Source organism: Halosolutus halophilus (assembly GCF_022869805.1).
GTDB lineage: Archaea > Halobacteriota > Halobacteria > Halobacteriales > Natrialbaceae > Halosolutus > Halosolutus halophilus.
In genome coordinates this window covers 3,732,784-3,787,213 of the sequence record NZ_CP094974.1, presented here as the reverse complement: position 1 = coordinate 3,787,213, position 54,430 = coordinate 3,732,784, and the positions used below count along the sequence as shown (strand labels likewise).

At 64.1% G+C, this 54,430-nt stretch carries 58 protein-coding genes and 2 pseudogenes (2 of these 60 running past the window's edge); 32 read left to right on the top strand and 28 right to left on the bottom strand.

Annotated features, from left to right (window positions below; translation table 11 throughout):
- Window positions 1–461, bottom strand: the 5' portion of a protein-coding gene (locus tag MUG98_RS18635) for an electron transfer flavoprotein subunit beta/FixA family protein (RefSeq protein WP_265108921.1). It extends 331 nt beyond the left edge of the window; 461 of the gene's 792 nt are visible here — the first part of the coding sequence; its start codon is at window positions 459–461; its stop codon lies off the left edge, out of view.
- 202 nt (window positions 462–663) lie between these two features.
- Between MUG98_RS18635 and MUG98_RS18630 the strand changes: the two genes are divergently transcribed.
- The 3 genes from MUG98_RS18630 to MUG98_RS18620 all read left to right on the top strand — a co-directional run bounded on the left by MUG98_RS18630 (window position 664) and on the right by MUG98_RS18620 (window position 2,947).
- Window positions 664–1,152 (top strand): TRAM domain-containing protein, encoded by a 489-nt coding sequence (locus MUG98_RS18630; protein ID WP_265108920.1) that lies wholly within the window; start codon window positions 664–666, stop codon window positions 1,150–1,152.
- Window positions 1,153–1,277: 125 nt separating this feature from the next.
- Complete coding sequence (locus MUG98_RS18625) at window positions 1,278–2,270, top strand: MBL fold metallo-hydrolase (RefSeq protein WP_265108919.1); 993 nt, start codon at window positions 1,278–1,280, stop codon at window positions 2,268–2,270.
- 179 nt (window positions 2,271–2,449) lie between these two features.
- A complete protein-coding gene (locus tag MUG98_RS18620) occupies window positions 2,450–2,947 on the top strand; it encodes a Tfx family DNA-binding protein (RefSeq protein WP_265108918.1) in 498 nt (165 codons plus the stop codon).
- A gap of 75 nt (window positions 2,948–3,022) precedes the next feature.
- Here the strand turns inward: MUG98_RS18620 and MUG98_RS18615 are convergent, their stop codons facing one another.
- On the bottom strand, window positions 3,023–3,394 hold the full coding sequence (locus MUG98_RS18615) for a hypothetical protein (protein ID WP_265108917.1): 372 nt from the start codon (window positions 3,392–3,394) through the stop codon (window positions 3,023–3,025).
- A gap of 275 nt (window positions 3,395–3,669) precedes the next feature.
- Between MUG98_RS18615 and MUG98_RS18610 the strand changes: the two genes are divergently transcribed.
- The gene (locus MUG98_RS18610) at window positions 3,670–4,455 is read left to right on the top strand and encodes an SDR family oxidoreductase (protein WP_265108916.1); all 786 of its coding nucleotides are present in this window, start codon (window positions 3,670–3,672) and stop codon (window positions 4,453–4,455) included.
- Window positions 4,456–4,473: 18 nt separating this feature from the next.
- Here the strand turns inward: MUG98_RS18610 and ubaA are convergent, their stop codons facing one another.
- A complete protein-coding gene (gene ubaA / locus MUG98_RS18605; protein ID WP_265108915.1) occupies window positions 4,474–5,307 on the bottom strand; it encodes an SAMP-activating enzyme E1 in 834 nt (277 codons plus the stop codon).
- A gap of 177 nt (window positions 5,308–5,484) precedes the next feature.
- Between ubaA and MUG98_RS18600 the strand changes: the two genes are divergently transcribed.
- From MUG98_RS18600 to MUG98_RS18585, 4 genes are all read left to right on the top strand, one after another.
- Entirely contained in the window at window positions 5,485–5,670 is a 186-nt protein-coding gene (locus tag MUG98_RS18600) for an HVO_0416 family zinc finger protein (protein ID WP_265108914.1), read from the top strand.
- A 190-nt stretch (window positions 5,671–5,860) separates the two neighbouring features.
- Window positions 5,861–6,019, top strand: a complete 159-nt coding sequence (locus tag MUG98_RS18595; RefSeq protein ID WP_265108913.1) for a DUF7563 family protein — start codon at window positions 5,861–5,863, stop codon at window positions 6,017–6,019.
- Between the two features lie 89 nt (window positions 6,020–6,108).
- On the top strand, window positions 6,109–7,977 hold the full coding sequence (locus MUG98_RS18590) for a UvrD-helicase domain-containing protein (RefSeq protein ID WP_265108912.1): 1,869 nt from the start codon (window positions 6,109–6,111) through the stop codon (window positions 7,975–7,977).
- A complete protein-coding gene (locus tag MUG98_RS18585; protein ID WP_265108911.1) occupies window positions 7,974–9,053 on the top strand; it encodes a M24 family metallopeptidase in 1,080 nt (359 codons plus the stop codon). The genes MUG98_RS18590 and MUG98_RS18585 overlap by 4 nt, the downstream gene beginning before the upstream one ends.
- Before the next feature lie 13 nt (window positions 9,054–9,066).
- On the opposite strand, the gene MUG98_RS18580 is transcribed toward MUG98_RS18585, so the two are convergent.
- Complete coding sequence (locus tag MUG98_RS18580) at window positions 9,067–9,408, bottom strand: (2Fe-2S)-binding protein (RefSeq protein ID WP_265108910.1); 342 nt, start codon at window positions 9,406–9,408, stop codon at window positions 9,067–9,069.
- A gap of 162 nt (window positions 9,409–9,570) precedes the next feature.
- Between MUG98_RS18580 and MUG98_RS18575 the strand changes: the two genes are divergently transcribed.
- Together MUG98_RS18575 and MUG98_RS18570 are read left to right on the top strand one after the other, a co-directional pair.
- Complete coding sequence (locus MUG98_RS18575) at window positions 9,571–9,990, top strand: ester cyclase (RefSeq protein ID WP_265108909.1); 420 nt, start codon at window positions 9,571–9,573, stop codon at window positions 9,988–9,990.
- A 326-nt stretch (window positions 9,991–10,316) separates the two neighbouring features.
- Window positions 10,317–11,162 (top strand): helix-turn-helix transcriptional regulator, encoded by an 846-nt coding sequence (locus MUG98_RS18570; protein WP_265108908.1) that lies wholly within the window; start codon window positions 10,317–10,319, stop codon window positions 11,160–11,162.
- A gap of 118 nt (window positions 11,163–11,280) precedes the next feature.
- On the opposite strand, the gene MUG98_RS18565 is transcribed toward MUG98_RS18570, so the two are convergent.
- Complete coding sequence (locus MUG98_RS18565) at window positions 11,281–11,532, bottom strand: DUF7533 family protein (RefSeq protein ID WP_265108907.1); 252 nt, start codon at window positions 11,530–11,532, stop codon at window positions 11,281–11,283.
- A gap of 146 nt (window positions 11,533–11,678) precedes the next feature.
- Here MUG98_RS18565 and MUG98_RS18560 point away from each other — a divergent pair, with 146 nt between their 5' ends.
- Window positions 11,679–12,332, top strand: coding sequence for a riboflavin synthase (locus MUG98_RS18560; RefSeq protein ID WP_265108906.1), 654 nt, complete (start codon window positions 11,679–11,681; stop codon window positions 12,330–12,332).
- A 3-nt stretch (window positions 12,333–12,335) separates the two neighbouring features.
- On the opposite strand, the gene MUG98_RS18555 is transcribed toward MUG98_RS18560, so the two are convergent.
- Together MUG98_RS18555 and MUG98_RS18550 are read right to left on the bottom strand one after the other, a co-directional pair.
- Window positions 12,336–12,686, bottom strand: coding sequence for a hypothetical protein (locus tag MUG98_RS18555; RefSeq protein WP_265108905.1), 351 nt, complete (start codon window positions 12,684–12,686; stop codon window positions 12,336–12,338).
- A 64-nt stretch (window positions 12,687–12,750) separates the two neighbouring features.
- The gene (locus MUG98_RS18550) at window positions 12,751–13,758 is read right to left on the bottom strand and encodes a PrsW family intramembrane metalloprotease (RefSeq protein WP_265108904.1); all 1,008 of its coding nucleotides are present in this window, start codon (window positions 13,756–13,758) and stop codon (window positions 12,751–12,753) included.
- 195 nt (window positions 13,759–13,953) lie between these two features.
- Between MUG98_RS18550 and MUG98_RS18545 the strand changes: the two genes are divergently transcribed.
- The 5 genes from MUG98_RS18545 (at window position 13,954) to MUG98_RS18525 (ending at window position 16,684) form a co-directional block, all read left to right on the top strand.
- Complete coding sequence (locus MUG98_RS18545; RefSeq protein ID WP_265108903.1) at window positions 13,954–14,106, top strand: hypothetical protein; 153 nt, start codon at window positions 13,954–13,956, stop codon at window positions 14,104–14,106.
- 115 nt (window positions 14,107–14,221) lie between these two features.
- Window positions 14,222–14,599: a DUF7532 family protein gene (locus MUG98_RS18540; RefSeq protein WP_265108902.1), complete on the top strand. Its 378-nt coding sequence runs from the start codon at window positions 14,222–14,224 to the stop codon at window positions 14,597–14,599.
- Window positions 14,600–14,642: 43 nt separating this feature from the next.
- Entirely contained in the window at window positions 14,643–16,082 is a 1,440-nt protein-coding gene (locus MUG98_RS18535; RefSeq protein WP_265108901.1) for a ribonuclease FAU-1 family protein, read from the top strand.
- Window positions 16,083–16,133: 51 nt separating this feature from the next.
- Window positions 16,134–16,304 carry a dihydrofolate reductase family protein gene (locus MUG98_RS18530; RefSeq protein ID WP_265108900.1) on the top strand — a complete coding sequence of 57 codons (171 nt, stop codon included), beginning with the start codon at window positions 16,134–16,136 and terminating at the stop codon, window positions 16,302–16,304.
- 71 nt (window positions 16,305–16,375) lie between these two features.
- The gene (locus MUG98_RS18525; protein ID WP_265108899.1) at window positions 16,376–16,684 is read left to right on the top strand and encodes a dihydrofolate reductase family protein; all 309 of its coding nucleotides are present in this window, start codon (window positions 16,376–16,378) and stop codon (window positions 16,682–16,684) included.
- Between the two features lie 10 nt (window positions 16,685–16,694).
- On the opposite strand, the gene MUG98_RS18520 is transcribed toward MUG98_RS18525, so the two are convergent.
- A complete protein-coding gene (locus MUG98_RS18520) occupies window positions 16,695–17,153 on the bottom strand; it encodes an NUDIX hydrolase (RefSeq protein ID WP_265108898.1) in 459 nt (152 codons plus the stop codon).
- A gap of 228 nt (window positions 17,154–17,381) precedes the next feature.
- On the opposite strand from MUG98_RS18520, the gene MUG98_RS18515 reads away from it, so the two are divergent.
- Window positions 17,382–18,188: an SDR family oxidoreductase gene (locus tag MUG98_RS18515; protein WP_265108897.1), complete on the top strand. Its 807-nt coding sequence runs from the start codon at window positions 17,382–17,384 to the stop codon at window positions 18,186–18,188.
- 218 nt (window positions 18,189–18,406) lie between these two features.
- A complete protein-coding gene (locus tag MUG98_RS18510) occupies window positions 18,407–18,583 on the top strand; it encodes a hypothetical protein (RefSeq protein ID WP_265108896.1) in 177 nt (58 codons plus the stop codon).
- Window positions 18,584–18,800: 217 nt separating this feature from the next.
- On the opposite strand, the gene MUG98_RS18505 is transcribed toward MUG98_RS18510, so the two are convergent.
- On the bottom strand, window positions 18,801–19,442 hold the full coding sequence (locus tag MUG98_RS18505) for a hypothetical protein (protein WP_265108895.1): 642 nt from the start codon (window positions 19,440–19,442) through the stop codon (window positions 18,801–18,803).
- 294 nt (window positions 19,443–19,736) lie between these two features.
- The gene (locus MUG98_RS18500) at window positions 19,737–20,792 is read right to left on the bottom strand and encodes an aldo/keto reductase (RefSeq protein ID WP_265108894.1); all 1,056 of its coding nucleotides are present in this window, start codon (window positions 20,790–20,792) and stop codon (window positions 19,737–19,739) included.
- Window positions 20,793–21,333: 541 nt separating this feature from the next.
- On the opposite strand from MUG98_RS18500, the gene MUG98_RS18495 reads away from it, so the two are divergent.
- The 3 genes from MUG98_RS18495 to MUG98_RS18485 all read left to right on the top strand — a co-directional run bounded on the left by MUG98_RS18495 (window position 21,334) and on the right by MUG98_RS18485 (window position 23,191).
- The gene (locus MUG98_RS18495; RefSeq protein WP_265108893.1) at window positions 21,334–22,233 is read left to right on the top strand and encodes an acyltransferase; all 900 of its coding nucleotides are present in this window, start codon (window positions 21,334–21,336) and stop codon (window positions 22,231–22,233) included.
- A 139-nt stretch (window positions 22,234–22,372) separates the two neighbouring features.
- Window positions 22,373–22,696, top strand: coding sequence for a DUF7577 domain-containing protein (locus tag MUG98_RS18490; RefSeq protein ID WP_265108892.1), 324 nt, complete (start codon window positions 22,373–22,375; stop codon window positions 22,694–22,696).
- 165 nt (window positions 22,697–22,861) lie between these two features.
- Window positions 22,862–23,191, top strand: a complete 330-nt coding sequence (locus MUG98_RS18485) for a HalOD1 output domain-containing protein (RefSeq protein ID WP_265108891.1) — start codon at window positions 22,862–22,864, stop codon at window positions 23,189–23,191.
- Window positions 23,192–23,240: 49 nt separating this feature from the next.
- Here MUG98_RS18485 and MUG98_RS18480 read toward each other — a convergent pair whose 3' ends face one another.
- Window positions 23,241–23,990, bottom strand: coding sequence for a TraB/GumN family protein (locus MUG98_RS18480; RefSeq protein WP_265108890.1), 750 nt, complete (start codon window positions 23,988–23,990; stop codon window positions 23,241–23,243).
- 298 nt (window positions 23,991–24,288) lie between these two features.
- On the opposite strand from MUG98_RS18480, the gene MUG98_RS18475 reads away from it, so the two are divergent.
- Window positions 24,289–24,534 carry a PRC-barrel domain containing protein gene (locus MUG98_RS18475; protein ID WP_265108889.1) on the top strand — a complete coding sequence of 82 codons (246 nt, stop codon included), beginning with the start codon at window positions 24,289–24,291 and terminating at the stop codon, window positions 24,532–24,534.
- Between the two features lie 101 nt (window positions 24,535–24,635).
- Here the strand turns inward: MUG98_RS18475 and MUG98_RS18470 are convergent, their stop codons facing one another.
- From MUG98_RS18470 to prf1, 3 genes are all read right to left on the bottom strand, one after another.
- Window positions 24,636–25,421 (bottom strand): helix-turn-helix transcriptional regulator, encoded by a 786-nt coding sequence (locus MUG98_RS18470; protein WP_265108888.1) that lies wholly within the window; start codon window positions 25,419–25,421, stop codon window positions 24,636–24,638.
- A 245-nt stretch (window positions 25,422–25,666) separates the two neighbouring features.
- Window positions 25,667–28,084 (bottom strand): MSCRAMM family adhesin SdrC, encoded by a 2,418-nt coding sequence (locus MUG98_RS18465; protein ID WP_265108887.1) that lies wholly within the window; start codon window positions 28,082–28,084, stop codon window positions 25,667–25,669.
- A gap of 193 nt (window positions 28,085–28,277) precedes the next feature.
- Entirely contained in the window at window positions 28,278–29,537 is a 1,260-nt protein-coding gene (gene prf1, locus MUG98_RS18460) for a peptide chain release factor aRF-1 (RefSeq protein WP_265108886.1), read from the bottom strand.
- Window positions 29,538–29,708: 171 nt separating this feature from the next.
- Here prf1 and minD point away from each other — a divergent pair, with 171 nt between their 5' ends.
- Window positions 29,709–30,614 (top strand): cell division ATPase MinD, encoded by a 906-nt coding sequence (minD, locus tag MUG98_RS18455; protein ID WP_265108885.1) that lies wholly within the window; start codon window positions 29,709–29,711, stop codon window positions 30,612–30,614.
- Window positions 30,615–30,952: 338 nt separating this feature from the next.
- Window positions 30,953–31,510: a DUF8159 domain-containing protein gene (locus MUG98_RS18450; protein ID WP_265108884.1), complete on the top strand. Its 558-nt coding sequence runs from the start codon at window positions 30,953–30,955 to the stop codon at window positions 31,508–31,510.
- Window positions 31,511–31,628: 118 nt separating this feature from the next.
- On the opposite strand, the gene argS is transcribed toward MUG98_RS18450, so the two are convergent.
- The 5 genes from argS to MUG98_RS18425 form a co-directional block, all read right to left on the bottom strand.
- Window positions 31,629–33,416 (bottom strand): arginine--tRNA ligase, encoded by a 1,788-nt coding sequence (argS, locus tag MUG98_RS18445; RefSeq protein WP_265108883.1) that lies wholly within the window; start codon window positions 33,414–33,416, stop codon window positions 31,629–31,631.
- Window positions 33,417–33,499: 83 nt separating this feature from the next.
- A complete protein-coding gene (gene udk, locus MUG98_RS18440; RefSeq protein WP_265108882.1) occupies window positions 33,500–34,174 on the bottom strand; it encodes a uridine kinase in 675 nt (224 codons plus the stop codon).
- Window positions 34,175–34,235: 61 nt separating this feature from the next.
- The gene (locus MUG98_RS18435) at window positions 34,236–34,781 is read right to left on the bottom strand and encodes an NUDIX domain-containing protein (protein WP_265108881.1); all 546 of its coding nucleotides are present in this window, start codon (window positions 34,779–34,781) and stop codon (window positions 34,236–34,238) included.
- 26 nt (window positions 34,782–34,807) lie between these two features.
- Complete coding sequence (locus tag MUG98_RS18430) at window positions 34,808–35,989, bottom strand: pyridoxal-phosphate dependent enzyme (RefSeq protein WP_265108880.1); 1,182 nt, start codon at window positions 35,987–35,989, stop codon at window positions 34,808–34,810.
- Between the two features lies 1 nt (window position 35,990).
- The gene (locus MUG98_RS18425) at window positions 35,991–36,950 is read right to left on the bottom strand and encodes a succinylglutamate desuccinylase/aspartoacylase family protein (RefSeq protein ID WP_265108879.1); all 960 of its coding nucleotides are present in this window, start codon (window positions 36,948–36,950) and stop codon (window positions 35,991–35,993) included.
- Window positions 36,951–37,081: 131 nt separating this feature from the next.
- Between MUG98_RS18425 and MUG98_RS18420 the strand changes: the two genes are divergently transcribed.
- Both MUG98_RS18420 and MUG98_RS18415 read left to right on the top strand, forming a co-directional pair.
- On the top strand, window positions 37,082–38,458 hold the full coding sequence (locus MUG98_RS18420) for an MFS transporter (RefSeq protein WP_265108878.1): 1,377 nt from the start codon (window positions 37,082–37,084) through the stop codon (window positions 38,456–38,458).
- A gap of 226 nt (window positions 38,459–38,684) precedes the next feature.
- Complete coding sequence (locus tag MUG98_RS18415) at window positions 38,685–39,062, top strand: DUF7344 domain-containing protein (protein WP_265108877.1); 378 nt, start codon at window positions 38,685–38,687, stop codon at window positions 39,060–39,062.
- A 1-nt stretch (window position 39,063) separates the two neighbouring features.
- Here MUG98_RS18415 and MUG98_RS18410 read toward each other — a convergent pair whose 3' ends face one another.
- A complete protein-coding gene (locus MUG98_RS18410) occupies window positions 39,064–40,575 on the bottom strand; it encodes a stage II sporulation protein M (protein WP_265108876.1) in 1,512 nt (503 codons plus the stop codon).
- Window positions 40,576–41,190: 615 nt separating this feature from the next.
- Between MUG98_RS18410 and MUG98_RS18405 the strand changes: the two genes are divergently transcribed.
- A complete protein-coding gene (locus MUG98_RS18405; RefSeq protein WP_265108875.1) occupies window positions 41,191–42,333 on the top strand; it encodes an MBL fold metallo-hydrolase in 1,143 nt (380 codons plus the stop codon).
- A 122-nt stretch (window positions 42,334–42,455) separates the two neighbouring features.
- A complete protein-coding gene (locus MUG98_RS25585) occupies window positions 42,456–42,629 on the top strand; it encodes a hypothetical protein (protein WP_425601057.1) in 174 nt (57 codons plus the stop codon).
- 1,544 nt (window positions 42,630–44,173) lie between these two features.
- Here MUG98_RS25585 and MUG98_RS18400 read toward each other — a convergent pair.
- Both MUG98_RS18400 and MUG98_RS18395 read right to left on the bottom strand, forming a co-directional pair.
- A complete protein-coding gene (locus MUG98_RS18400; protein ID WP_265108874.1) occupies window positions 44,174–44,566 on the bottom strand; it encodes a hypothetical protein in 393 nt (130 codons plus the stop codon).
- Between the two features lie 538 nt (window positions 44,567–45,104).
- Window positions 45,105–45,629 carry a hypothetical protein gene (locus MUG98_RS18395; RefSeq protein ID WP_265108873.1) on the bottom strand — a complete coding sequence of 175 codons (525 nt, stop codon included), beginning with the start codon at window positions 45,627–45,629 and terminating at the stop codon, window positions 45,105–45,107.
- A 270-nt stretch (window positions 45,630–45,899) separates the two neighbouring features.
- On the opposite strand from MUG98_RS18395, the pseudogene MUG98_RS25580 reads away from it, so the two are divergent.
- Window positions 45,900–46,025 (top strand): annotated as a pseudogene (locus MUG98_RS25580) (IS5/IS1182 family transposase); the annotation flags it as partial.
- A gap of 291 nt (window positions 46,026–46,316) precedes the next feature.
- On the top strand, window positions 46,317–47,630 hold the full coding sequence (locus tag MUG98_RS18390) for a PQQ-binding-like beta-propeller repeat protein (RefSeq protein WP_265108872.1): 1,314 nt from the start codon (window positions 46,317–46,319) through the stop codon (window positions 47,628–47,630).
- A 109-nt stretch (window positions 47,631–47,739) separates the two neighbouring features.
- On the opposite strand, the gene MUG98_RS18385 is transcribed toward MUG98_RS18390, so the two are convergent.
- Entirely contained in the window at window positions 47,740–47,973 is a 234-nt protein-coding gene (locus tag MUG98_RS18385) for a DUF6199 family natural product biosynthesis protein (RefSeq protein WP_265108871.1), read from the bottom strand.
- Window positions 47,974–48,353: 380 nt separating this feature from the next.
- On the opposite strand from MUG98_RS18385, the gene MUG98_RS25670 reads away from it, so the two are divergent.
- Complete coding sequence (locus MUG98_RS25670; protein WP_486606245.1) at window positions 48,354–48,860, top strand: DUF8147 domain-containing protein; 507 nt, start codon at window positions 48,354–48,356, stop codon at window positions 48,858–48,860.
- 41 nt (window positions 48,861–48,901) lie between these two features.
- Here the strand turns inward: MUG98_RS25670 and MUG98_RS18380 are convergent.
- A pseudogene (locus MUG98_RS18380) lies at window positions 48,902–49,521 on the bottom strand (IS6 family transposase).
- A gap of 404 nt (window positions 49,522–49,925) precedes the next feature.
- Between MUG98_RS18380 and MUG98_RS18375 the strand changes: the two are divergent.
- Window positions 49,926–50,885 carry a nucleotidyltransferase family protein gene (locus tag MUG98_RS18375; protein ID WP_265108870.1) on the top strand — a complete coding sequence of 320 codons (960 nt, stop codon included), beginning with the start codon at window positions 49,926–49,928 and terminating at the stop codon, window positions 50,883–50,885.
- Window positions 50,886–50,978: 93 nt separating this feature from the next.
- Here the strand turns inward: MUG98_RS18375 and MUG98_RS18370 are convergent, their stop codons facing one another.
- The 4 genes from MUG98_RS18370 to MUG98_RS18350 form a co-directional block, all read right to left on the bottom strand.
- Entirely contained in the window at window positions 50,979–51,218 is a 240-nt protein-coding gene (locus MUG98_RS18370; RefSeq protein WP_486606244.1) for a hypothetical protein, read from the bottom strand.
- A 27-nt stretch (window positions 51,219–51,245) separates the two neighbouring features.
- Window positions 51,246–52,781 (bottom strand): glycerol kinase GlpK, encoded by a 1,536-nt coding sequence (glpK, locus tag MUG98_RS18365; RefSeq protein ID WP_265108868.1) that lies wholly within the window; start codon window positions 52,779–52,781, stop codon window positions 51,246–51,248.
- A gap of 204 nt (window positions 52,782–52,985) precedes the next feature.
- Window positions 52,986–53,837: an FAD-dependent oxidoreductase gene (locus tag MUG98_RS25575; protein WP_425601100.1), complete on the bottom strand. Its 852-nt coding sequence runs from the start codon at window positions 53,835–53,837 to the stop codon at window positions 52,986–52,988.
- Between the two features lie 518 nt (window positions 53,838–54,355).
- Window positions 54,356–54,430 carry the end of an eIF2B alpha/beta/delta subunit family protein gene (locus MUG98_RS18350; RefSeq protein WP_265108867.1) on the bottom strand. 777 nt of this gene lie beyond the right edge of the window, so only the last 75 of its 852 coding nucleotides appear in the window; the start codon falls outside the window, past its right edge — the gene reads right to left on this strand; its stop codon occupies window positions 54,356–54,358.

Sequence of the window (54,430 nt, the reverse complement as noted above, 5' to 3'; positions counted from 1 at the left end):
TCGAAGTCGTGTTCGAGGTGGTTGACGACGGCACCCCACTCGAAGTCGAGGTCTTCGGCCAGCGAGACGCCGGTCGCGGCGAAGCTGTCGTCGCCGGCCTGGACGCCCGTCAGCACGAGGTCGGGATCCTCTTCTTCGACGACGGCCTGCAGGATCTCCGTCTTCGCGCCGACGTCGAGCAGGTCGACGTCCTCGAGGGCGTCGTCCCAGACGCGAACGGCGCGATCGGCACCCTTCGCGAGCGCCTGGCGAATGGTCTGTTCGCAGTCTTCGGGACCGATCGTCACCGTGACGACTTCGTCGGCGATGCCGTCTTCCTGGAGCTGGACGGCCTCTTCGATGGCGTAGTCGTCCCACTCGTTGAGGTCGGCACCGAGGTACTCGTCGGCGATGGTGGTTCCCTCGATCTCGAACTCGTCTTCGACGGTCGCAACCTCTTTGACCGTAACGAGGATTTTCATCATCTATCACTCTGTCTTCCCTCCCGTAAACGTTTTCGAAACGCCCCGTTCCGTACTCAGCGTTCACTTGACACCCGTCCCCGTCGTCGGTCGAGTTGGGACGCCGGCTGTTCCGGCGTCGTCGTTCACAACAGTCACTGAGGATCCTGCCTGCCGTTCTCAAGACGGAAACGGTTTAACGACGCCACCGGTAGTACGGAACATGGCAGACTGTCCACTCGCCGATGACTGTCCGAGCTTTTCCGAACGGATCTCCGGAATGGGGTGTCAACATTACGGCGACCGGGGTGGCAAGGAGTGGTGTAATCACTACAGCCAGCCGATCGAGGATCTGAAGACCCAGCCGGTCAAACCGGGCGAAGAGGTCGTTGTCGACGTCGTCGACATGCACGAGAGCGGTGCCGGCGTCGGGCGAACCGAGGATGGGTTCATCGTGATGGTCGACGGCGTCCTCCCGGAAGCGCGTGCTCGCGTCGAGATCACCCGGGTCCACAGCAACCATGCACGCGCAGAGGAACTCGAACTCCTGCCGATGGACGACGAGGAGTCGGACGACACGGACGAACTCGCGGACGACGAAGACGACGCCGACGGCGCCGACGAGTCGGACGCGGAGGCCGACGAGGACGAGTCCGACCCGGCCACCCGTCGCGAACGACTCGGCAGTCGCGAGAACTTCTGGGGATCCTGAATCGCTTCCCCAGGTGGACAGTCACCGGGCAGCGTCGCGCAACGCCGTTTTTACTATCGGGCGGACGTACGAGTCGCCGGCGGGCACTCGCAAGGATTTTCTCGCTTCCCGCGTCACGGGAAGCCATGGATCGGATTCCGCTGTCGAACTCCGCGTTCGAGGGCGACAACAACGCGTACCTCTTTGCGGACGGCGAGGAGACGGTACTGATAGACACCGGCGACTGGATGGCGGCGACCCGGGACCAGCTCGAGGCCGCCTTCGCGGAGCGCGGACTCGAATTCGCCGACGTCGATCGGATCTTCCTGACCCACTGGCACCACGATCACGTCGGTCTGGCGGGCGAGATTCAGGCCGAGAGCGGTGCCGACGTCTACGTCCACGAGAACGACGCGGCCCTCGTCGAGGGCGACGAGGACGCCTGGGACGTGATGTTCGAACGACAGGAGCGGTACTTCGAGCAGTGGGGGATGCCCGAGGCGGGACGGGAAGTCCTCCGGAACCTCATGGTCAGTGCGGACGTCTCCGCCGAGAATCCGACCGTGACGCCGATCGAGAGCGGCGACGCCTTCTCGTTCGACGGGCGCGAACTCCGCGTCGTCCACACGTCGGGCCACGCGGCGGGCCTGTGCGTCTTCGAGACTGAACTCGACGGCCGGCGCGAGGCGTTCACGGGCGACGCCCTGCTCCCCGTCTACACGCCGAACGTCGGCGGCGCGGACGTCCGCGTCGACAATCCGCTCGCGAAGTACCTCCGCGCGCTGCAGGGGATCGTCGACGCCGACTACGATCGCGCCTGGCCCGGCCACCGCGACCCGATCGACGAGCCGGCCGATCGAGCCGCCTACATCATCGACCACCACGAGGAGCGGTCCTACCGGGTGCTCGACGCGCTCGATCGGCTGGGCCCGTGTGACACCTGGACCGTCAGCGCCGACCTGTTCGGCGACCTGGAGGACATTCACATCCTCCACGGCCCCGGCGAGTCCTACGCCCACCTCGAGCACCTCGAACGGGCCGGAACGGTCGTTCGCGAGGGCGACGAGTACCGATTCGCCGAGGGCGTCGCGGAGGAACTCTCGGCGATCGACGACGAACGCTGGGAATTGACGTACTGACGCGGTTTTTCCTCTGGGTTCCGGTCCGATCGGCGTCCTCTGCAAACGGACGCTGGCGCGATCGAGTCGAGCCGCTCCCAGACCGCGTCGCTGTGCGCGAACCGACTACCCGTGACCCGGATCGAGTTCGATTTCGGGGCCGGGGGACCGTGGAAACTTTGGTCACGCCGTCGTCTAGCGTGACGTATGAGCGTGCGAGTTCCCCGGAGGCGATCGCCGTGATCGACGACGTCGAGGAGTTGCTCGACGACATCGGGTTCGACCCCGAAACGAGCGTGTTGACCCACCGTCAGGCCCAGGTGCTTGCCCTCCGCGAGCGGGACGTCTCGCAGGCTGACATCGCCGACGAACTCGGCACCTCGCGAGCGAACGTCTCCTCGATCGAGGCCAGCGCCCGCGAGAACCTGTCCAAGGCCAGGGAGACTGTCGCCTTCGCGGAGGCGCTTCGCGCGCCGGTTCGCGTTCGCGTTTCCGCGGACACCGACCTCTACGACGTCCCGCAGATGGTCTACGACGCCTGCGACGAGGCCGGCGTCAAGGTCGACCACACCGCCCCGGACCTGATGAAAGTCGTCAGCGACGCCGCCGGCAACGCGGTCACCGGCCGAAAGATCGCGTCGCCGCTGATCGTCGGCGTGACGTCGGAGGGGATGGTCCGCGTTCGTCACCAGGACTGATCGACGGACGATCTACTTCGAGCGGCTGGGGTCGGACTGACCGTAATTCACGTCGGGTACCGGGCGCGAGGTGCGTCAACTCGGGCGCGTCCCGCACTCACGGTCGGGATCGTCGGGCGGAATGTGCTGTTCTAAGACCCTGTACTGTTGGTCCCCGTCCACGTCGTAATGTTCGATTTCGAATACTTCCGGGATGCCGTTCGCGAATTCGACGACGAGGCGATACAAGTAAAGGCTAGAACCGGTCATCACTAGCTCGTTTTCGAGCGAGAGGTCCTCAAGCGAGAGCTGATGGAGCGAGTTGCCGTTCACGAGACAGCCGAGAATTACGACTCGATCCTCGTCGGGGTAGAAATCGACGACGGCGTAATCCCGCTCGTCCTTTGGGAACGAGTTTTTCTTTTGAAGTTCAAAGCTCTTTTGTACTATATTAGTAGATTCAGCCATTTAAATAATTAATCGGTTTAGTTCCATTTCGAATAATTGTGATATATGAGGGCCTACCTTGGAATACAACGTCATAGTCTTCCATGATTTTCCACGCGGGATATCCTCGACCTGCTATGGCGTTTGGCTTTCCCTGGCAGTTTCTCATAAAGTATCATAAAAGTATCTTTTCAGTTCAAACCCATCCCACGGACTGAATATTGCCCAATCTGTTCCAAACTATCACGATACAAGATCCCCCGAGAGATTTGTATCCCGCCTTCCTGGAATTCAGTATGGACCTCGAACTCGACGGAAACGCGGCACTGGTGACGGCGTCTTCGAGCGGCCTCGGCTTTGCGTCCGCCCGGGCGATCGCCGAAGAGGGTGCGAACGTGACGATCTGCGGTCGCGACGCCGATCGACTCGACGCGGCGCGCGACGAACTCGAGGAAACGGCGGAAGGTGACGTACTCGCCGTCCAGGCCGACCTCACCGACCCCGACGACGTCTCCCACCTCGTGAGCGAGACGGTCGACGCCTTCGGCGGGCTCGATCACCTCGTAACGTCCTCGGGCGGGCCGCCGAGCACGACCTTCCTCGAGACCGACGAACAGGACTGGTACCAGGCCTACGATCTGCTGGTGATGAGCGTCGTCTGGACGATCGAGGAGGCCCACCCGCACCTGCTCGACTCGGCGGACGGGACGATCACCTGTATCACCTCGCGGACGGTGCGGGAGGTCGCGGACGGACTGCTCCTCTCGAACTCGGTGCGCCGGGGCGTGATCGGTCTCGTGAAGACAATTTCACGGGAGTTCGCGCCGGAGATCCGGGCTAACGCGGTGCTGCCGGGGACGATCGAGACGTCGCGAATCGAGGAACTGGTCGAGGCCCGCGTCGACCGCGGCACCTACGACGACTACGAGGCGGGACTGGCCGACATGGCGGGCGAGATCCCGATGGATCGCATCGGGGATCCCCGGGAACTCGGCGAGGTCGTCGCCTTCCTCTCGAGTCCGCGTGCCAGTTTCGTCAACGGGTCCGAAGTGCCGATCGACGGCGGACTTCTGCGGAGCTAACGGTCCCGTCGTCTCGGGTCAGTCGGCCGAAATCTCGCAGGTCCCCTCGTACGACACGTCCTCGACGGACGTGATCTCGGGATCGTCGCCACAGACCGGACAGGCCGGATTCGACCGCACCGGGACCGTCTCGAAGGTCATGGCCATCGCATCGTACATCAGGAGTCGGCCCTCGAGGAGGTCGCCTTTCCCGAGCAGGTACTTCACCACCTCGGTGGCCTGGATGCAGCCCACAGTTCCGGGGAGGACGCCGAGCACGCCCGTCGTGGCACAGTCGGGGACGGTCCCCGGTTCGGGCGCTTCGGGGAAGATGCACCGGTAACACGGCGGAGACGACTCGCCGCGATCGTTCGTGAACGTCGTGATCTGTCCCTCGAAGCGGTAAATCGCACCGTGGGAGAGCGGCGTCTCGGTGAGGACGCAGTGATCGTTGAGCAGGTACCGGGTGGCGAAGTTGTCGCTGGCGTCGAGCACGACGTCGTACTCCTCGACCAGATCGCCGACGTTCTCGGCGGTGAGACGGATCTCGTGGGTCTCGACGTCGACGTCCGGGTTGAGCGCCGCCACGTAGTCGGCTGCGCTCTCTACCTTCGGTCGGTCCACGTCCGCGTCGCCGTGGACGACCTGTCGCTGGAGGTTCGATCGCTCGACGACGTCGTCGTCGACGATTCCCAGACGGCCGACGCCGGCCGCCGCGAGGTACTGGATCGCCGGGGATCCCAGTCCTCCCGCGCCGACGACGAGGACGCTCCCCTCGAGCAGTCGTTGCTGGCCGTCGGGGCCGATCTCGTCCATGATCACGTGTCTCGAGTACCGATCGAGCTGGGTCGCGTCGAGGCGCAGGTCGCTCATACGCTGTCGTTGGGCCGAGTCGGGCAAAAACCCGCGGGTCACTCCCCGGCGGATAGATACTCGTTGACCGAACGTTTCCGCCGACCGACTGATCGGGATCGTGACCTGTCCGGAACCATTAGGCAGGATGCTCACCCTTCCAAACGATTTAATAGTATGGTGTGCATTGACACACCTATGGCAACCTCACCCAGCGATGCCGGTGACGATGTCCTCGATCAATTCCTCTCGGATCGCGGCCACACGGTAGACCAAGTCGGGTGGGAGCAAGAGTATAACAAGAAACAGTGTCCCGAGTGTGGCGGACTCCACGATACGTCCGCGACCGTCTGTACCGTCTGCGGGTGGGAACCGACCCGATAAGCCCGGGTCGCGATCGACTCCGTTTTTCGTCCGGACCGGAAGCGTTCACTGCCGGTTCCGATCCGGAACCGGGTTCGACCCGGACTTGTGTCCAGTTCGTTCGGGTGGCCGGTCCCTACCGGCTATTTTCAGCCTTCCGCAGACGACACAATTATAATGTGTTTGTTCCCTAGAGGTTACGTACAGGACAATGCCGGAATGCCAGAACTGTGGTGCGTTCGTGACCGAGGCCTACGCCCGCGTCTTCACGCCGCGCGGCGTCGACGACCCTCGCGTCTGTCCGGACTGTCAGGACAAGATCCGTGACGGTGCCGACGTCCGAACCGCCCGGTCTCCCCGCAACCCCTGACGTACCGCCTGCAGTCGAACAACACGCGTCGCGTTTCTCTCGTCGAAAATCCACGTGACTTATGGGTGTTGCGACCCTGAACAGGCATAATGGCTACCACGGAGACGAAGGTGACCCGGCTGTTCGGTGGTCCGGGCAGCGGGAAGACGACGGCCCTGCTCGACCACGTCGAAGAGATCCTCGAGGAGGACGGCGTTACATTCCGGGACATCCTCGTCGTCTCGTACACGCGAGCGGCTGCACAGGAGGTTCGCGAACGACTGGCCGATCGACTCGACGAGAGCCCGCGTGCACTGCAGGGAAACGTCTGTACGATGCACGCGAAGGCCTACGAACTCCTCGATCTCTCTCGTAGCGACGTGATCGGCGAATCCGACAAGGAGGAGTTCTGCGAGGACTACGGTCTCGAGTTCGAAGACGAGTACAGCGGTGCCGGCCGTCGCACCGCCCGCTCGACCACGATCGGAAACAAGATCATCGCCACCAGCCAGTGGCTCCAGCGGACCAGCCGCGACGTCTCGGACTGGTACGACGTCCCCTTCCAGTGGGACGAGGAGGAAGTTCGTCTCCCGCCCGAGATCGATTCCCACGCCCAGGAGGGCAACAAGTACACGCCGACCTGGCCCAGCGACGACGATCGGATCGACGTTCCCGAAGCGATCCGCGGCTGGCGCGCCTACAAGGGCGAACAGGGGAAGATCGGCTTCGCGGACATGCTCGAGCGCGTGAAACAGCGATCGCTGCTCCCGAGCGTCGATTACCTCGTGATCGACGAATTCCAGGACATCACGACGCTGCAGTACGACGTCTACGAGGAGTGGAAACCCCACATGGAGCAGGTCCTGATCGCCGGCGACGACGACCAGGTCGTCTACTCCTGGCAGGGTGCCGATCCCGCCCTGCTGCTCGACGAGGAGGTCGACGAAGACGTCATTCTCCCGAACTCCTACCGGCTCCCCTCGAACGTGCTCAATGCGGTCAACAAGGAGATCCGTCACATCGATCACCGTCAGGACAAGGACCTCAAGCCGCGCAAGGAAGGCGGGGCCGTCGAGGCCCGCGCGAACGCGTCGATGCTCGACGTCGTCCGAAACGTCCGGCGCACCCTCGTGGAAGGTGACGGAACGATCATGGTGCTGTTCCGGGCGCGCTACCAGATGTTCCAGTTCATCGACGAGTTCATCACCGAGGGGGTACCGTTCACCTCGCTGACCGACCAGCGAATGTGGACCGATCGGCTCACCCAGTACGTCCGGGCCGTCGAAGCGATCGACGAGGGCGAGGACGTCACCGGCCTGCAGGCCCGCCGTCTCGCGGACATGCTCCAGGAGTCGGCGTTCGGAACGAACGAACGCGACGACTTCTTCGATACGATCGACGAACTCCAGGAGGAAGCCGGCGTCGAGGACCTGGAGGAACTTGCGGTCCCCGCGGACGTCGTCCAGGACCACGCTCCGTTCATGCCCGGTCCCGCCTCCGCGGCCGACATGGTCCGCAAGGTCACCAACTTCCAGAAGAAGAGCATCCGCTCGTACTTCGCCATCGGCGAGTACCAGAACATGGAGACCGATCGGGTCCGGGTCGGCACCATCCACTCCGCGAAGGGTCGCGAGGCCGACCACGTCTTCGTCGGCACCGACCTCACCGAGAAGGTCGTCGAGCAGATGGTCGCGACCGTCGACGATCCCGAGGCCATCCCCGGCTGCGAGGAGTTCACCAAGACCACCTCGCCCGTCCCGGTTCTCACGGACAACGAACGGCGCGTCTTCTACGTCGGCATGTCCCGGGCTCGCGAACGGCTCGTCCTCCTTGAGAACCTCGTCGACGGAGCGCCGACGCTCCCGATCGACGTCCTGCTCAAGAATCGCCTGACCGACACGACCCTCGAGGAACTGATCGAGGAGGCCCAGCAACCGGCCGACGCCGAAGCCGACGAGGTCGAAGCCGAAGCGCCGTGACCGACGGCGACGACACCGCACTCGAGGCGGCGCTGGCGACGGCCCTCGACTCCCGCGAGGCGGTCGCGTTCGTCCACGCCGGTCCGGACCGCGATCCGGCGATTCGGTACTGCCGCTCGTCCTCGTCTCCGTCCGCCGTCGATCGGCGCGGCGCTCCTATTCGCGCCCTCGCGTTCGACGGCACGCGCTGGCTCTCGGTCTCGAGCGCGGACTCGGCGGGTCACCCCGCCGCTGACCTCGCATCCGGGCTGACCGATCGGGTCGGCACGGGGACCGTCCTCACCCCTGCCCGCATCCCGCACGACGCGGCGCTCTACCTCGAACAGGCGGGATTCTCGCTCGCGTCGACCGACGTCGTCGAACGAACGCGAGCGACGAAGACCGACGCCGAGCGCGACCACGTCGATACCGCACAGGCGGCCGCCGCCGCCGGCGTCCGTCGCGCCGCTTCGGTACTCGCGGACGCGACGATCGAGGACGGACGACTCGTGGCAAGCGGTGACGCGGTGACGCCCGATCGGTTGCGACGCGCGGTCGACGAGGCGATCATCGCGGCGGGTGGCTTTCCCGCCCGAACCACGACGATCACGGCCACCGACGGCGACGCGGCGCTCCGATCGGGAGCGCCGATCGTCGTCGCCACCGCGCCGCGCGGGCCGACGGGCTATCACGGCGGCCTCGTTCGCACGCTCGTCGTCGATAGCGAGGGCGGGACGGAGCGGCGGGCACACGTCGCCGTGACGCAGGCGTTCCGGTCCGTCCAGGCGATGCTCACGGCCGATACCGAGTCCGTGACTGCGGTCGAAGCGGACCTCGAGGCCGAAGTGCGAGGGTTTGGCTTCGGCGAGCACCCGATCGAGACGCGAGTCGCTGGAGTCGGCCTCGAACCCGCCGAACGCCCCCGTGACGGGGCCGACGAGGTCGAACCGGACACGGTGGTTCGTGTCGAGGCCGCCGTCGAGTTCGAACCCGATCGGCGGATTCGACTCGCCGACGTGCTCGCCGTTCGCGAGCACGAGGTCGAGTGGCTCGCCCCACCGTCGCGATCGATCGAGCCGAGCGCTCTACTCGAGTAGCGGCGGCGGATCGTCAGTCGGGAGATAGCTGCCGCGGAAGGACCTGACCCCAGACGTGCTTGTCCAGGAGCCCGACCGTCATCGGTTCCTCGACCTCGATACAGCAGGAGAGTCGCGGGTAGCCGAACCGGACGGCCGCGGCGTCGTGCCAGTGGGTCGGCTCCGGCGCGGGATCGACCTCGACGGTACAGGTCGAACACAGCCCCCGGCCGCCGCAGTTGGCGTACTGCGACAGCGTTCCGTAGACCTGAAATCCGCGGTCGAGCAGCGCGTCCCGGAGGTTCGTGCCCCGTTCGACCTCGATGGTCGTTTCCTCGTCGCCGTCGATGATCCGAACCGGGATTCGTTCCGCCATAGCGTTCGCTACGGTCCCACGCCACGTGATTCTACTGCCAGATCGGTCTCGACCGGACCGTAGCTGCCTGATACGTCCTGTCACCGTTTACACCGCGAGCGGATTCTCACGGCGTAACGGTATGGTATCACAGCACGTGGTGTGGAACGGGGTGAGCCACTGATGGCGAAAGCCACATCCGACGCCGAAGCGATCGTCAGAGAGTACGAGCGCATCTGGAACGAACGGGCATTCTCGGACCTGTCGGACGTCGTCGCGGAGTCGTTCACGTTTACGTCTCCGACCGCGGACACGATCCGGGGCCGTGAGAACGTCGAATCGTACGCCAGGGAGGTCGTCGACGGCTTTTCGGACTTCGAGATCACGCTCCACGAACTGCTCGCCGACGAGTCGCTGGTCATGACCGAGAGCACGCTCTCGGGGACCCACGACGGGGAGTTCGAGGGAGTTCTCCCGACTCACGAATCGTTCGAAATCCGGTCCATGGCGACGTTCGTCGTCGAGGACGGCACACTGCAGGAGGAACGCACCTACTTCGACCACCACGACTTTCTCGACCAGCTCGGGCTCTTGGATGAGTAACTGCCCCGCTCGATAGCGGGGCCGCTCCGTTGGGCGGCTACCGAAATCGGATCGACGGAGAACGTCGGGAGGCGGACCGTCAGGTCGCGGGCTCGATGTGCTGGTTCGTTCGGAACAGGTTCTCCGAGTCCCGTTCGTTCGCGTTCGAGTTCGCGGAGTCGCTCGTACCGATCGCCTTGCCGTCCGTCCGGAACTCGACTCGGCTGCGGGCAGTTTCGTCGTTTCGGGAGCGAGCGATATTCCATTATCCCGTGAGGGGATTCCCCCGGTGTACCGGGTTCCGGAATACGTGCACTTTGATAACTATTGCCATGGCCGGTCTAGATATGCTCGACGAGTCCAGAGCAATACCGGAAGACGCACTGGCGGACATCGCGTACCTCGCGCGATCGAGCAACCGGGTCGAGATACTCGCCACGCTCGCGACGGAACCGCACGCGTCCCGCGACGTTGCGGCGGCGACCGCGGCGTCACGATCGACGCTCGAGCGGATCCTCACCGAACTGGAAGAGCGCGGCTGGGCCGAGCGGACCACCGACGGAACGTACGTCGCGACGCCCGCCGGGGAGTTCGCCATCAGCAAGTTCGTGCCGCTCGTCGGAGCGATGCAGGCGATCAGGAGCCTCGGCGACGCGGTCGGCTGGCTCCCGGCGGACGAGTTGTCGATCGGTCTGCACCACTTCAGGGATGCGACGGTTAGTCGCCCGGAATCGAACAGTCCGCTGGCGCCCGACACGCAACTCGTCGGCATGATTCGCGAGGCCGACAGCTTTCACTGTCTCGTGCGTATCGCACCCTCGGTAGCGTTCGAGAACGCCGTGCGGGACGCCGTCGTCGAGGGCAACCTGACCACGGAACACGTTCTCACCGACGGGGAACACGCCTCTCTCAGCGAACGGCGGGACCGGTTAGAGCACTGGCGGGAATATCTCGAGGCTGGGGCCAACGTGTACCGCTACGACGACCGTATTCCGTGTAATCTATTCGTCCTGGACGACGCGGTCTTCCTCGCGAACCGTCAGCCCGAGACCTGTGCGTTCATCGTGACCGAGAACGAGAGGGTTCGATCGTGGGCACGTCACGTAATCGAAACGTATCGACGGGAGGCCGACCGCCTCGACGCGACGGCGTTCTCGGAGGAATCGTCGACGCTCGCGAACTCGAACCGGTGAATCGGACGGGATCTCGTCGGTGCCGTCGTCGATACCGGTTCGACTCTATCGAATCCAATACCATAATCGCTCCCGCGTCGATTTCCCTCGATCCCGGACGATCGGTATCTGGAGCCCCTCACTCGTCCGTCTCGGAGTCGGACTCCGGCTCTTTCGCCACCGCTCCGGCGACTCGTTTGGCGACGAGACCTGGAACGTCGCTCGGCGTCGTGAGCAGTTGCTCGACGAGAACGAGCAGGATTGCGAGACCGATCAGCGCGCCGCCGACGAGCCGTTCCCCGTCGGCCAGCAACGACAGTCCTGCCAGCGCCGGCGGAATCGCCAGCACGAGAACGCCCGCGAGTTTGATCGTGTCGATGATGCCTGCCATTGGAGCACGATACGGCGAGTCCAGTCAAAAACGCGGCGACTGGTGACGGTCGATCGGACCGGCCGCCACCACGTCACGCTACGTCACGGAATCGTTACGCGTACCGCCTTCGGAACGTCTTTATTCGTCGGCTGTCACCTGCGAGTATGTTCACGGGAATCGTCGAGGAGACCGGCGAGGTCGTCGCACGCGATCGAACCGAGGACGGTCTTCGCCTCCGAATCGGGGCCAACGAGGTCGCCACGGGACTCGAGCACGGCCAGAGCATCAGCGTCAGCGGCGTCTGTCTCACCGTCGAGCGGTACGCGGACGACGAGTGGTTCGAGGTCTTTCTCGCGAGCGAGACGGTCGATCGGACGTATCTCGGCGACCTCGACGAGGGCGACGCGGTGAATCTGGAGCGGGCTATGCCCGCGGAGGGTCGGTTCGACGGGCACGTCGTGCAGGGCCACGTCGACGCTGTTGCGACGCTTTCGAACATCGAGTCCGTCGAGGAGGACTGGTTCTTCGAGTTCGAACTTCCCCCGGGGTACGATCGGTACGTCGTCGAGAAGGGGTCGATCACGCTCGACGGGATCAGTCTCACCGTCGCCGACCTCGACGAGGGTGCCGCGTCTTCGACGCGACGAACGGAAGGCGGTGAAGCCGCCGCGACCCGTTCGGTCACCGTGGCGATCATCCCGACGACGTACGACCTGACGACGCTCTCGGAGAAGGACGTCGGCGCCCCCGTCCACCTCGAGGTCGACGTGCTCGCGAAGTACGTCGAGCGCCTGCTCGAGGCGCGGTTCGACGCGTGACGGTCAGACGCCCGGAATCCCGAACGCACCGACTCCGAGCCGCAGTACCGAGTTGAGGACGAACAGGATCACGAACGCGGAGAGCCAGGCGACGAACCCGATGGCCGCGGCGTTCACCCATCCGCCCGGGTATCGCCAGTTGATGACCCAGATCCAGGCCGCCAGCGCGAGGATCGGCCCGACGAGCGGGATCCAGGACGTCAGCGCCCACGCGATCGCACCGACGAGAGCCGTTATGATCGCGTGCGAATAATCTTCGACGCCGGCGACGACGCTCGCGCTGATGTATATCGCTGTGCCACCGACGAGTAACGCGACGAGAAACGCGACGAGCGAACCGATAACTGGAACCATTGGCCTGAGTTTCCCGTCCAGTGAAAAGTATCCGGCGATCGGGTCACGCTCGATCCGGTACTCGTTAGCGCTGTGACGGCTCGAACTCGGTGAGTTCCGACTTCGGCGGGTCGCCGGTGTCGTCCCTGACCTCGCGGTACCGACGACGGTAGCGGGCGATCTTCCGGTAGAGGTAGTAGCCGATCGCGAGGTCGTAGACGATCACGTAGCCGACGAACGCGAGACCGTAGCTGATCGGGTAGACGCTGGCGATCACTTCGGGCACGATGCCGACGGTGACGTTGTAGGTGGCGTGGACGAACGCGGCGATGAGAAGCCCCTTGACGATGAGGGGGCCGGCGTACCGGGGATTGAACTTCGCCAGTCCGAGGTAGTAGCCCGCGATCGCGGAGTAGATCACGTGCCCGGGACCGACGAGCGCCCGGACGGTCGTGATCCCGGTCGCGGCGGTGACCGTCCCGACCTGTGCGGCCTCGATCGTGCCCGCGATGTAGATCGCGTTCTCGATCGCGGCGAAGCCGAGGCCGGCGACCGCACCGTAGACTGCACCGTCGACGACCGCCCTGAAGGAGTTGCTCCGGTAGGCGAACACGCGGACGGCGAGCAGTTTCACCCCCTCCTCGACGGGACCGACGACCAGGTAGAAAAAGAGGATCGTGCCGACCAGCGGGACGGCCCTGAGTTGCGGTCCCAGCACCGAGTTCACCACGGCGGCGAACGTCGCGAAGAGCACGGCCAGCACGAACGTCGCGACCAGCAAGCCGAGCGGTTCGCTGGTCGTGATGTCGGTGTACCAGATGAAGCCGGCGAGTAGTGCCGCGGGAACGATCGAGAGAACGAAGAAGGCACCGAGCCACGGATCTTCGTCGATGAGGACCGCCGGCTGGGCGAGGAGTGCGAGCGTGATCACGATCGCCGCGGACAGGACGATCGCCCGCAAGCCGTAGCTGATCGCGCTGTAGATCGTGTATGCGAGTAAATCGGAGATCGATCGCGGCTCCCACGTCGAGACGTCGTAGAGATCGATCGAGTCGTCGCTGGCTCGTTCGACCGGGTCGCGCCTGCGCTGCATATCTGCTCCTATGGGTGCCTGTCCGGTAAGCGTTCGGCGTGATCGACCCCGATCCGGCCCGGAGCGATCGATCCCGGACTGCGTTCGAGGCGATCGATCACGGCCAGTACCCGCAACGATCCTAGTATGATATTGACTCTCGTGATCCGTATAAGGGCGATACTTATGCGACTCCGGTCGGGATGACCGACACTCATGTACAGTGGTAGCCGTGGCATCCTCTACACCGCACCGCCAGGACCGGCCGACGAGAGCGAGACCGAGACCGACGTCGAGGCGTCTGCGGACGCCGAGGACGGCGCCGCGACCGCGGCCGAGGTGGCCGGGGGCCTGGCCGCCGACGACTGATCGACGGCCGACGGGATCGGTTTCGCGGCCGTCGGATCCGACGCGAACCGGATGGCGGCGATCGAATCGAATCGGACTCGGAATCCACAAAGGCCTCCCGCGCGAACCCGCCGGTATGCACTTCGATCAGCGCACACAACGGGCGCTCCGGGACGTCGGACTGGACGCCGACGATCTCCGCACCGCCTCCGAGGCGATCGTCGAGGCCGTCGCCGACGACGCGGCGGCGCTCGAGGCGTTTTTCGACGAGACGGAGACGGTCTACTCGGATATGGACATGGCCCACTCGCGGGCCGAGTTTCCCGAACACACCGTCGAGTACCTGGATCTCACCACGCACGCCGACGAGATGCGCGGCTGGCTCCGGTTCGACACGTGGGGCGTCTACGTCGAGGACGGTCGCCTCCTGGAAGACGGCTCCGTCGAACTGACGCTCGGCCCCACTATCCACGATCGGGTCCGGTTCGCGGCCGATCGGGAGACGCTCCGGTGATCGCCGTGTCAGGTGTCCGTCGGTCACCAGCGGAGGGACGGCCATGATCACCGTTCGCGTCCGCGGCATCTACACCACGGCGGTGACGCAACTGCTGGACGAGAACGGGTTCGAAATCGTCCAGGCCTCCGACCCGATCGAGGAGCGATTCACGGACTCGTTCGCGACGATTCCGGCCGCCGTCTCGATCGAAACGACTCGCGACAGGCAGGGCGTCGCGGTTTCGGGGGATCCCGACGCCGTCACGGCGGTCGTCGACGAACTCGACTCGATCGCGATCGATACGTTCCACTGGGACGCCGAGGTCCCCCGCAGCGCGGTCTTCGACGGGGACGTGATCGAGGCGAGCGGTGGCGGCGGCGCCGTCGTCGACCTCGGTGACGGCCGCCGCGGCTACCTCGACTACGACGACGTCGACGGCTACGTCGATACCGGGAACCGCTACCGCGTGCAGGTCCACGAGCCAGCGCCGCCCTGGGACGACGATCGGCCGCGGGTCGTCCCCTCGGTTGCGGTAGCGGGCGGCCTCTGTACCCTCTCGCGCGATCGGCACGGCGTCTCGGCGGCGCTCCGCGGCGAGCGGGCGGACGAACTCGTTGGGATGACCGACCTCCTCTCGACCGACGTGCCGGAGGGGTGGGGACTCCGCTGGCAGCCCGATGCGGCCGACGCGGATCTCGAGGCGATGGGCACCGCCCTCGATCGGGCCGTCGACCGCGTCGAAACGCTCGAGACCGCGCTCGCTGACGCACCGGACGACCCCGGCGAACCGGGTCGACTGGCTGCACCAGAGCGTACGGCGTGGCTCTGGTTCGGCCGCGAGTCACGGTTCGCGCTCGACGACGCGCGACGGGCAGTGACGGCGACGATGGCGGGCCACCACCGGACGAAGGCGGCCGACCGGGCCGCCAGCGCGGCGGTGGACTTCGCGGAGGCCGTCTGTGGCTCCGCGGGATCGGGCAACGACGACGGTGACGACGGGTTTCCCTTCGAGGCCGTCACCTACCAGTTCGGCCCGACGACGGGCGATCGGATCGAAATCGGGCACGGTAAACCGGATGGCAGACTGGTCTCGCTCGGTCGCGGCGAGGTGACGAACTGGGAGGCCGACGGCTCGGTGACCGTCGAGCGATCGATGCGCGGCGGCGGGACCTACGACGCGCTCGGCGTGCCGAAGGAGAGCGGCGACGTCGCCGTGACGAAGTTCCGCGAGGGCCGGTGGTGGTATCCGACGACGTACCGGGACGCCGAGGGTACCGCAAAGGGCACCTACGTCAACGTCTGTACGCCGGTCGAACTGTTCCCCGACTGTGCCCGGTACGTCGACCTCTACGTCGACGTGATCCGAAAGCCGGACGGGACGGTCGCCATCGTCGACGAGGACGAACTCGAGGCGGCGGTCGCCGACGGACTGGTAGCCGAGGCGCTAGCCGAGAAAGCCACGTCCGTTGCCACGGCCGTCGAGCGGGCGCTATCGAAGTAGCGAGCGGACGAGTACGATCGAGCTATCGTTCTCAAGCGCCGTATCGGCGGCATGGACCGGGGATCGATCGCGCTGTACATGGCGACCAGCGTGGACGGGTTTATCGCAACGGTGGACGGCGGTGTCTCGTGGCTCGATACGTTCGAATCGAGCGATCGCGTCACCGAGCGATACGACGCCTTCTTCGCCGACGTCGACTGCTGGTGCGTCGACTGCTGGTGATTGGATCGCATACGCACGAACAGGTGCTGTCGTTCGACGAGTGGCCGTACGGACGGAAACCGACGTCCGTGATGACGAACAGGGAACTGCCGATCGCGACCGAGCGCGTCGAGTTGGTCGCTGCCGAGGTGGACGAACTGGCACGCGATCTCACGGAACGATACGATCACGTCTGGGTCGTCGGCGGGGCACGGCTCGCGCGGGTGTTCCTCCGATCGGACTCGATCGACGAACTCCGGTTGTCGGTCGTCCCGCCGTTGCTCGGCGACGGACGCTCCCCCTTCGGCGAGTCCGGACCCGATCGCGAGCTAGCTCTGATCGAGTCGGTAACCCACGAGAACGCCGTCGTCGAACTTCGGTACGCCGTCGGTGCGACCTGATCTCGGTCGATCAGTCCGAGGCCGATGTGACGGATTCGGTCCGGGTGCCGTCCGGAAGGAGATGGACGTAGTCGTCCAGATCGAGTGCGAACTCCCGGGCGGTCGTGGGCTCGACCCAGTAGAGGTCGAACTCGGACCCGTGCTCCGCGCCGCCGTCGGCGACGGTGTGGGTCCACCGATCGCGAGGTTCGTGAACCGTCGCGTGGAATAAGTGGCGGACGTACCGCCGGGGTGGCGATCGGCGGCGGGTCCAGACGTCCGTCGAGAGGCGACGCGTCGCGCTCAGCGTCCCGAGTCCGCTTTCCTCGATCACTTCCCTGAACAGGGCCTCCCGCGGCGACTCGCCCGATTCGAGCGTCCCTTTCGGGATCTGTAACCCGTCGTGGTCCGGACCCTCGAACACCAGCAACTCACCCGGAGCGCGGGTGATGTACGCGCAGGCTTTCTCGACGTACGTTACGTCAGTCATGCTGGCTGGTGCCACACCGCGATTGGCTAAAAGCGTATCTGGGGGAGGCCTATAGGAACCTAAAGGAACGACTGGGGCCGGATCACCGAGCAGCGACGGCCGTTCCGGTCGTGAAGCTGTCAGTCCGCGGCGACGGCTGGTTCGTACTCGATACCCGATCCGCCGTCCGGATCCTCGACGGGCGAATTCGGCACCAGCATTTCAGTGATGTGGCACCAATACCCGATCATGACGAACGAACCGACTCTGACGCTCCTCACCGGTGCGACCGGAACGCTCGGCCGAACACTGCGTCCTCGGCTGCAGGATGCAGGCCACGACGTTCGAGCGGCGAGCCGATCGCCGCCGGCCGAAGGCGGCGCACCGAATCCCGAGTGGATCGAACTCGATCTCGTCGACGGAACCGGGCTCCGATCGGCCGTCGAGGACGCGGACGTCGTCGTCCACGCGGCCACCGCACCGCGGGGCGACAGCGAGGCGGTCGACGTCCGCGGGACCGAACGGTTGCTCGAGGCGGCCGCCGCCGCGGGCGTCGACAACTTCCTGTACGTCTCGATCGTCGGCGTCGACGAGATTCCGTACTCCTACTACGAGCACAAACTCGCCGCCGAACGGGCCGTCGAGGGCAGTGCGGTCCCGTCGACGATCGTCCGTGCGACGCAGTTCCACCCCTTCGTCCACGACTTGCTCGACGCGGTTTCGCGTCTGCCGGTGTGGCCGCTCCCCACCGAATTTCGGCTTCAGCCGATCGACGTCCGCGAGGCTGCAGACGCGATCGTCGACCACGCGACGGCCGACCCCTCGGGTCGCGTCCCGCCCGTCGGCGGCCCCGAGGTGCGAACCGTCGGCGAACTCGCCCGAACGTACCGCGACGCGGAGGGGCTCCGTCGGCCGATCGTCCGGTTCCCGATCCCCGGGTCGGTCGCCGGCGGGTTCCGATCGGGCGCGGCACTGTGTCCGGAGCGAACCGTCGGGACGGTGACGTGGGAGGAGTGGGTGACGGCCGGCGAGGCCGAGTCGGTGCGTTCCCGGTGACGCTGATCGGATGCCGCGGCTGGCCGTTCCCAACGCCCACCGCCGGTTTCGGGAGGTTCGCGACGACGATCGCGACGTGGGTCAGGACGAGGTCCACGTGGACCAGCAGTGCGGCCAGTTCGTAGGAGCCCCGTGCTGCGTCGAACTCACCGGTGCGGTCGAGCAGGACTGCCAGCCCGCGAAATCCGAGAACCGCGATCGACAACGGCGGTCGCCCGATGCCGTTCATCTCGATCCGGTTCGTCCTCGTCCTCGTCCTCGCGGTTCCGGTCCTGCTCCTGGTGCTGTACCTGGCGATTCCGGTTCTCACCGAGACCATCGTCGCACTTCTCACGCAACTCAGCCAGGTGACGGGACTGGTCGCGACCGTGCACGCGTTCCGGATGCCGCGGTGATCGGCACCATACCGGACTTGACCCGAGGTCGATCGGTTCCGTGCCGTCGCTGTGACCCGCTGTGTCAGGAATCGCGTCGTCATCTCGGAGTACCATCGACGGTGGTCGGCGACCTATCGAATCCCGTTCGGTGGGCGGTGAAATCGGCGTCCGTCTCCCTCGTGGACGGTCGGGTTGCAGTTTCGAACGCGATCGAGGACCTGGTATCGAGGGACGTTCAGTCGTGGTTCTCGTCCTTCTCCCTCTTCTCGTCGTCCTCGTACTTTTCCTTCTTCTTCTTTTTCCCGTCGTCTTCATCATCGCCGTCTCCGTCGCCGTCGTCGCCGTTCCCGCCGTCTCCGTTGCCGCCGTCGCCGTTCCCGCCGTCTCCGTTGCCGCCGTCGCCATTTCCGCCGTCTCCGTCGCCACCGTCGCCGTCGTCCCCGGAAACACCGCAGAAGTGAACGTTGGAAATGCCCGGCTGTGGGCCGTCACCGCCAGTATCGAACGTGAACGTCCCTTCGACTTGCCCCTCTTCGAAAACTTCGTCTTCGCCGGGATCGAACGCTTCCTCTCCGCCTCCGAATACGCGGATCTGATAGACGACACAGTCGCCCGTCGCTACCCATTCGAATTCGACTATCTCGTCACAGTCGTCGTCGGCTTCACCTTCTTTCGTGGTGTAATCTACGATCTCTATGCAGCCGATCGAATTCTCCTCTTCGTCTTCTGTGAAACAGTCGTCACCGCCCCCGGTTTCGAACTTCGCGAGTAAACTGTATCCGTCCGGACACGAGTATTGTCCCTCCCCCTGTCCGCCTTCTTGAGCCGCTCCGAGACACCCGCTCAGTGCACCGACGGTTGCGCCACTGGCAAGCATAATCGTTCGACGTGTATGGGATTCCACCATACGAATCCCAACATCTACGCTGTATATTGTTATCAGTAACCTGTATACTATCGTTCTAGAGATCGTCAGCGTATGCTTCGGGTTCTGTCTCGTATGATCCAGTTGCTCTCGGAACGCAGTGTCTAGTTACGCAATCGGATCGGTTTCCAGCACCGATCCGAAACGGCGCCTCCACCTCGGCGGCGCGTCCGCCTCTAGTTGGAGAGGTACCTCGGTACGGGCTGGTGTCCGAAAAGCGAACCGGGGCCTCGGTGCCGTAATACCTCAGTCGGCCGTGAGCTTGTCCAGCCCGGCCGACTGGATGTCCTCGCCGTCGACCGACGATCGCAGGGCGTCCATGCCGTCGTCCCGATCGATCCCGAAGTCGTTCTCGTAGAGGTCGTCGACGCGGGCCAGTTCTCCGTCGGAGAGTTTGGGAACGTCGCTCGCGGCCGCCCACTCGTCGACGTCGGCTTTCGTGCGGAACGTCGGCGTCACGGACGCGACGGGGTCGTGCGAGAGGAGCCACGCGATCGACGCCTGGCCCATCGTCCGTTCGCCGTCCCGTTCCAGGAATCGCAACTTCTCGAGTTTCTCCCAACCCGTCTCGTACCACTCGTCGGGCCGGAAGCCGCGGTGATCGCCCTCGCCGAGTTCCGTCTCGGGAGTGACCTGCTCGTTGAGGATCCCCGAGGAGTGCGGGACGCGGGGGATGAGACTCGTCGAGGAGCCGGTTTCCGCGATCGTCTCGAGGAAGTGGTTGCCGACCTCCTGTTCGAGCATATTCCACACTAACTGGACGGAGTCGAACTCCTCCTCGATCGCGAGGTCGCCCTCGGCGAGCCAGCCGATCGAGGGGCCGAGCGCGAGTCCCGTCGCCTCGATCACGCCCTCCTCTTCGAGTTCGTCGAGGAGTTCGAGCACGTCCGGGGTGATCTCGTCGACGTCGGCGTTGTGCAACTGGAGGACGTCGATCGAGTCCATCCCGAGCCGATCGAGGCTCTTCTCGACGGCCTCGCGCAGGTACTCGGGGTCCATCTCCTTGGGGAGTTCGCCGTGGCCGGCCTGTGGATTGTTGTAGAAGTCGTAACCGACCTTGGTCGCGACCGTGACCTCGTCGCGGACCTCGGAAAGCGCCTGGCCGATCAACTCCTCGCTCCGGCCGTGGCCGTAGACGTCGCCCGTGTCGAAGTACGTGATCTCCTGGTCGACCGCGTACTGGACCATCTCGGTGGCGTCGTCCTCGGACCGATCGCCCCACCAGTCGGTGCCGACGACCCACGCGCCGAAGCCGACTTCGCTGACCTCGACGCCGGAGTTGCCGAGTTCCTGGTACTGCATACACGGCCCTTTGGAGCGAGGGGACTTATGGCGTGCGGAACGTCGCCGCGGACCGGCGGACGTTCGACGGAGACGCCACTGTTATTCCGATCTGTCTGCGATCTTTCGCACAACGAATTCGATAAAATCCAACGTATTGAGCACCGACAAGGTGGCGTGGAATAACGAGTGGGTCCTTCATATCGGCAGTCCAATTTTTGCGGCCCTGGGTGTGCTCATAGTTTGGACGTGGGGCCTTCCGTTCGTTGCTTCTGTCTGGGTCGAAGCGGTAGTGCTTGGGCTCTGTTCGGGGGCAGCAGTTATACTAGGAATGACAATACTGGTCGTCATCGATTAAAATATCGCACACGATTCGCTTCCGGACGTACGTAGTTGTCCCAGTTTTTACCGAGACGGTGCCCTACGGATCGCCGTTCGAGGAGAAGCGGACCCCGGGGCGATCGGATCACAGGTCCGGTAACACTCGTGCCACCTGATACGGGATCGGCAAACTGGTCGCACAACCGAACCCCTATGAGTGCCGCGAGCAATACCACGGCATATGACAAAGCGGTACGTCTCGCTCCCCGACGAGGCGGAGGCGGGCATGCGCGAGTTCATCGACGAGGTCGACGAGCGACTGTCGAGCGACGAGGATACCTGCGCAGTCGTCAAGCACGTGTTGATCGACCTCTCGGGCGATCGCGAGGCCTACGAGCGCTGGCAGGCGGGCAAGGACGTCTCGCCGGCGGAACGCGTCCGACTGCAGAGCTACGACCCGTGTAACACCACCCTCGAGAGCGAGTACTACGCCGAGAAGGACGAAGAGCGGTTCCGCCAATCGAAACACCTCCAGTGGCTCTGGCGGCAGTTCGACAGTCTGCCGATCGCGGACAACGTCGAGTTCGCGCTGCGATTCCGGCGGATGCTCGCGGACCACCTGTTCGAAGAGTGCGGGGAGAACTGCCGTTTCTTCAAGAATATCTCGTTCACCTACGGCCACAACATCACGATCGGCGACAACACGGTCGTCCACGACGACGTCCACCTCGACGACCGCGGGAGGCTGACGATCGGTGATCGGGTGTCGATCTCCGACGGCGTCCACGTCTACAGTCACGATCACGACGTCGTCGACCAGACCGAGGTGCGCAACTACCACACGATCGTCGAGGACGACGTGCGCCTCACGTACGACTCGATGGTCCGGGCGGGGAACAGGGTCGGCGAGAACGCCATCGTCGGCGCGCGCGGCGTCGTCCAGCACGACATCCCCGCACACCACATCGCGGTCGGAATGCCCGCCAAGAGCGTCAAGATCAAGCCCGGCTGGGAGTCGGTCGCGACCCCGATCGAGGAGGGCGGGGTCAACCGCCAGGAGCAACGCCACCTCGAGTACGACCTGCCGGACGATTTCGAGGCGTTCGACGAGTTCGGCCGCGACCTGGAGCCTCCGCGGTAACGGCCACCTCTCCTGGACCGTACGGGTTCCAAACGAGCGTCGCCGACCGTCAGGAACGACTGTTATTCGCTCTCGATCGACTGTCACCGGTCGATGAGGCGGGGAATATCCAAGTGCATTGAGAACGTATATCATGCTGATGGAGCTCTGGGGCTGGCTCGTCGGATACGTCGTGCTGTTCGCCCTGCTTCACCTGTTACTGTACTACGTGTACGCCCGCCGCGAGGACGGTGAGAACGCCGGAACGCCGTCGTTCGCCGACCCCAACCGCGCGAGTTCGCGCTCCTCGCCCGGGGCCGATCGGTATCCTCGTGCGCCGGACGACACCAGCGATCCGGACGACGTGGCCGGGACCCTCGAGTTCGAAGGCGAGACGATTCGGTGTCCACATTGCGGCGCACGGAACGCGGCCGACCAGACCTTCACCTACTGCTGGAACTGCGTTTCGACGCTTCGCCAGTGATCGATCCGCGCCTCCGACCGGTTCACCCGGACTGCTTCGAGACCGATGGGAGCGGTGACTCTCAAGACCTTCTGGGAACCGGGCATATCGTCGCCGTTCTAGCAAGTAATCGACGATTATGTTTTTACCCCTCGAGGAACGACTGGCTGGCGAAGACGACCACGCATGTCCGGATACACGCCCCCCGCACCACAGTCTCGCTCTCCATCGGTGTATCGCGCCGTCCACGACCCCGAGGGAACTGCCACCCTCAGCACGACCGTGATTCACGCACTGGCCGACTGCACGGGCGTCGACGTCACCGACTGCCGGTTCTCGCTGTACGACGCCGTCGATCCCGACGCGCTCGACGCGCTCTTTCGACCGCGCCACGACGGTAGGCCGCGGACCGGCGGCAGACTCTCGTTTGTCGTCGACGACCACTACGTGACGGTCACGAGCGACGGAGAAATCCTGATCGAACCGCCCGAATCGGACCGCTACGCGCCTCGCTGATTCCGATCCGCTCTCGTCGATTCCGATCGATTCTCGCCAATCTCGCCGATTACGATTCCGCGTCACCGAGGGCCACTTCGATCGTCTCGAGGTGGTCGACGCCGACGACCGCGACGATCTCGCCGATCGACCGGACGTCCTCGAGTCGATCGACCATACAGCGTTCGCGCGTCTCGTCCCGGTAGGCGAGCGCGCTGCCGTCGGTGTCGACGCTCCCGAGCAGTGCCTGAACGCCGGCGACGTGGGATCGCTCGTGGGCCGCCTGCTCCGCCGGCGGATCGGTGTGGGTACACTCGTACTCGATCGGGTCATCGCAGGCGACGGTCATCGAGGTCGCGTGGGTCAACGTCGCCGCGATCCGGCAGGTCAGTGCCGATCGGGTCGCCCCGCCGACGTTCGAGATGACCCGTCGCGCCGTCGACGCCGGGACGCGATCGGCGACGAGTCGCGTGACGAGGCGGCGCAGAAACGACCAGTTGGGCGCGTCGATGCCGACGACCTCGGCGTCGGCCGCACGGATCGCGGCGCTCATCTCGCCGCCGAAGCGGGGTGGGTCGCCGTCACCGTCCCCGTCGCGGGCGTAGGCGCGGTACAGCGGGAGCGCCGCGGGCGGTAACTCGAGCGCGAGGACGTCCGGGTCGACCGCATCGAGGACGTGTTCGACCCGGGCGACGCTCGCGGGGTGGTCGTGGACGACGCCGACGAGGTGGAAGTCGGTCGATCCGGGGATCCGCCGATAGAACCGCGGGGTAACCCGTGGATCGTCGATCGAAGCGGGGATGGACTGGAGCCCGTCCATTGATCGAATAGTAATACGCGACTAGCGTCATAACCCTTCCGTTGTGCTGGCACAGGATTGCGTTGATACCGTGGCGTCGCGACTGCGGAATCGCTAATCGCGCGTTATTGACCGAGACGGTGGAAACGATACCCTGTCCGACGGAAACGATTTCGTCCGTTTATTTGCTCGACATCCCTGTTCCCGTCAGACCGGTCACGGCGCTCGATCGGCCGATCGCCGATCGGTGCCACCCCGACTCGGGGCCGGATCGCCGGCCGCGGGGCTCCCGTCGATCGACCGGACGACCGGGAACAGCATGACACGAGAGCGCCTCACGAAAGCGGACGAAGGGAAGCGCGTCCTGAACATCGACGGTACCGAGGTCGGTCGAATCGTGGCGGTCGAGGAGGGGCGTGGCTACGTCGATCCCGACCCGTCGATCACGGCCACTATCAAGGCCAAACTCGGCTGGGGTGACGCCGGTGACGACGCGCATCCGCTCGACGAAGGGAGCATCCAGGAGATCACCGACGACGAGATCTATCTCCGGGGAACGCTCTGAGCGGTCCGCAGGCCGACCCGGGGAACGGGACCGCGACGGCGTGGTCAGCGTCCGCGTTGCGATCGCTTCACGACCCGTCACAGTCCCACCGATCCGATCGCTCACCTCGGCGGCGACAATCTCGTCCCCCTCGCGCGGAACCGCCGATAGACCTCGTTGCCCCACTCGATCGCTTCCCGGGTGTCGTTCTCGATGATCGCCTTGATATCCGACTCCTGGAGCACGAACAGGAAGACCCGTGACTCGGTCGGGAGTTCGACGATCGTGAGTTCGTAGGGAAGCGAGTCGACGACGTGGAAATCGACGCCCCCGTCGACGATCACGTCGTGGAGTTGCTCGGGATACTCCGTCCGGACGAACTCCGCGAGGTCGTCGGTCACGAGCAACTCCGCGTCGAGGGTGCCGTCGATCGTTCGCTCGTGCAGTCGCTTTCGAAGCTGCGGGAGGCGTTCCGCGGTCGTACTGGCACGCACTCGATCGGCCCGATCGAGGTAGCAGGCGAGTTGCTGGAGCGGTTCGTTCGGTGCGTGTGGCGGCGGCTCCGACACGTCGGCACCGTCGAGTAGCGACGTCGACATCGGTGCGTCCCGTGGAATCTCCCGCAGCAAGGGACCGACCTCGCCGATCGATTGGAAGACGCTGACGCTGCGGCGATGCTCCGAGAGTGCCAGTCGACCCGCTGCCGTCAGCCGGTACCTACCGTCGTTCCGCTCGATGAACTCCAGCCACTCGAGTTCGCGGACTGCCCGATCGATCGTCGACCGCGAACACTCGAGGCGATCGACGAGGTCCCGCTTGTCACGCGCCCCGTTCGCGAGCGTCGAGAGGAGGTCCTGCCGGCGCGTGACGGTTTCGAGGACGTCCAGACTGGGGCTCGGGGAACGCATCGAAACTACTTCAGTACACTATACCCGATCGAATAAAAGTTCAGCGGCCAGGCACGCGCTCGTGACGGCCAGTGGCCGATCGGCGGATAATATCACCGCGGCTTCCCGCCTGTAGATCCGGGGCACGAGAGCGAATTCTCACCGGTTCCGGTATCGCTTTCGCGTTCCCCTCGCGTGTCTCCGTTTGCCCGTTCGGCACCCGCGGATTCGGCACTCTATTCATCGCCCGTCGATTCGGCGCCCTGTTATCCGCCCGTGGATTCGTTTTCGGATCCACCTCCTTCGTCTGCGTTCCTCTCGGGGTCGCCGTCCCCGTTATTTCCGTCCGAATCGGCCGTTCCGGTATCTCCGCCCGAATCATCCGTTTCCGTATCCCCGTCCGAATCATCCGTTTCCGCATCTCCGTCCGAATCACCAGTTCCGGTATCCCCGCCCGAATCGCCCGCCGCCTCGTCGTCGCCGTCTTCACCCGGTTCCGCCGACGGGCCGTCGGCGTCGGTGTCCTCGTCCGGACCGTCGGGGTCTTCGACGGGTTCGTCGTCCGATTCTCCGTCAGCGTCGGCCGCCTGATCCGCCTCGGTGGTCGATTCGTCGTCCGTGTCCGTCTCCGCCGTCCCGATCACGGTCACGGTCCGGACGGCCGAATCGTCGTCGCTCTCGACCCGCGCCGGGAACTCCTGGGTCCGCTCGACGAGCGCCGTTTCGAACTGGAGCGTGATCGTCCCGGTTTCGCCGGGGCCGAGCGAGACGGATTCGGAATCGACCACCGTGGGATCGTGGCCGACGATCAGTCGGACGGTCCGGGTAACTGCAGCGGTGCCGACGTTCTCGAGTTCGGCCGTCACGTCGAGGACCTCTCCCGACTCGACGGGGTCGTTCGTGCCGACGATCGAGACGGCGAGCCGTCCCCCGTCGACGAGGTCGTTCAGGCAGGACTCCGCCTGTGGATTCGGATGGGTGATCGTCGCGGTCGGGTACCCCTCCGGATCCGTGATTCCGGTGATGACCGGCCCGAGATCGCCGTAATCCGGCACCACGACGGTCGCCCGGCCGCCGCCCCCGGAGACGCCTGGGTCGTCGCCGACCTCGAAAACGATCGTCCCCGTAAACGGCGCGTCGACGTGTCTCCCGGCCTCGATCCAGTCCTCCATGATCGTGTTGCCGTACAGCGGCTCTCCGTCGCCCGCGAGATTGTAGAAGCCGGTGCTCGCAGCGACGGACTCGCCGTCCTCGAGCCGTCCCACCCGCACCACCGCCCGCGTACACGAGGGAAACGTGACCGAGAACTCGTCCTGGTCGTCCCCGGTGCCGTAGACGAGGACCGATCGGACGGCCTCGTCGGCGTCGCTCCGGACCCGGACCGGGAACTCCTGGTCGTTCTCGACGAGCGCCGTCTCGAACTCCAGGGTCACCGTCTCGGTCTCACCGGGACCGAGCGAGACGGATTCGGAATCCACCGTCGTCGGATCGTGGCCGACCACGAGCCGGACCTCCCCCGTCGCTGCGCCGTCGACGGCCTCGAGTTCGGCCGTCACGTCGAGGACCTCGCCCGCGTCGACCGGATCGTTCGTCTCCAGGATCCGGACCGCGAGGGTACCATCGGGGCCGTCGTCCGTACCGAAGACGCGGACCGTTCGGACCGCCTCGTCGACGTCGCTCCGCACCCGGACCGGGAACTCCTGCGTGTTCCTGACGAGCGCCGTCTCGAACTGGAGCGTGATCGTCTCAGCCTCGCCGGGATCGAGCTGGACGGTCTCGGAGTCGACCGTCGTGGGATCGTGTCCGACGACGAAATCGATCCTCTCCGTTACCGTCCCGGTACCGACGTTCTCGAGTTCGGCCGTCACGTCGAGAACCTCGCCCGCGCCGACCGGATGGTTCGTCCCGCGGATCCGGACCGCGACGTCGCCGCCGTCCGGACCGTCCTCGGTGCCGTAGACGAGGACCGATCGCTCGGACTCGTCGGCGTCGGTGACGGCTCTGACGGGGAACTGCTGATTGTTCCGTACCAGCGCCGTCTCGAAGCCCAGCGTGACGGATTCGGTCTCGCCGGACTCGAGGGTGACGCCGCGGGAGTCGACCTCCGTGGGATCGTGTCCGACGACGAACCGAACCTCGCCCGCCGCCGGCCCGTCGACGGGAGCGAGTTCGACGAGTACCTCGAGGTACTCGCCCGCATCGACGGGATGGTCCGTCTCGAGGATTCGGACCGCGATGTCGCCCGTCGGCCCGCCCTCGGTCCCGTAGACGAGGACCGATCGCTCCGCCGTGTCCGTCTCGCCCTCGACCCTGACGGGGAACTGCTGGTTGTTCCGCACCAGCGCCGTCTCGAAGCCCAGCGTGATCGTCTCGCTCTCGCCGGAATCGAGCTGGACGGTCCCGGAATCGACCGTCGTGGGATCGTGGCCCACGACGAACCGGATCGTTTCGGTCACCGGCTCCGAACCGGCGTTCTCGAATCGAGCATCCACGCGGAGAAACTCGCCCGCCTCGACAGGATCGTTCGCCGTGCGGATCGCGATCGCGATTCCGCCGTCCTGTCCCCGGGCAGCACCCCGGCTACTGGCGGCCGTCGCACCACCTCCGATACCGGCTGCCGTCGCGGCACTCCCACCTGCGACCCCCTTCAGAACGTGTCGCCTGGTTGTCCCATCGCGGGGCATAGTCGCCGGAGAGTCGCGAGTCACGACTCGAAAATCCCGTGGACTGTTCCGCGTCGAAACAGGCGATTCTCGGTCTTCCACGTCGTCGTACCGGACGTAAGCCGACCGTTACGGCGGACCGATCGCGGTGGCGCGGCTCACGTCGGTACGACTTCAGAACGCCCTGGACGGCGTCCAACCGCTCCAAGGGTCTCTAGACGCCGGTACTGTACCGCAGAATGCCCGCGAACCCGCCGAAGGCGTTGTAGAGCTGTTCACCCTTTTCGAAATCGGTCGAGATGAACTTGGTCTCGGTGCCGCGCTGTTCGGCGATCTCGATGAGGTGGTCGATCGCGTCCTCGCGGTCTTCCTCGGTCGCCTCGACCTCGGTCCCGCACTCGGTACACGTGTGTGTCGGCGTCGACTTCCGGCGGTCGATCACTTCCCGCTCGGTGGCACCGCACTCGGGGCAGTCGTACGTAACGACGTCCTTCCGGAGGTCCTCGCTGATCAGCAGGCGGTCGACCGCGCCCATCATGAGGTTCTTCCGGGTCTGCTCGAACCCGTAGGTCGCGAGGTCGCCGGCGTTGAGTTCCTCGAAGAACTCCTCCATCTGCTGTTTGTCCTTTACCACCTCGGCGTCGGCCAGCGCGTCTTCGGCGTTGTCGACGAGGTCTTTCAGGCCGGACTCGTCGGTGTAGGCGACGTCGAACTTCCCGAGGACGTTGTCCTGGATCTCGTGGTGGAGGTAGTCGCCGTCGAGGAACTCGTCTTTGGTCGGCGAGGGACCGCCGACGAGGATGCCGTCGAGTTCGTGGCGTTTCGGGACGAAGAGGTCGTTGGCCATTCCCGCGACCTCCTGGTAGAAGTTGTCGATCGCCTCGAGTCGCAGGCGGGCGAATCGCTGGGCGGACTGGCCACCTTTGCGCTGCTTGCCGGGGACGAGCGAGGAGGCGGACTTGACGGGTTCGATGCGTTTGCCCTTCAGCCAGCCGACGTTGGCTTCGCGCCGATCGAGGACGATCAGGCCGTACAGCCCCTTGTCGGCGAGCATCTCCTCTAGCGGCTCTGTCAGGAAGTCCGAGTCGCAGTGATAGCGGAAGGACTCGACGGGCTGGGGCGGGCTCTCGAGGACCTTGGTGATCATCTCGGTGCGGCCACCGCCGGAGTCGACGGCGCCCGAGAACAGCACCATACCGTTCTCCGGCGGGTAGGTGTCGTAGTACCGGAGCCGGTCCTTGATACTCGTCAGTGCGTCCTGGACGTTCGTCCGGGTCTGCTTGGACTTGATGTTGGCCGCCTCGCTGTGTTCCTGGGTAACGTGCTGGACGACGTCACTCACCTGTCGATCGTCGGGAACGTAGATCGATACGAGTTGCGTGCCAGAGCCTTCGTAGTCCTTGAGATCCTCGATGACCTTCCGGAACTCGTATTTCTTCCGGTCGGATTGCTCCTGCTCGCCCTCCTGGCTCATTGGCCGTACAAAACAGTGCTGCGTGTAAGTATCCTTTGACACACCGTGTTCCCTGTCACCGTGAGCCGACCGATCGACGTGACAACCGCGGGATGCGATCGCTGTCGCCGCAACCGGGGCGTGGTCACGATTTAAGGTGCTGCCGTGCGACTATCCGGACAGTACTCGAGTATGTCTCAGGAGACGGTATATGCTATCGCGAGCGGGAAAGGCGGCGTCGGCAAGACGACGACGACGGTAAACCTCGGGACGGCGCTCGCACAGGCGGGCGAGCGCGTCGCGGTCGTCGACGCCGACCTGGGTATGGCGAACCTCGCCGGATTCGTCAGCCTGACCCCCGACGCGACGACGCTGCACGACGTGCTGGCTGGCGACGCATCGATCGACGACGCGACCTATCGGCTGGCGAAGAACATCGTCGCGGTTCCCAGTGGAACCGACCTCGACGACTACGCCGAAACCTCCCCCGAAGGGCTACGCGACGTCGTTTCGGAGCTTCGATCGTCCTTCGACTACGTCTTTCTCGACGTCGGTGCCGGCGTCAGCCACGAGACCGTCCTCCCGCTCGGGCTGGCCGACGCCGTCTTGCTCGTCTCGACGCCGGAACCTGCGGCCGTCCACGACTCGAAGAAGACGGTCGAACTGACCGACCGGACCGGTGGCGAGGTCGCCGGCCTCGTAATCACGCGGACCCGACCGAGCAGCGACATCTCCTACGAGGAAATCGCCACCCGGCTCGACCTCCCCTTGCTGGGGACGATTCCGGAGGACCGGATGGCCCGCGAGAGCGTCTACGCCGGGACTCCGCTGGTCGTCTACGAACCCGACGGACCTGCCGCCGTGGCCTACCGCCGACTCGCGAGCGACCTCGCCGGTATCGACGTCCCCGATCGACCGCCGAACGGTCGCGAGACGGCCAGCGACGGCGGCATTCGGTCCGCCGACCGCTCACGGGGAAAGGCGGGCGCGGCGGCCGCGTCGTTGACAGACCGCGTCCCAGGCGAGGGGTCCGACGGCCGCGAGGCAGCACAGGAGGACGTCTCGAGTGCGATCACGGAAGCCGAAACCGACCCCTGACCCTACGCCGTCGTCCACGTTCGCGTTCGACGGTGGACCGCCACTGCGGTCACAGGGGTTCATCGCTTCCTACCCCAGTGGTAGGTCGCATCTGGAACCGTCGAGTTACCGCGTCCGACGGGGACGTCGGTCGAACGCGGTGACTACCATCCGGGAGAGATACTCACCGTCGCCTGACTGCCGTGAACACTGGCTCGATCGCGATATCTGCTTTTTCTGGGCGTAACGGGTCTGAGAAGCCAATTTCGCATTTCGAAAGAGTACCTCGATCGTGAGCGTCCCGATCGAGAACGGGTACGAACTGATTACTAATCACGGAGTCGACCATTGCCTCGCGCATGGAGCGACGAAGACTCCTCATCGGCAGTGGTGCCGCCCTCACAACCGCGCTGGCCGGCTGCTTCGGGTCCGAAACCGACGACGATCCCGGCGATACCGAGGACGGACTCGAGGACAGCGATAGCACGAACGACGGGTCCAGTGACGACGGCGACAGCGACGGAGACAATGGCGACGGCGACGGTGACGGTGACGACGGGAAGTACGACGACGTTCCCGGCTTCGATTCCAAAGACCTCTCGATAAGTAGCGACAAGGTGAGCATCGATCGCGTCAAACGCGACGGCGAGACGGTCTACGTCGACGCCACGACGAAGACGACCGACAAAGAGGTGCTGTACGAGGAACTCCAGTCGCTCGCCGACGACGTCGAGAAACCGACGCACGATCTCGATCGGTTCAAACGGAAGATCGAGACCGTCGAGTGGACGGTCGCCGACGAGAACGGCAAAACCGTGGCGTCGTTCTACATCAGCGTGTCGTGGATCCGCAAGTTCGTCGACGGCGACCTGACCGAGGACGAGTTCGTCGATCTCGTGCTCGATACGGCCCAGTAGCGTCGCCATCGCGTCTCGGCGGTGAACCGACCACCCGACGCGGTTTTTGCGGGTGACTGACCCACGAGAGGGATTCGTGGTCTCGTAGACCGATGGTGATATCGATCGGACCGACGGCCTACATCGATCGCGGTGCGTCGACGCCGAGGATCGACAGTGCGTTCGCGACGGTGTGTTTCGAGGCGGCCACCAGCGCGAGTCGCGCGTCCCGGACGTCGGGATCGACGTCGTCGGCGAGCACCGGACACTCGCGGTAGAAGGCGTTGAACCGGTCCGCGAACTCGCGAGTGTAGGTCGCGATCTGGTGAGGTTCGAGGTCGTCTGCGGCCTCCTCGACGGCGGCCGGGAACCGGCCGATCGTCTCGAGCAGATCCCGCTCTTCGGGGGCGTCGAGCAGGGCCGCGTCGACGTCAGCAGTCGTGAGTCCCCCGATTCGGCCGTCGTCGGCGACCGCGAGGCCGGCCTCCTCCAGGATGCCACAGCACCGCGCGTGGACGTACTGCACGTACGGTGCGGACTGAGCCTCGAAGTCCAGCGCCTGGTCCCACTCGAAGGTAATCGCCTTCGTCGGCTGCTTCGAGACGATGTCGTACCGGACCGCGCCGATCCCGACCTGATGAGCGATTCGCTCGACGTCCTCGTCGTCCAGGTCGTCGTCCCGGATGCGGTCGTCGAGTCGGTCCTCGACTTCCTGGCGGGCCCGGTCGATCGCCTCGTCGAGCAGATCGTCCAGGTCGACGCCGGTCCCCCGGCGGGTCGACATCTTGCCCTCGGGCAGGTTGACGTAGGAGTAGATCACCTGCCGAAGCCCGTCGGTGTCGTTGCCCAGCAACTCGAGGGCCGTCCGGAGCTGTTTCGCCTGGAGTTTGTGGTCCTCGCCCAGCACGGTCACCGCGCGATCGTAGTTGTCGAACTTCCACTCGTGGTGGGCGAGGTCGCGGGTCGGGTACAACGAGGTGCCGTCGGCCCGCTGGAAGACGAGGTTCTTGTCGATCCCGTGCTCGTCGAGGTCGAGTTGCCAGGCCTCCTCCTCGTAGACGGCCTCGTCGAGGTTCGTGAGTCGATCGACCACCTCGTCCGTCGAGCCGTCGAACATGAACCGGGTCTCCTTGACGAACTCGTCGAACTCGGCGGGCAGCCGTTCGAGACACTGCTTCATCCCGGAGAGAACCTGGTCGACGACCTCGCTGACCCGTTCGTAGGTCTCCTCGTCGCCGTCTTCGAGTCCCTGCATGATCGCCTCGATCTCGGCCTCGGCCTCGGCGACGGCGTCGTCGTCAGCGGTCTCGAGGTAGGCGTTGCCCTTGCGGTAGTAGCGCACGAGATCGTACTCGATGCGATCGCGCTCGGGTTCTGTCTCCAGGTCGGACTCGTCGAACGTCTCGTAGGCCCAGGTGAACGTCGCGATCTGGCGGCCCGCATCGTTGACGTAGTAGTGGCGATCGACGTCGTACCCCGCGTACGCGAGCAGGTTAGCGACCGCGTCGCCGATGATCGGATTCCGTGCGCGGCCGACGTGGACCGGCCCGGTCGGGTTCGCGCTGGTGTGTTCGACGACGACGGACTCCGCGCGGTCTTCGAGGGTGCCGTACTCGTCCCCCGTGGCGGTCGCGAGGGTCTCCGCGAAGTAGGCGTCGCTCGGCAGGAAGTTGAGATACGGTCCCTGGGTCCGTACGTCCGAGACGTAGGTCAGGTCGTCGAGGTCGATCGCGTCGGCGATCTCTCCCGCGACCTGCGGCGGCGGGGCACCGGCCTCGCCGGCGAGTCGAAAGGCGACGCTCGAGGCGAGAACGCTCTCGACGTCGTCCGGCGGTTCTTCGATCCCGAGATCGTCCGTCGGGAAGTCGCGATCGGCGAGCGCCGCCTCGAGGACACCCTCGACCTCGGCGCGTAGGGCACGGAACATACCCGCCCGTATTCAGGGGGCAAGTAAAGGAATGTCGGGTTTCGTCCCGACGCCGCACTGCGGCCGGTCATCGCGGCGGCCCGTCAATCCGTCCTCGATCCGTTGAACGGCAGTTCGCGGTCGGGATCGTTCCGTTCCGCCCCGTCCGGCAGTTCGGCCTGCACTTTCTCGGTCAGGAGGTCGATCGCCATCCGGTTGGCCCCTTCGGGGATGATCACGTCCGCGTGTTTCTTCGTCGGTGCGACGAACTTCTCGTGCATCGGTTTGACCGTCTCGAGGTACTGTTCCATGACCCCCTCGAGGTCGCGGTCGCGCTCGATGACGTCGCGCTCGATCCGGCGCAGGATGCGGACGTCCGCGTCGGTCATCACGTACACTCGCAGATCGAGCATCTCCCGGATCGCCTCGTCGTGCAGCGCGAGAATCCCCTCGAGGACGATCACGTCCGAGGGGTCGACGGTGACGCGGTCGTCCGCGCGGTTGTGCACCTCGAAGTCGTACTGGGGCATCTCGATCGGCTGTCCCGTCAGCAACGCGTTGAGTTGCGTCCGCAGCAGGTCCCACTCGAACGCGGACGGGTGATCGTAGTTGACCGCCTCCCGTTCGTCGAACGTGAGGTGGGAGAGATCCTCGTAGTAGTTGTCGAGCGGAATTCGCGTGACGCCCTCGCCGACAGTCTCCGCGACCGTCCGTGCGACCGTCGTCTTCCCCGCGCCCGTGCCGCCGGCGATTCCGATAGCGAACGACGGTATACTCATCGTCCGAATCTGATCGGGACCGCTAATGAATCCCGTGATCTCGCGTCGGTCCACCGAGTCGTCAGTAGTGGGACTCGAACAGCGCCGCGGCGGTCCGAAACCGTTCCTCGTGGACCGGACGGAACGTCTCGTCCGAGGCGTCGAACGCCGTCGGCGACCAGAACCTGGCTGCGGTGGCGTCGCTGCCTGCGATCGGTTCGCCGCCGGTTGCGTTCCGATCGACGACGTAGTGAATCGTGACGACGTGTTTCCCGTCCCGCGGCGGGACCGTCGTCGCGTCGAGGAGTTCGAGGGCGTCTGGATCGACCGCGACGTCGGTCTCCTCCGCCAGTTCCCGGGCCGCGGCCGCCTCGGGCGCCTCGTCGATCTCCACGTGTCCGCCGGGAAGCGTCCACTCGCCGACCCCCGGCGGGACCCCGCGTTCGACGCAGAGTACTGCGGGGTCGGGTTCCGTCCGATCGACGACGGCGACCGCGGCACATGGAACCGGGTTGTGCCAGATCACTCGATCGCAGTCCAGACAGCGCTCGCGCTCGCGACCGTCGACCGCGACCGTCTCGAGGGAGTCACCACAGTGGGGACAGAACGTCGGCGGACGGCTCACCATCTACGGAGTGGTCGGGACCGCAGCTATCAAAGGGTTTTCAATCCGGTCCCGGTCAGGGGGACCACGACGTCGTCGTCGTCGGCGATCGTCCCCTGCTCGCGGTACTGGCGCAGCGCTGCCGGCGCGGCCGCACAGGTCGGCTCGACGTAGAACCCGCCGCGGTGGAGCCGATCGAGCGCGGTTTCGATCGGGTCCGAGCCGACTGCGATGGCGTCGCCGTCCGTCGCGGCGATCGCGTCGAGAATCTCACCCTCGCGGGCGGGCGCTGCGATCTTGATTCCGTCGGCGATCGTGGTGCCGTTGCCTTCGGCGTCGGTGGTGTCGCCGCCGAGTTCGTCGACGATGGGCGCGTAGCCGGTAGCCTGCGCGCCGAGCAATCGGGGCATGCCGTCGACGATTCCGGCCTCGTTTAACAACGAGAACCCTCTGTACGCGCCGAGGAAGAGGGTGCCGTGACCGATCGGGAGGACGAGCGCGTCGGGAACGGTCCAGCCGCGCTGGGCGGCGACCTCGAACGCGAAGGTCATCGTGCCGGCGTAGAAGGCGGGATTCCAGGCGTGGCTGGCGTACCAGCCCTCGCCGGTCTGCCACGGGACGTCGCCGCCGTCGTCTGTGTCGCCGCTGTCGTCTGTGTCGCCGTCGTCGTCTGTATCGCCGTCGCCCTCGACGGCGTCGAGACAGGCCGCGGTGACGTCTTCGCGGCTCCCGTCGATCCGGACGGGGCGGGCGTCGGCCCGCTGGATCATCATCAGCTTCGACTGTTTGACGTCCGCCGGCACGTAGATGTCCGCGTCGATACCCGCGCGGGCCGCGTAGGTCGCGATCGCGGCCCCGGCGTTGCCGGAGGAGTCCTCGATGACCCGCTCGACGCCGAGTTCCACGGCGCGCGAGAGCGTCGTCGTCGCGCCGCGGTCCTTGAACGACCCGGTCGGGAAGACGTACTCGAGTTTGAACGACGCGTCCCACTCGGGGGCGTCGACCATCGGGGTGAACCCTTCGAAGAAGGTGACGTGTTGCTCGATCGGGAGGAACTCGAAGAAGGTCCACAGCCCGTCGGTGGTGTCGAGCCGCGAGATCGGGAGCGGTTCGCCTTGCGGGAGCGGATGCTCGGTGAATTCGAGGGCGTGGCCACACGCACAGCGCCAGGGTTCGTTCGGACCAGCCTCGTAGACCGTACCGCAGTCGGGACAGGTGAGATCGGATGCCATGTTAGTATTCGTCGATGTCGGTGGCGACGGAGCAGACGTACTCCCCGGTCGCGACCTGTGGGAGCCGCCGCGTTCGCCAGAGGATGCCGGTGCTGTCGGCCGTCACTTCCGCTTTCGGTTCGCCGAACGGCGTCGTCACCTCGAACAGCACGTCGCCGGCACTGACCCGGCTTCCCAGCTCCGGTTCGAGGGAGGTGAGGCCGCCGGCCGGGGCACCGTACTGTTCGAACCCTCTCGCACGGGTCTGGGTCGTGAGGGAGGGCTCGCCGTCGAGGAAGTCGTAGTGTCTGAGCACGTTGAACACTCCGTCGACTCCCTTTCGAATGCTCTCCTCGTCCCAGCCGACGCTGCCGCCCAGTTCGGGGTCGACGGTGGGGACGCCCTCGTCGGGGCCGGCCCTGGCGAGTTGCCCGTCCGGCCCCTTCTGGTCGAGCACGTAGCCACAACCGAAGGCTTTCGCCAGTTCGAGACACTCGCCGTGGAGCCGATGGCGGCCGCCACAGCGGACCCGGACCTCGTCGATCATCCGGCTCGTCGACCCCTGGTGCAGGTCGAGCACGAGGTCCGCCCCCGTCGCGATGTCGAACGTCGCCGCGGCGATCCGCTCGCTCGAGGTTCCGTTCTCGTTGCCCGGATAGGCCCGGTTCATCTTCGTGTCGTCGATCGGGTTCCGGTGTTCGGCCACCTGGAACGCGTGGTAGTTGACGATCCCGACGATCAGGATCGTCCCCGAGAGTTCGGCGGGATCGAGTCGCGGTACGACGCGCTGGATGACGCCGATACCGTTGAGTTCGTCGCCATCGCTCGCGGCCTGCATGTAGAGTGTCTGCCCCGACTTCGCGCCGTTGATCACGGCGACGGGGAGACCGATCGGACTGCCGTCCCGGGTCTCGCCGACCTCGAGCCGGCCCGTATCGATCTCGCCGGGCCCCGCGCTCGCCGTTCCGAGCGTCGTCGTCATGTGCCCCACGATGGACCCGTCGGTCTTTATTGGTTCGATATTTGTGCCAGCCACGAGGGGGATAGGGTCGCTCGACGTCCGGTCCGCGGACGAGAGCAAAAACAAAGCCCCTCCGACAGTCAGGTACCCGTATGACTCTCGAGCAGGAGGCCCGCGAGGACGAGATCGATCCGTTCGACGCGTTCCGTCAGTTCTTCGCGCTCGAGCGGGACGTCCTGGTGCTCTCGGCGGCGATGTTCGCGTTCAGTCTCGGCTTCCAGATGACCAGCCGGTACATGGCCGAGTACATGTCCGCGCTCGGGGCCACGGCGTTCGTCGTCGGACTCTTCGGCACGTTCGGGAACGTCATCAGCGCGGTCTACCCCTATCCCGGCGGCGCGATCTCCGATCGGATCGGCTCGCGGTACGCCCTCACGGCGTTCGGCCTGTGTTCGACGCTCGGGTTCGGCGTCTGGCTCGCCGCCCCGCTGTTCGCGGACGTGACGATCGGCCCGACCTCGATCGCGATCGTCGCGATCTTCCTCGGACTCGTCCTCGCACAGGCCTGGAAGTCGTTCGGTCTGGGTGCGACGTACGCGATCGTCAAACAGTCGGTCCCCCCGTCGCGGCTCGCGGCGGGCTTTGCGTCCACGGAGACGTTTCGGCGGACGGCCTTCCTCGTCGGCCCCCTGATCGCCGCCGCGCTGTTCTTCCCGTTCGGCTCGACCGACAGCGACGTCGTCGTCGCGTTCCAGCTGATCCTCGTGGTCGCCGTCGTCTTCGGGGGCCTCGGGACCGTCGTCCAGCACGTGCTCTACGAGGTCGAGGAAGACAGCATCGGCACGGAGTTCGAGGGCGTCTCACAGCTGCTCGCCGATCTCCGGGCGATGCCCGACGAACTGCGCCCGCTGCTCGTCGGCGACACGCTCGTCCGCTTCGCCAACGGGATGGTCTACGTCTTCTTCGTAATCGTCGTCACGCGCTTTCTCGAGGTCGGCCTCACGCTCTCTCTTCCCGCCGTCGGATCGATCGCGCTGTCGCCCCAGTCGTACTTCGGGATCCTGCTGGGCCTCGAGATGAGCGTCGCGCTGCTGGTGATGTTCCCCGCGGCGCTGGCCGCCGAACGGATCGGTCTCAAACCGGTCGTCGCGCTCGGCTTCGTCGTCTACGCGGTCTTCCCGATCCTGCTCATCAGCGCGCCGGAGAGCGCCGCCGTCCTCGCCCTCCTGTTTGCCTTCTCCGGGCTCCGGTTCGCCGGCCTGCCGGCCCACAAGGCGCTGATCGTCGGCCCCGCCGAGATGGGGGCGGGCGGCCGCGTCACCGGGGCCTACTACCTCCTGCGGAACCTGATCGTCATCCCGAGTGCCGCACTCGGCGGCCTCGTCTGGGGCGGGTTCGCGAACCCGCTGACGGGCGAGACGGTGTTCGCCGGGTCACCCACGCTCGCGTTCGCGATCGGGACCGCGATCGGGACCGTCGGCACCGCGTACTTCGTCCTGTTCGGGAAGGAGTTCGAGGCCTACCAGTAGCGCTCGTCGAGTACCGGTTCGGCGTCGCCATCCCGAGAACGGGTGTCGATCGCGCCGACGTGCTTCTCGATCGCCGGACGCGATCGGTCGGTGACGGACCGGATCGTCCGCAGTATCGGATCGGGTCCGCCATCCTGTCACTCGGTTATTCAAAACAACTGTCCGGCGTGAAAATGTGGGCGGATTAATAGAACGCGGCACGATACCACTGACAGGGTGGTGACACGTGATCGACGACATTTTTGATGCGCTGGCGGATCGACACCGACGCCGCCTGTTGGTCGGTTTGCTGTACGACGACCCACAGTACGTCGCGGAACTGTCCGGCGTCTCCCGGGAGATCGCCGACGCGAACGAGGAACTCCTCCACAGACACCTGTCCAGTTCCCGGAAGATCGCCGGCGCGGACGAGGAACTGCTTCGTATTCACCACGTGCACCTCCCCAGACTGGCCGCGTACGGCTTGATCGAGTGGGATCGAGACGGTCACGTCGTCACGAAAGGGCCGCGATTCGACGAGGTTCGCCCCCTGCTCGAGTTGCTGGACGGGCATCGAGACGACCTGCCTGCGGAGATCGCCGTCGAAGTTCGTCGCGGTGGGTGATCTAGAGGAAGAACTGATAGTAGTACGGACTGACGAACCCCTCGACGATCCCCGCGATCGCAAGGAGGAGGCCGACGCCGACGAGCACCCAGAACGCCCGCTCGAGGGCGTCGGCGAACTCCTGGCGACTGGTCTGCCCGAGCGGGGCGCGAGCGGCGATCGCACCGAGCGAGAGCCCGAGCGCCGTGGCGATGAGGAGGGCGGGAATCTCGAAGACCCCGTGTGGGGCGACGAACGCCGCCAGTTCGGTGGGCTCGACCTCGGTTCGCGCGTAGACGCCCATCACGACGCCGTTGAACACGAGCGACGCGAGTGCCGGAATCGCGAGGGCGAAGCCGGCGTAGGCCGTCGTAATCGCGACCAGCCAGTTGTTGGCGAAGAATTCCAGGGCTGCTGCCGGGGGGATGTGTCCCTCGAGTCGAGCGTTGATCGACGTCTCGAACGCGTCGGCGAACGGCGCCGTGGCCTCCCACCCGATCCAGAACGAGGCGACGGCGAGGACGATCACGAACGCGTGCGTCAGCGGCGTCGATCGGACGAACGACCCCATCTCGGCCCAGCCGGTTCGCACGCCGTCGGCGACCTGACTCCGGAACGATCGCTCGGGTGCGGTAGGTGGTTCGAGCCGCCCTCGGCCGTCAGTGTACAGCCCGGTTTTCAGCAGGTCGAGGAAGGGGACCACCAGCAACGCGGTGACGAGCGCGCCGAGGCTGACGACGTCGACGAACGCGAGCACCCCGGTCACGGTCGAGAACGCGATCAGCGAGCCGACGGAGACGGCGTAGTAGAACCCCGCTGCGATCGGGTGATGGCGGATGAACCCGAGGGTTCGGACGACCGAGCCGAAGACGCCGACGTCGTCGACGACGACGGCGACCGGGGCGAACGCGAACACCGCCCGGATGGCGGCGATCGCGAGGAATCCGATCAGCAGGGCGGGGAGCACGGCGAGGACGGCAGCCGGCCCGATCGCGGTGCCGGCGACGCCACCCAGCAGGACCGTCGCCCCGACGACGACGATCCAGAGGACCAACTCGAGCAGATAGAGGCCGAGGAACCGGAGCCAGTACCGTCGTCCGCCGCCGAGACCGGCGATCAGGCCGCGCTGGTCGCGGAGCCGCCCGTAGCAGGCGGACAGCTGGGCGGCACCGACGATGGCGTACAGCAGGACGAGGACGAGGACGCTCACGAGGATCGTCACTGCGACGAGGGCGCCGATCGTCGGCGTGAACAGCTGTTCGCCGATCGGCTCGAGATCGGCCGCCCACGCGTCGAACGCCTCGGGGTCGGCATTCGGGTCCGGCGGCTCGAGATCCAGGGCCACCAGTTCGTCCTGAATGGTCGCGAGTCGGCCGGTCGAGCCGAGATGGACGTAGCCGACGAGCAGTGCGAGGAACGGGATGACCCGGACGATCGCGGGAATCGCGGCCCCGAGCAGGTAGAACGGGAGCAGGTCGGCTGGCCGGCGTCGAAGGACCGATACGGCGGCGGTGACGGAATCTGAGAGGTCCATACCTGTTCGTCGAACGGTCGACAGTTAAATCATCCTCTCGATCGACCCGATTTTCGAACCGTTGCTCGGCACTGACCGCCGATCCGGGTATCAGTCGACCGTCCGATCGACCGATCGTCGAACCCGTCCGCCGGACCGTCCTCGCCCTGCTGGCCCGAGCGTCGCGGGGTGAAACCGCCGGTCGGGACGACGACGCCGGGCGGGTCTCGGAACGGGTGGCGGATCGACGACTACGTCGCCGCGAGTTGGCCTCGGGCTCCGTCGTGAGTGTCATCCCGAAGTGCCCGACCCGATTTCGAGACGGTTCGCTCGACGGGACTCGACCGAGCCGTCTTGGCGTCGCGATCGGTGCTGCCGGGCGTCCGGCGCGGATCGCGTAGCCGGGAGGGTCTCTGCGAGGGAGCCATCGCTCGGCAGGAACCGCATCGGCGACCGTGCTTCACACGGCGTGGCTGGCTCGACGGGCAGCCTCGTCCGGGTGGGCGATTCCGGGAGTCCGCCATCCCGGTCGTCGACGACATCGGGCTGCTGCCGTCTCCCCCGTTCGTCGATCGGCACTTCTGGGTTGCCCACTCAGGGGTGGAGACTTAGCCGCCCGACGTCGTATCCATCATCATGGTCACCACCCTCTCCCCAGATCGGCTCGCGGAACTGCAGGACGAGGACGCCGACTTCGTCCTCGTCGACACACGACCCGAGGAGAGCTACGAGTCGTGGCACGTCACCGATGCGCTACACTTTCCCTTCGGTCCCGAGGAGGAACTCGACGGCCGCCTCGAAGAATTCCGGGACCTGGTCGGTGATCCCGATCGGGTGATCACCATCTGCGCGAAGGGGCTCTCGTCGGGGAACCTCGCGACCCAGCTCTCGTCGGCGACCGACGAGTTCGAGGTCAACGCCGTCGACGGCGGGATGAAAGGCTGGAGCGGCGTCTACGATCGGGTCGACGTCGACGTCGCCGACGACCTGACTGTGGTCCAGCTCCAGCGTCGCGCGAAGGGCTGTCTGAGCTACCTCGTCGGCTGTGCGGAGACCGGTGACGCGATCGTCGTCGACCCGACGGCCGACACCGACGAGTTCACCGCTGCGGCCGCGGAACGGGGGCTCACGATCGTCGGCGTCGTCGACACCCACGTTCACGCCGATCACGTCTCCGGTGGTCGAGAACTGGCCGACGAACTCGACGTCCCCTACTACCTGGGCGATCGGGCCGCTGAACGCGGCGTCGAGTTCGAGTACACGTCCCTCGACCGAAACGAGGTCCTCGAGGTCGGCAACCGCGAGGTCAAGGCGGTCCCCGCACCCGGCCACACCAGCGAGATGATCGCTCCCCTCGTGGACGCGCACGCGCTGCTGACCGCCGACACGCTGCACGTCGACTCGACGGGCCGCACGGAACTCGAGTTCAGCGATGACGAGGGAGAACAGGGGGCGCGGATGCTCTACGAGACGCTTCACCGGACGATCCTCGCCGAACCCGAGTCCGTCGTCGTCCTGCCGGGCCACGTCACGGTCACGAACGACGGCCGATTCGAACACGGACGGCCGGGCGAGCCGATCACCACGACCGTCGGCGAGGCCCGGACCGGAATCGACGTGCTCGACTTCGACGAGGAGGCGTTCGTCGATCGACTGGCAGACGCCGGCGAGGAGCCGGCGAACTTCGAGGCGATCATCGACCTGAACCGCGGGGCCACGACGGAACCGCCGGAGGAGCGGACCGAACTCGAACTCGGACCGAACAACTGTTCCGCCTGAGGACTCGATCGGCTGGACACGCTGTAGCGACGCGACGGGACGGTCAGAACTGGGGATCGATGCGATTTCCCTGAGAATGGGGTTATGCTGTCCCGTGTCGTAGGGACACACGGTGTTGACAGATGCAAACGACGGCGACGAAGGAAGTGGCCTGTCCGCAGTGTACCGCCCGGACGCGTATCGCGATCGCCGACGAGGGCGTCGAACTAAAAGTCAGCCGGTCGGTCGCGGCGTTCGGCGAACAGCGAGCCGTCACTTGCTCGAACGGTCACAGGTATTGGGTGTCCGTCTGTTAGGTCGATCTGGCTCGGTTACGCTCGTCTTCTTCAACTGCCGTTACCACGGAACGCTCACCTGTCCGGCTGCGGCTGATAGGTAGTCCCGTCTCTGCATCGTGTTCCGATTTCATCATTCGATCATCCGGTCCGAATCTCGGGCCCCGCTCGAAGACTCGAGCAGCGGCCAGATCGGTACGGATCGGTTGAACAGGGTTTTTATTCCACAGTAAACGCCCCCTATTGAACACTTTCCGTATTTCGCACGCTCTTCCTGACAGCGATTCGGCAGATTTACCAGTCGCTGCTGAATAGAGGGCACGTACGCGCTGAACGGGCGGTGCGTCGTCGCTCGCGGGAAGAAGAACGGTCTCGGAACTCATCTGATAGATCGTAAGTCCTGTACATCTGATGGTTTCTACTATACTCGACAGAAATTAAATAACCAACCACCCGTTAGAAATGCGACTACTCTGGCAACTGTATCTTGGGTGGAGATTCCCGACCGGGGTTCCATTCATCTCCCGAGAAGAACCGTGAACGTAGTTGAAAGAAGCCTCTGCATGCTAGAATCCAATCTTAGTCCCAGCGAGATGGTGCCCGAGCACTCCAAAAACCGGCACCCCACTCTGTAGCGTCCCTCCGAGTTCCTGTATCGGGAAGACGAAACTACTGCACTATGACGACGGTACATATCCACTGACAGGCAGGTACATATCCACTGACAGGCAGACAGATCCGTATGTGCCTGTAGCGACACCGCGGTTCGATTACAGATCCCCTGAGATTCCCGATTGTCGTAAAAGTGGGTGGTTGTGGAGGGTTATCCTATGCGTCCAAATATGCAGCCGGAAAACACGATCAAATAGCGATTTAGTATTCTTGGTTGAAAAATACAATACACGAAAGAGACTCGGCTCAGTATATGTATTCGAAAAGATACAACCGACTACATTAAAGAAAGACAACGGATAGAACGAGGTTCGGGGGCCGATTCTGATCTTTACAGAAGAACACAATACTCGGCAGAAATTTTCAACACTGCTGTCCTGTATTAACCTCAGTCATCGATACTGTGGTATCCTCATATCCCGCCTCAAACCCCGATACGTGCCACACAGTCACTATACGAGTAGAAACCGGACGTAGGAAAATTCTTTTATACCTGATAATCAGAACCGCTTTCAACCACCCATCCGTGTCAAACCAGATACCGCTAACCAGACATCACTACCCGCGTAGATTACTACTCTATGACATACAATCTGAACTGATATTTTTGGGCCAAAATGGCCGAATACTGCCGAAGACAGCCTCAGGATCGTACGTAGACGCAGAGACACTCTACTGCCGGAAACCACCGGCCCGAGGTTGCAGACCGAAACCACGTATACGTCGTCTTGCCGGCGCCGGATGAAGCCGTTCGAAGAACGTCTTGATCTGGGTCTCCACACCTTCGAATTTCACACTCCTAATCCGGCCAGCACATCTCTAAGCGGTTTTAGACGCCGAGGAACACCAGTGCCGATCCCGACGTAATCATCACGCTCAGTCGCTCATCAGCATCACTGGCTCGTTTCGGGGTGGGCAGTCGTCAGCGTTCCACGCGTGCGACTGAGAAGTTTCGCACTGACGTATCCGACCACGACCGCGACGAAGAGCAGGAGCGGATAGGCGGCGACGAGTTCGACCCAGCCGATATCGAGCGGGCGGATGAGTACGAGGGTCCCCGTCGCGATCCCCCTCCAAACGACGTACACGAAGTACGTCACCGAAAGCGAGACGCCGCTACCAAGGAGGCTCCACGTCGACTTCTCGAACTCGCTCAGATCCGGTTCGAGAGTCGTCGTGTGGGTCACGATCTGCAGGCTGATGAAGCCCGGGACCAGACACAGGACGCTGTAGATGAGATTCACCGCGAGGTCTGGGAAGGCCATCGTCTCAGGTGCCGACGGCATGGAAATGTCGTCGGTCGGGTGGCCGCCGTTGCTCTGTGTACGCTCGCCTCGATGTCTGAACGGTCCGTGTCGGAGTCCACATGTGTAGAAGAACGATGTGCTGGGTGTTAGCACTTTTTCACGATGACAAACGGAAACTCCACTGAAGGGCCGTAGACCCCCAACCGAGATTTGCTGACTGCCGAAGATCCACGAACTGGCATCCACCCTTTTGTTCGTCTCTCGCTCACTGCCGGGTAAGATACAAACTTCTTGCTGACGGACATTGCGTATGGCTACGGTCGAACGTGGGGCGAGGCGGCGAGCGACACCGAGGAAAACGAGTCACAGTGGCTATCCGAGACGTGGTACAGATCGAGCGTCGGCGTCGCGATCGTCCTGTGGGACGTACAGTTGACGCTGATACTCGTGGCCGTAACCACCAGGAACTGGGAAAGTGCTTTTGAGAGCCTGGCAGACGTCCCACTCGGGGTGATCTCGTGGTATATCTACGCGGTTGGCGCGCTTGGTGCACTAGGCTGCCGTGGTTGTTCGGGTATCAGTCCGCCGATCGGCTCGTGATCGACGTGGATCGTCTGGTCGACTTCAGGGAACGATCTGAGAGTTCGGGACGCTCCTCGGGGTCGAGTTGCCGGTAGTCGACCCCTTCTGTGTTCAGAATCTGGCCGACAACTGCCATGCCCTGCTCGACATCGAGTCCATGAAGGTCGATGTGAGCGTCAGGATGTTGGACCGGCTCGGTTTCGTAGTGTGCAGTGAGTTCGATCCCCTCTTCATGGAGATAGCCACGAATATGCACCTGCCACCAGTTGTACTCGTCGTCGTCCACGTACTCGATTCGTCTGAGGTTGAGCACTTCGCCGTGATAGTTGTAGGACAGTTCCCATCCAGGCTCGAAGTAGTGTCGTCCGAACAGCCGAACAATGTCGGGTTTGCGCATGTCGATTAAGTACGACGGCGTCGGCGCGCGCGGTTTCGTGAAGAACGTTTTCCGGATCCACCAGAACGAGTACCGGAGGTTCTTGAGGGGTGCTTCGTGGATGTGGCGGAGGCGATCGTACACGGTGTAGGCAACCTCGACGGGTTGGCTGGATCCGACGACCCCTTCACGTAGTCGCGACTTCCACGAGCGAACCAGAGCGACCCTTCGGCGTTCGCGGTCGGGACTCATACCGTCGGATTCTCCGTCAAATACAAAGAAAGTAGCTGTGTCTCAACGGTGGCTGGCGTACCCCGCCGGAAGCCGCAACTATCATCTCGAGTGCGATGGCGGTGTTGGCTGATCGTTCGGAGGTACGTCGATCAGCTATCCACGGCTAAAGCCGTAGTCTTCGCGTGGAACGCACGACCGGACAACGCCCTCTATCATCAGCGGAATATGAACGAACCAGTGAACGTGGCGATCGAGCAGAAATTCGGGGTGTTCGTGCGGTCACGTGTCTGGTGGAAGCAATATCGAGTCTATACTGAGCGATCATCACCTTCGCAAATTGAACCAGATGTCCTGCAACATTCGCGCTCTGTATGCAGCACGACTCAGCGCGACCGATCCAGATTCTGTCAGAAATGACGCGCTGGATACAGCGGATGGCTTTAGCTCCTGGTTCGATGTCCGCGGTTCCAGCCCGCCGTTCTGGATCTGTGTACTTCGGCGCCGACAAGCGCGTACGGGCGGGTACGTCCTCCCTCCGGCAGCGTTCGTGCTGGACGACCGAAGTCTATACCTTACGCCACGATAACTCCCGGACCAATGCCCTCCACACGTCGGTCGGTTCTCGCAGCGTGTACCGCCGGGATCGGTGCACTCGCGGGATGCATCTCGACCGAGCAACCGACCGCCGACGGCAACTGGCCCAGACGCACGCTGAATAACGCCCACACCGGGTACTCGACCACAGAGGGGCCGACGACGGACCTTCACACAGTCTGGCATCGGGAGCGATTGCGTAGCGGCGGGGTTGCCCCTTCTCCAGTCGTCGACGATGGCGTGCTCTACTTTGCATATTCACAGGAGTCGCGAGGTGACGAACGCGGCGGGGCGTGGATCGAGGCGTTCGACGCGGCGACCGGTGACTCCCGGTGGACGACCGAGCTCTCCCGGACCGACGAGTTCCACTACTTCTACCCCTCGGATTCGACGGTCGTCGACGGCGACCGGGTAGTCCTCCAGACCAAGCCCGGCGTGACGATGCTCACCACCGACGAGGAGGTCCAGTGGACTTTCGAGAACCTCTCTCGTGCCCAGCAATCGCCCGATGCCGTCACGCCCGTCGTGACCGACGATGTCGTCGTGACGGGGACGTACAGCACAGTCGTCGACGACCACCAAGACGAAACAGTCTACGGCATCGATCCCGCGACCGGGAACGAACGCTGGAGCGTGCCCTTCCCCGAGCGGACAAGCATGTGGCAACTGGCCGGCACCGACGACGTGGTCTACGTTCCGTTCTCTCACGACGGGCTCGCCGCGCTCGATCTGGCGACTGGCGAGGAACGCTGGCGCTGGGAGGGGCCTATCACCGGGACCCCGACCGTGGTCAACGACCTGCTGCTCGTGCCGCTCTGGCACCAGGACGACGAGCAGCACACGCTCGTCGCGCTAGACCGCGATGACCGATCGCTTCGCTGGCAGCGATCGATCGGACCCCGCTGGTCAGATGCGGGAGTGACCGTCGCTGACGGGCTGATCTATCATGCCGCGGCTTTCGGCCTCGAGGCCCGCCGTCTCGAGACGGGTGAGCGGGTGTGGCGGTTTGGTCCCGACGAGGGCAAGCGCCCGCAGGGCGAGCCACAGGTCGATCTCGTCTCGACGCCGGTCGTTTCCGGTGATGCAGTCTACGCCACGGGCTGGATCCAGCGGGATACGATGTACGGGCACCTGTTCGTCGTCGACGCTGCAACGGGCGCGGAACTCGGTCGCGCAGAGATGGGCCGCAACGAAGACGCCGGCAGGGGGACTCCGGCGGTCACCTCTGACCTCGTCTTCCTCGGGTCGAACCGCGGAAACCTCCACGCGTTCGGCGAGTGCTCGTTCGAGGTAGCCGGTCGCTGTCTAGTTGGCTAACAGACAGGCGCCGACCACGAGGTGTGGCGCAGCAGGGTTCAGGAAGATCCTCTATCGACGAGACACTGCCAGACTTGCACCTTCTATAGCACGCTCTTTTCCCAATCGGTTACAGGTAAATGAACCTCACCAGCAATATGACGGCACCGAAGATCGCTCCTATCACCCCCCCAATCTCGTATGTACGAAACCCTCTTGCCATCGGGTCAACCTCCTGCCTCGGGCGCTGATTTTTTGTTGATTCTATCGCCTCACCCAATTTCGTCATTTTGTATGGCCAGATAATTCCGACAATTCCCATGATTAGACAGTAAATTCCAAGAAAAAGCAAGGCAATATCCATAATTTAATTTTCACTATATTTACATATGTGCCTTTTGGTCTTCCACTCGGTGGTGGTTGGTTGTCCTGTACTGAGCGATCAGTACCTTCGCAAATCGAGCCATATCTCGTGCGACATTCGCGCCCTGTATTTAGCACGACCCCTGCAACCACCATTCATGATTGATAGAACTCTCGACGTTCAATACGCTGGACAGTGATGACAGCCGAATATTCTCCATAATCGGGAACCAACTGGTATGGATGTGCTCTCGGTTGGCTCAGAGAAGCCATGAATAACGTAATCAAGATTGTAGGCCGTCTGTTCGTTGGCGTCCTCGGCTTTCTCGTGGTCGGGATCGGCGTGACCGAAGCACTCGCCCGTACGTCTGGTCGGCCGGGATGCTGGGGCTATCTGCCGGTCTCACGGTCGGGATAGCCCTGGTCCCGCTTGTATATCTGGGCGTCACCTACTGGGAGGAAGTCACCGCCACTGGCCAGGCCTCCGAGCGGACGCTACGCCGTTTCTGGGCGACGGTAGCGGCCATTGCAGGGTTCGTCATCGGTGGTGGGCTCGTTTTGGCCATTCTCTCGACACAAGCGGTTGGTCTTGCAACAGCGATGATATTCGGCAGCTTCCCCGTCGGGATCGTCACAGCAGTACTGGCCGCGTATCTCGTCTCCCGTCGCGACTGGGCGAGCCGTGCTTCACCCGGATCGCCGTCGCGGTTCTCCAGGGTTGGTCTCCACACCAGTACCTCACCCGTCTCGATGAGTTGCGATCGGAAGGCGTGCTCACGCGGTACGTCGGGATTGGCTCACTCGCTCGCCGGCAGGATACCTCGACAGTGGCCCGGACTATCCATCAGGTCCGGGACGCGCTCCCTACCATCGACTGCGCGCCTTTGACGTTACCCCGCACGCACTGGCATTGTTCAGATTAGCTGGTTTCAGCAGCATGCGTAGCTCTGAAGCCTTGTTTCGACGGTTTCATGTTCGGCGTTTCTAAAATAGTCTTCAAGCTGGTAGGTATGGTGTTGTATTTCTTAAAAGACATGTTCGGCAGCGTTCCGACTTCCGTGTCTTTCGTATCGAAATCGGAGTCCTAGATCGTGGAGCGCGGCTTTGAGCAACGGCGCTGAATCGACGAGAAATACGGCGTCAGCGATATCGTGTTTTTCTCGAAGTTCACCGAGAAATATCGACGTCAGCGCAATTGTCCGCGTTGGATAGAGCCAGATATGCGGGAATTCGTTCGTTTTGGGATCGATCGCAGCGTACAGCCAGTAGCGCTGATCCCCGAGTTGGATCACGGGTTCGTCAAGCGCAACGTGATCCGGTCGTTTCCCTTCTGTCGGCTGTAGTTCGGCTTTCTGCACCCAGTCGTGGACGATCGATTCTGTCCGTTTGACACCGTATTTCTCTAAGGTAGAAACAGTATCCGAATGTGACAATTCGGGCGGATTGTGCTGGTACGCGACTGCACCAGCTCGTGCGGTGTCGCCTCACGCTCCACAAAGCCTAACTGAATCTCCGTGCTAGAGCCGTCGAGGCCGGTGGATTCTGACATTGACACCACGAAATTCACCGGCTCGTTCCTTCAAACTCTAATCTGAACAGCACCGGTATAATTCCACTACAGCGTTTCGTTCATGTACTGCGCCCGAGATAGATACTCCACGAACACCAATTCGTCGTGGACGGGCCGTTACATCGGATTCCGTCGCGTCGAGAACGGATTCCACTGCAGTACAGATCATCGAGGCAGTGTTGGTCGGCAGTGGAACCGAGTATGTACGGCCACGGTTCGTCGGATCCGCCCCCGACCACAGCATCTCCGAAATCCGCCGTGAGGGTCCTAATCCCACATGTACCAGGGTCTCCGGTCGGACCGGAGTCGGGGACGCAGTGTAACCGATCGCTAGCATTGTTACCATCACACATACTTTTGCCGGTCGACTGCGAGACGAACGCATGGAGGCGATAGTGCTGGCTGGGGGGTATGCAACCCGGCTCTGGCCGATCACTCGTCATCGCCCGAAGATGCTCCTTCCGGTCGGAGAAACGACCGTTATCGATCGGATACTGCGTGCGCTGGAGAACGACGATCGCATCGAGACCACCTATCTGAGTACCAACGAGGCCTTTGCGGAGGACTTCGAGTCACACATCGAAGAGAAAGAGTACGAGAAGGCTCAGTTGTCGGTCGAGAAAACCAGCGAAGAGGCGGGCAAGTTCGGCGTCGTCGGCGCGCTTGCCCAACTCTGCGATCGCGAGGGAATCGACGACGATCTGTTCGTCATCGCAGGCGACAACCTCATCGGCTTCGATCTTCCGGAGTTCCTCGACTACTTCGAGGAGCGAGAGGCACCCGTCATCGCTGCGTATGATGTCGGGTCGCGGGAGAAAGCCAAATCCTACGGCCTGGTCGAACTCGACGGCGAGCGACTCGTCGATTTTCAGGAGAAACCCGACGAGCCAAAGAGCACGCTCGTTTCGATCGCCTGCTACGCGTTCCCTGCCGACTCAGTTCGGTTCTCGGAGTACCTCGCCGGCGAGAACAATCCCGACGAGCCGGGCTGGTACATCGAGTGGCTCCAGTCACGCGAATCGGTCTACGCATTCACGTTCGACAGTACGTGGTTCGACATCGGCGCGCCGGCCTCGTACTTCGAAGCCGTCGACTGGGAACTGGACGGCGAGTCGCTCGTCCACCCAGACGCGACCCTCGAGAACTGCGAGGTCGGCGAGACCGTTCACGTCATGGAGGGCGCTGAAGTAACCGATGCGAGCCTCGAGACGACGCTGGTCTATCCGAACGCCGAGATACACAACTGCGATCTCGACGAGACGATCGTCGGCGAAGACGTTCAGATCGAGGACCTCAGAATCGCCCGGGCGTTGATTACCGAGGAATCTCAATTCGACCGGTAACGGACTGAGACGCCCTCTGTTTTCGGATCGTCCAGCAGAGATCCGCCACGTCGGACGAATATCGAGGATTCTGCCGACGTCTCGGCTTTCAGATCAGTGGTTCGACGACGCTCCCCCCGTCCTCGAGCAGGTCACGGACTCGTTCTTCGCTGTCGGCTTCAGCACAGACACGCAGCTTCGGGGCGCAGAACGCGAGCACGCTGGTAATCCCCCCCAACTCGGGAATGACGTACGTGGAACTCTCACCCGCGATGACCATGAACCGGTGAAGACGAACGCCGGCAGTGAGCCGATCGCAGCCCCGAACGGTCCACCGGCGAACCCGGCGATCACAAGCGCGATGATGAACTCGCATCGGTATCACTCCTCGCGAGCCCAGTCGCGGGCACGGTCGATCGCTTCACGCCACCGCTCGTGGCGTTCGTCGACGTCGTCGGTTTCTTCGGGAGTGAACGCCCGATCGACCTGCCAATTCTCTCGAAGCTCGTCGAGATTGTCCCAGTAGCCAACGGCGAGACCCGCGGCGTACGCGGAGCCCAGCGCCGTCGTCTCGTCGACTTCGGGACGGACGATCTCTATGTCGAGTATGTTGGCCTGCTGCTGACAGAGGAAGTTGTTCTTCACCGCGCCGCCGTCGACCTTCAGACTCGTGATCTCGAGTCCGGTGTCGGCCTCCATCGCATCGGCAACGTCGAGCGTCTGGAAGGCGATCGATTCGAGCGTCGCTCGAACGATGTGTTCCCGTCGGGTCCCCCGGGTCATTCCCACGATCGCGCCCCGAGCGCGTCCGTCCCAGTACGGGGCCCCCAGTCCGGTGAACGCCGGTACCATATACACGCCGTCCGTCGAGTCGACGCTTCGAGCCAGCCGCTCGGTCTCGCCGGGGTCGTCGATCAGGCCGATGTCCTCGAGCCACTCGATCGCCGCTCCCGTCACGAAGATCGCTCCCTCGAGCGCGTACTGGACCGGTTCGCCCGAGCGCTGGAAGCCGATCGTCGTCAACAGGCCGTGATCGCTCTCGACGGCCTCGTTGCCGGTGTTCGTGAGGAAGAACGAGCCCGTCCCGTAGGTGTTCTTCGCGTCACCAGGATCGAAGCACGTCTGTCCGAACAGCGCTGCCTGCTGGTCGCCCAGGGCACCCGCGACCGGAATCTCGGCGCCGAGGAAGCCGTCCGGATCGGTCGATCCGTAGTACGCCTCGTCGCTGGAGGGACGTACCTCCGGCAGCATTTCCTCTGGAACCCTGAACTCCTCCAGGAGGTCGTCGTCCCACTCGAGGTCGTGGATGTTGTACAGCATCGTCCGCGAGGCGTTCGTGACCTCCGTGATGTGGTTGCCGGTGAGGTTGTATATCACCCAGGAGTCGATCGTTCCGAAGCAGAGCTCCCCGTCTGCCGCCCGCTCTCGGAACTCGGCTGGTCGCGAGCGCTGCATCTTGACCGGGGCAGCGTTGTCGAGCAGCCACTCGGCTTTGGTCGCCGAGAAGTACGCGTCCGCCTCGAGCCCGGTCTTCTCGCGTATCGTTTCTATCTTGCCTTCCTCCTCGAGTTCTTCGATCCGGTCGGTCGTCCGACGATCCTGCCAGACGATCGCGTTGTGAACGGGGTTACCTGTATCCCGTTCCCACACCACGGTCGTCTCGCGCTGGTTGGTGACACCGATCGCCGAGAGCTGCTCGGCGGCTATTGCTTCCGATCTGAGTGCATCCTCGATAACCTGCTTCGTGGTCTCCCAGATTTCGACTGGGTCGTGTTCGACCCATCCCGGTTCCGGGTAGATCTGTTCGTGTTTCTCGTAGGCGCTGGTGATGATCCTCCCGCTCCGGTCGAATACCATGAACCGTGTGCCGGTCGTTCCCTGATCGATCGCGCCTACGTACGAGTTCTGTGATGACATGTCTGATTTCTCCGGTCGTGATCGTTCGCCTCGTGCCCGCTACAGCCACGAGTACGGTCTCCTGTACCTTGTGAACAATGGCCACGATCTGTTTAAACTTACCGCACCGTAACGGCGGTCCGCGTACGGCGACTCGGACGATCGTTCCAGTGATGGGTCATCGAAGACGAGTGGTTCTCGGTAAGAGAGGCGTCGAGAGCGTGGTCACTCCACCAGCGCGGCCTCGAGCAGTTGGAGCGGATGTCGGATCTCGTAGCCCGTTCCGTGTTCCATCTGCATCGCACACGTCGGGCACTCGATCATCCCGACGTCGCCTTCGGCGTCGGCCATGTGGTGAAACATCTCCTCACCGATCTCCATCGAGGTGTGGTACTTCTCCGCTTTCCAGCCGTGGGTTCCGGAGATGCCCGAACAGGAGTCGCCGACGTCTTCGATGGTGACCCCCTCCACCTCGCGAAACGTCTCGAGGGCTTGCCGAGCAAGGCCCTGGTTCCGGGCGTGACAGGGGGCGTGGTAGGCGAGGTCCGGAAAGTCGACCGTCGTGTCGTCGAGTTCCGACTCGAGGTTCTCGTGGATACGGAGATACTCGAGGGCCTCGAACGTATCGTCGGAGACGTCCTCGGTGCCCTCGATGTCGAATAGCTCCGGGTACCCCTGACGAAGCGACAGCGAACAGGAGGTACAGGAAGCGATCACGTCGGCTCCGTCGGGAACCCAGATCGCGCGGTCGATATCGGTCGCGAGGTACGGCTCCATCTCGCGGGCCTGCTCCCCGGTGAGTACTTTGGTCGGGATATCACACTCCCGGCACCCTCGCAATTTCTTTCTGAAGTACTCGTCGGTATCCTCGGGCCGTTTGACGAAGAGTCCGCCGGTCATTTCGATACAGTGATCCGCGATCTCCTGGAGGACGTAGTTTTCCTGGACGCACTCTTTCGCGCTCTCCTTGTCCGAGACGGCGTACCGACCGCCGCTGTGGAGTAACCCGTGCATCCGGCCTGTCGTCCCGTGGGTCAGGTTTCCCTTCTCGACGAGCGTGACCTCTATCCCGCGCATCGCGAGATCGCGAGCGATGCCACAGCCCGTCGAACCACCGCCGAGGACGACGACATCGGTCTGGGAGGTGCGGTCGACGGTCACGGGACCCTCCCGTACCGTTCTCCGTTCCCACGAAACCCGTCTCAGTTTCGTGTTCGTGAGCGCGTATTTCGCCTAGCAGTCCGAAGTCAGTGAGCCTGCCCGTAATCGGTGAGTCAGTCGGGCAGGGAATTTTGCGACTGTGTTCGCTAATCGTGGTGCGTTCTGCTTCGGGTCGGTCGGTCATTGGTGTGAATTTCTCGTCGTGGGTCGATGTCCAATCGATGCATTCCCGCCGATTTCAACGCGCCGTTCCGTCTGAGTTCGTATCTCCGCACCCCAGAGAATGGCGAATCGATTTCGCGTACCGAAGTACAGTGAGGTGATTGGGTATTGGTACCACATAACAAATCCATCGACGAGGAGGAAATAAGTATCGGTGGCGTTGAGTGGGGAGCGAGCGCTCCCGTCCCTCAGAGACGATTCACCCGGATCTGTCAGCACTCGTGTGTCTGCTCGTCCGTAACGATCGTATCGAGGAGCCTGACCGGCGTCGCGTCGTACGCCGGATT

What these genes read in the sequence shown, in the direction of transcription:
- MUG98_RS18390 (WP_265108872.1), top strand. Translation starts at nt 46,317, where the DNA reads ATGCCCTCCACACGTCGGTCGGTTCTCGCAGCGTGTACCGCCGGGATC.
- MUG98_RS18375 (WP_265108870.1), top strand. Translation starts at nt 49,926, where the DNA reads ATGGAGGCGATAGTGCTGGCTGGGGGGTATGCAACCCGGCTCTGGCCG.
- MUG98_RS18495 (WP_265108893.1), top strand. Translation starts at nt 21,334, where the DNA reads ATGACAAAGCGGTACGTCTCGCTCCCCGACGAGGCGGAGGCGGGCATG.
- glpK (WP_265108868.1), bottom strand. Translation starts at nt 52,781, where the DNA reads ATGTCATCACAGAACTCGTACGTAGGCGCGATCGATCAGGGAACGACC.
- MUG98_RS18555 (WP_265108905.1), bottom strand. Translation starts at nt 12,686, where the DNA reads ATGGTTCCAGTTATCGGTTCGCTCGTCGCGTTTCTCGTCGCGTTACTC.
- udk (WP_265108882.1), bottom strand. Translation starts at nt 34,174, where the DNA reads ATGAGTATACCGTCGTTCGCTATCGGAATCGCCGGCGGCACGGGCGCG.
- MUG98_RS18535 (WP_265108901.1), top strand. Translation starts at nt 14,643, where the DNA reads ATGATCACCGTTCGCGTCCGCGGCATCTACACCACGGCGGTGACGCAA.
- MUG98_RS18500 (WP_265108894.1), bottom strand. Translation starts at nt 20,792, where the DNA reads ATGCAGTACCAGGAACTCGGCAACTCCGGCGTCGAGGTCAGCGAAGTC.
- MUG98_RS18450 (WP_265108884.1), top strand. Translation starts at nt 30,953, where the DNA reads ATGGAGCGACGAAGACTCCTCATCGGCAGTGGTGCCGCCCTCACAACC.
- MUG98_RS18520 (WP_265108898.1), bottom strand. Translation starts at nt 17,153, where the DNA reads ATGACTGACGTAACGTACGTCGAGAAAGCCTGCGCGTACATCACCCGC.
- MUG98_RS18615 (WP_265108917.1), bottom strand. Translation starts at nt 3,394, where the DNA reads ATGGCTGAATCTACTAATATAGTACAAAAGAGCTTTGAACTTCAAAAG.
- minD (WP_265108885.1), top strand. Translation starts at nt 29,709, where the DNA reads ATGTCTCAGGAGACGGTATATGCTATCGCGAGCGGGAAAGGCGGCGTC.
- MUG98_RS18610 (WP_265108916.1), top strand. Translation starts at nt 3,670, where the DNA reads ATGGACCTCGAACTCGACGGAAACGCGGCACTGGTGACGGCGTCTTCG.
- MUG98_RS18385 (WP_265108871.1), bottom strand. Translation starts at nt 47,973, where the DNA reads ATGGATATTGCCTTGCTTTTTCTTGGAATTTACTGTCTAATCATGGGA.
- MUG98_RS18600 (WP_265108914.1), top strand. Translation starts at nt 5,485, where the DNA reads ATGGCAACCTCACCCAGCGATGCCGGTGACGATGTCCTCGATCAATTC.
- MUG98_RS25670 (WP_486606245.1), top strand. Translation starts at nt 48,354, where the DNA reads ATGCTGGGGCTATCTGCCGGTCTCACGGTCGGGATAGCCCTGGTCCCG.
- MUG98_RS18485 (WP_265108891.1), top strand. Translation starts at nt 22,862, where the DNA reads ATGTCCGGATACACGCCCCCCGCACCACAGTCTCGCTCTCCATCGGTG.
- MUG98_RS18410 (WP_265108876.1), bottom strand. Translation starts at nt 40,575, where the DNA reads ATGGACCTCTCAGATTCCGTCACCGCCGCCGTATCGGTCCTTCGACGC.
- MUG98_RS18405 (WP_265108875.1), top strand. Translation starts at nt 41,191, where the DNA reads ATGGTCACCACCCTCTCCCCAGATCGGCTCGCGGAACTGCAGGACGAG.
- MUG98_RS18490 (WP_265108892.1), top strand. Translation starts at nt 22,373, where the DNA reads ATGGAGCTCTGGGGCTGGCTCGTCGGATACGTCGTGCTGTTCGCCCTG.
- MUG98_RS18425 (WP_265108879.1), bottom strand. Translation starts at nt 36,950, where the DNA reads ATGACGACGACGCTCGGAACGGCGAGCGCGGGGCCCGGCGAGATCGAT.
- MUG98_RS18560 (WP_265108906.1), top strand. Translation starts at nt 11,679, where the DNA reads ATGTTCACGGGAATCGTCGAGGAGACCGGCGAGGTCGTCGCACGCGAT.
- MUG98_RS18470 (WP_265108888.1), bottom strand. Translation starts at nt 25,421, where the DNA reads ATGCGTTCCCCGAGCCCCAGTCTGGACGTCCTCGAAACCGTCACGCGC.
- MUG98_RS18525 (WP_265108899.1), top strand. Translation starts at nt 16,376, where the DNA reads ATGACGAACAGGGAACTGCCGATCGCGACCGAGCGCGTCGAGTTGGTC.
- MUG98_RS18630 (WP_265108920.1), top strand. Translation starts at nt 664, where the DNA reads ATGGCAGACTGTCCACTCGCCGATGACTGTCCGAGCTTTTCCGAACGG.
- MUG98_RS18590 (WP_265108912.1), top strand. Translation starts at nt 6,109, where the DNA reads ATGGCTACCACGGAGACGAAGGTGACCCGGCTGTTCGGTGGTCCGGGC.
- MUG98_RS18420 (WP_265108878.1), top strand. Translation starts at nt 37,082, where the DNA reads ATGACTCTCGAGCAGGAGGCCCGCGAGGACGAGATCGATCCGTTCGAC.
- argS (WP_265108883.1), bottom strand. Translation starts at nt 33,416, where the DNA reads ATGTTCCGTGCCCTACGCGCCGAGGTCGAGGGTGTCCTCGAGGCGGCG.
- MUG98_RS18565 (WP_265108907.1), bottom strand. Translation starts at nt 11,532, where the DNA reads ATGGCAGGCATCATCGACACGATCAAACTCGCGGGCGTTCTCGTGCTG.
- MUG98_RS18515 (WP_265108897.1), top strand. Translation starts at nt 17,382, where the DNA reads ATGACGAACGAACCGACTCTGACGCTCCTCACCGGTGCGACCGGAACG.
- MUG98_RS18545 (WP_265108903.1), top strand. Translation starts at nt 13,954, where the DNA reads ATGTACAGTGGTAGCCGTGGCATCCTCTACACCGCACCGCCAGGACCG.
- MUG98_RS18505 (WP_265108895.1), bottom strand. Translation starts at nt 19,442, where the DNA reads ATGCTTGCCAGTGGCGCAACCGTCGGTGCACTGAGCGGGTGTCTCGGA.
- prf1 (WP_265108886.1), bottom strand. Translation starts at nt 29,537, where the DNA reads ATGAGCCAGGAGGGCGAGCAGGAGCAATCCGACCGGAAGAAATACGAG.
- MUG98_RS25575 (WP_425601100.1), bottom strand. Translation starts at nt 53,837, where the DNA reads ATGCGCGGGATAGAGGTCACGCTCGTCGAGAAGGGAAACCTGACCCAC.
- MUG98_RS18475 (WP_265108889.1), top strand. Translation starts at nt 24,289, where the DNA reads ATGACACGAGAGCGCCTCACGAAAGCGGACGAAGGGAAGCGCGTCCTG.
- MUG98_RS18480 (WP_265108890.1), bottom strand. Translation starts at nt 23,990, where the DNA reads ATGGACGGGCTCCAGTCCATCCCCGCTTCGATCGACGATCCACGGGTT.
- MUG98_RS18625 (WP_265108919.1), top strand. Translation starts at nt 1,278, where the DNA reads ATGGATCGGATTCCGCTGTCGAACTCCGCGTTCGAGGGCGACAACAAC.
- MUG98_RS18465 (WP_265108887.1), bottom strand. Translation starts at nt 28,084, where the DNA reads ATGCCCCGCGATGGGACAACCAGGCGACACGTTCTGAAGGGGGTCGCA.
- MUG98_RS25585 (WP_425601057.1), top strand. Translation starts at nt 42,456, where the DNA reads ATGCAAACGACGGCGACGAAGGAAGTGGCCTGTCCGCAGTGTACCGCC.
- MUG98_RS18570 (WP_265108908.1), top strand. Translation starts at nt 10,317, where the DNA reads ATGCTCGACGAGTCCAGAGCAATACCGGAAGACGCACTGGCGGACATC.
- ubaA (WP_265108915.1), bottom strand. Translation starts at nt 5,307, where the DNA reads ATGAGCGACCTGCGCCTCGACGCGACCCAGCTCGATCGGTACTCGAGA.
- MUG98_RS18530 (WP_265108900.1), top strand. Translation starts at nt 16,134, where the DNA reads ATGGACCGGGGATCGATCGCGCTGTACATGGCGACCAGCGTGGACGGG.
- MUG98_RS18540 (WP_265108902.1), top strand. Translation starts at nt 14,222, where the DNA reads ATGCACTTCGATCAGCGCACACAACGGGCGCTCCGGGACGTCGGACTG.
- MUG98_RS18510 (WP_265108896.1), top strand. Translation starts at nt 18,407, where the DNA reads ATGCCGTTCATCTCGATCCGGTTCGTCCTCGTCCTCGTCCTCGCGGTT.
- MUG98_RS18575 (WP_265108909.1), top strand. Translation starts at nt 9,571, where the DNA reads ATGGCGAAAGCCACATCCGACGCCGAAGCGATCGTCAGAGAGTACGAG.
- MUG98_RS18595 (WP_265108913.1), top strand. Translation starts at nt 5,861, where the DNA reads ATGCCGGAATGCCAGAACTGTGGTGCGTTCGTGACCGAGGCCTACGCC.
- MUG98_RS18580 (WP_265108910.1), bottom strand. Translation starts at nt 9,408, where the DNA reads ATGGCGGAACGAATCCCGGTTCGGATCATCGACGGCGACGAGGAAACG.
- MUG98_RS18430 (WP_265108880.1), bottom strand. Translation starts at nt 35,989, where the DNA reads ATGGCATCCGATCTCACCTGTCCCGACTGCGGTACGGTCTACGAGGCT.
- MUG98_RS18435 (WP_265108881.1), bottom strand. Translation starts at nt 34,781, where the DNA reads ATGGTGAGCCGTCCGCCGACGTTCTGTCCCCACTGTGGTGACTCCCTC.
- MUG98_RS18400 (WP_265108874.1), bottom strand. Translation starts at nt 44,566, where the DNA reads ATGCCGTCGGCACCTGAGACGATGGCCTTCCCAGACCTCGCGGTGAAT.
- MUG98_RS18550 (WP_265108904.1), bottom strand. Translation starts at nt 13,758, where the DNA reads ATGCAGCGCAGGCGCGACCCGGTCGAACGAGCCAGCGACGACTCGATC.